At 55.2% G+C, this 57,671-nt stretch carries 41 protein-coding genes, 1 tRNA gene, 1 CRISPR repeat array and 1 riboswitch (2 of these 44 running past the window's edge); of the genes, 15 read left to right on the top strand and 27 right to left on the bottom strand.

Going from position 1 to position 57,671, the window contains the following annotated elements; translation table 11 throughout:
* The 7 genes from BMX00_RS06055 to BMX00_RS06025 all read right to left on the bottom strand — a co-directional run.
* Window positions 1–158: the beginning of an ABC transporter permease gene (locus tag BMX00_RS06055; protein ID WP_090828096.1), read on the bottom strand. The gene continues 1,042 nt to the left of window position 1, outside the view; only the first 158 of its 1,200 coding nucleotides appear in the window; the start codon lies at window positions 156–158; its stop codon lies off the left edge, out of view.
* 7 nt (window positions 159–165) lie between these two features.
* On the bottom strand, window positions 166–1,374 hold the full coding sequence (locus BMX00_RS06050; RefSeq protein WP_090828095.1) for an ABC transporter permease: 1,209 nt from the start codon (window positions 1,372–1,374) through the stop codon (window positions 166–168).
* A gap of 55 nt (window positions 1,375–1,429) precedes the next feature.
* Window positions 1,430–2,101, bottom strand: a complete 672-nt coding sequence (locus BMX00_RS06045; RefSeq protein WP_090828094.1) for an ABC transporter ATP-binding protein — start codon at window positions 2,099–2,101, stop codon at window positions 1,430–1,432.
* Window positions 2,102–2,410: 309 nt separating this feature from the next.
* Complete coding sequence (locus tag BMX00_RS06040) at window positions 2,411–3,574, bottom strand: efflux RND transporter periplasmic adaptor subunit (protein WP_090828233.1); 1,164 nt, start codon at window positions 3,572–3,574, stop codon at window positions 2,411–2,413.
* Window positions 3,575–3,616: 42 nt separating this feature from the next.
* Window positions 3,617–4,783, bottom strand: a complete 1,167-nt coding sequence (gene dinB / locus BMX00_RS06035) for a DNA polymerase IV (RefSeq protein WP_281245896.1) — start codon at window positions 4,781–4,783, stop codon at window positions 3,617–3,619.
* Window positions 4,784–4,869: 86 nt separating this feature from the next.
* Window positions 4,870–7,365: an ABC transporter permease gene (locus BMX00_RS06030; protein ID WP_090828093.1), complete on the bottom strand. Its 2,496-nt coding sequence runs from the start codon at window positions 7,363–7,365 to the stop codon at window positions 4,870–4,872.
* Window positions 7,366–7,372: 7 nt separating this feature from the next.
* A complete protein-coding gene (locus BMX00_RS06025) occupies window positions 7,373–7,753 on the bottom strand; it encodes a winged helix-turn-helix transcriptional regulator (protein WP_090828092.1) in 381 nt (126 codons plus the stop codon).
* Window positions 7,754–7,974: 221 nt separating this feature from the next.
* Between BMX00_RS06025 and BMX00_RS06020 the strand changes: the two genes are divergently transcribed.
* Complete coding sequence (locus tag BMX00_RS06020) at window positions 7,975–8,694, top strand: glutathione S-transferase family protein (RefSeq protein WP_090828091.1); 720 nt, start codon at window positions 7,975–7,977, stop codon at window positions 8,692–8,694.
* A gap of 60 nt (window positions 8,695–8,754) precedes the next feature.
* Window positions 8,755–9,384, top strand: a complete 630-nt coding sequence (locus tag BMX00_RS06015; protein WP_090828090.1) for a hypothetical protein — start codon at window positions 8,755–8,757, stop codon at window positions 9,382–9,384.
* 274 nt (window positions 9,385–9,658) lie between these two features.
* Here BMX00_RS06015 and atzF read toward each other — a convergent pair whose 3' ends face one another.
* The 6 genes from atzF to BMX00_RS05985 all read right to left on the bottom strand — a co-directional run bounded on the left by atzF (window position 9,659) and on the right by BMX00_RS05985 (window position 19,683).
* Entirely contained in the window at window positions 9,659–11,584 is a 1,926-nt protein-coding gene (gene atzF, locus BMX00_RS06010) for an allophanate hydrolase (protein ID WP_090828089.1), read from the bottom strand.
* A complete protein-coding gene (gene uca / locus BMX00_RS06005; RefSeq protein ID WP_090828088.1) occupies window positions 11,585–15,250 on the bottom strand; it encodes an urea carboxylase in 3,666 nt (1,221 codons plus the stop codon).
* Window positions 15,251–15,322: 72 nt separating this feature from the next.
* Window positions 15,323–16,018: an urea amidolyase associated protein UAAP2 gene (locus tag BMX00_RS06000; RefSeq protein ID WP_090828087.1), complete on the bottom strand. Its 696-nt coding sequence runs from the start codon at window positions 16,016–16,018 to the stop codon at window positions 15,323–15,325.
* Window positions 16,015–16,755 (bottom strand): urea amidolyase associated protein UAAP1, encoded by a 741-nt coding sequence (locus BMX00_RS05995; RefSeq protein WP_090828086.1) that lies wholly within the window; start codon window positions 16,753–16,755, stop codon window positions 16,015–16,017. The genes BMX00_RS06000 and BMX00_RS05995 overlap by 4 nt, the downstream gene beginning before the upstream one ends.
* A 163-nt stretch (window positions 16,756–16,918) precedes the next feature.
* On the bottom strand, window positions 16,919–18,397 hold the full coding sequence (locus tag BMX00_RS05990; RefSeq protein ID WP_090828085.1) for an APC family permease: 1,479 nt from the start codon (window positions 18,395–18,397) through the stop codon (window positions 16,919–16,921).
* Window positions 18,398–18,612: 215 nt separating this feature from the next.
* Window positions 18,613–18,717: riboswitch (guanidine-I (ykkC/yxkD leader) on the bottom strand.
* Window positions 18,718–18,999: 282 nt separating this feature from the next.
* Window positions 19,000–19,683, bottom strand: coding sequence for an O-methyltransferase (locus BMX00_RS05985; protein WP_090828084.1), 684 nt, complete (start codon window positions 19,681–19,683; stop codon window positions 19,000–19,002).
* A 491-nt stretch (window positions 19,684–20,174) separates the two neighbouring features.
* Between BMX00_RS05985 and rnk the strand changes: the two genes are divergently transcribed.
* Window positions 20,175–20,588 (top strand): nucleoside diphosphate kinase regulator, encoded by a 414-nt coding sequence (rnk, locus tag BMX00_RS05980; protein WP_090828083.1) that lies wholly within the window; start codon window positions 20,175–20,177, stop codon window positions 20,586–20,588.
* Window positions 20,589–20,852: 264 nt separating this feature from the next.
* Here rnk and BMX00_RS14850 read toward each other — a convergent pair whose 3' ends face one another.
* Window positions 20,853–21,122: a hypothetical protein gene (locus BMX00_RS14850; RefSeq protein ID WP_245727787.1), complete on the bottom strand. Its 270-nt coding sequence runs from the start codon at window positions 21,120–21,122 to the stop codon at window positions 20,853–20,855.
* 76 nt (window positions 21,123–21,198) lie between these two features.
* On the opposite strand from BMX00_RS14850, the gene BMX00_RS05975 reads away from it, so the two are divergent.
* Entirely contained in the window at window positions 21,199–22,572 is a 1,374-nt protein-coding gene (locus tag BMX00_RS05975; RefSeq protein WP_245727785.1) for an alginate export family protein, read from the top strand.
* Between the two features lie 194 nt (window positions 22,573–22,766).
* Here the strand turns inward: BMX00_RS05975 and BMX00_RS05970 are convergent, their stop codons facing one another.
* Window positions 22,767–23,294 (bottom strand): adenine phosphoribosyltransferase, encoded by a 528-nt coding sequence (locus tag BMX00_RS05970; protein WP_090828081.1) that lies wholly within the window; start codon window positions 23,292–23,294, stop codon window positions 22,767–22,769.
* 155 nt (window positions 23,295–23,449) lie between these two features.
* On the opposite strand from BMX00_RS05970, the gene BMX00_RS05960 reads away from it, so the two are divergent.
* A tRNA-Ser gene (locus tag BMX00_RS05960) sits at window positions 23,450–23,541 on the top strand.
* A 167-nt stretch (window positions 23,542–23,708) separates the two neighbouring features.
* Window positions 23,709–27,763: direct repeats of the CRISPR family, unit length 28 nt; unit sequence GAAACACCCCCACGCCTGTGGGGAAGAC.
* A 94-nt stretch (window positions 27,764–27,857) separates the two neighbouring features.
* Here the strand turns inward: BMX00_RS05960 and cas2e are convergent.
* The 9 genes from cas2e to BMX00_RS05915 form a co-directional block, all read right to left on the bottom strand.
* On the bottom strand, window positions 27,858–28,157 hold the full coding sequence (cas2e, locus tag BMX00_RS05955) for a type I-E CRISPR-associated endoribonuclease Cas2e (RefSeq protein WP_090828079.1): 300 nt from the start codon (window positions 28,155–28,157) through the stop codon (window positions 27,858–27,860).
* A complete protein-coding gene (gene cas1e, locus BMX00_RS05950) occupies window positions 28,135–29,034 on the bottom strand; it encodes a type I-E CRISPR-associated endonuclease Cas1e (RefSeq protein ID WP_090828078.1) in 900 nt (299 codons plus the stop codon). The genes cas2e and cas1e overlap by 23 nt, the downstream gene beginning before the upstream one ends.
* Complete coding sequence (cas5e, locus tag BMX00_RS05945) at window positions 29,024–29,755, bottom strand: type I-E CRISPR-associated protein Cas5/CasD (RefSeq protein ID WP_090828077.1); 732 nt, start codon at window positions 29,753–29,755, stop codon at window positions 29,024–29,026. The genes cas1e and cas5e overlap by 11 nt, the downstream gene beginning before the upstream one ends.
* On the bottom strand, window positions 29,748–30,812 hold the full coding sequence (gene cas7e / locus BMX00_RS05940; protein WP_218141505.1) for a type I-E CRISPR-associated protein Cas7/Cse4/CasC: 1,065 nt from the start codon (window positions 30,810–30,812) through the stop codon (window positions 29,748–29,750). The genes cas5e and cas7e overlap by 8 nt, the downstream gene beginning before the upstream one ends.
* Before the next feature lie 55 nt (window positions 30,813–30,867).
* Window positions 30,868–31,506 (bottom strand): type I-E CRISPR-associated protein Cas6/Cse3/CasE, encoded by a 639-nt coding sequence (cas6e, locus tag BMX00_RS05935; protein ID WP_090828076.1) that lies wholly within the window; start codon window positions 31,504–31,506, stop codon window positions 30,868–30,870.
* A complete protein-coding gene (gene casB / locus BMX00_RS05930) occupies window positions 31,499–32,053 on the bottom strand; it encodes a type I-E CRISPR-associated protein Cse2/CasB (protein ID WP_090828075.1) in 555 nt (184 codons plus the stop codon). Before casB ends, cas6e begins: the two co-directional genes overlap by 8 nt.
* On the bottom strand, window positions 32,050–33,552 hold the full coding sequence (gene casA, locus BMX00_RS05925) for a type I-E CRISPR-associated protein Cse1/CasA (protein ID WP_218141504.1): 1,503 nt from the start codon (window positions 33,550–33,552) through the stop codon (window positions 32,050–32,052). Before casA ends, casB begins: the two co-directional genes overlap by 4 nt.
* Entirely contained in the window at window positions 33,542–36,097 is a 2,556-nt protein-coding gene (gene cas3 / locus BMX00_RS05920; protein ID WP_218141503.1) for a CRISPR-associated helicase Cas3', read from the bottom strand. Before cas3 ends, casA begins: the two co-directional genes overlap by 11 nt.
* Before the next feature lie 521 nt (window positions 36,098–36,618).
* On the bottom strand, window positions 36,619–38,136 hold the full coding sequence (locus BMX00_RS05915; RefSeq protein WP_177171781.1) for a transglutaminase-like domain-containing protein: 1,518 nt from the start codon (window positions 38,134–38,136) through the stop codon (window positions 36,619–36,621).
* 693 nt (window positions 38,137–38,829) lie between these two features.
* Here BMX00_RS05915 and BMX00_RS05910 point away from each other — a divergent pair.
* The 7 genes from BMX00_RS05910 (at window position 38,830) to BMX00_RS05880 (ending at window position 49,448) form a co-directional block, all read left to right on the top strand.
* Window positions 38,830–39,282 (top strand): chemotaxis protein CheW, encoded by a 453-nt coding sequence (locus tag BMX00_RS05910; RefSeq protein ID WP_090828072.1) that lies wholly within the window; start codon window positions 38,830–38,832, stop codon window positions 39,280–39,282.
* A gap of 8 nt (window positions 39,283–39,290) precedes the next feature.
* On the top strand, window positions 39,291–40,790 hold the full coding sequence (locus tag BMX00_RS05905; protein ID WP_090828071.1) for a CheR family methyltransferase: 1,500 nt from the start codon (window positions 39,291–39,293) through the stop codon (window positions 40,788–40,790).
* Entirely contained in the window at window positions 40,787–41,437 is a 651-nt protein-coding gene (locus tag BMX00_RS05900) for a chemotaxis protein CheW (protein ID WP_245727783.1), read from the top strand. The genes BMX00_RS05905 and BMX00_RS05900 overlap by 4 nt, the downstream gene beginning before the upstream one ends.
* 128 nt (window positions 41,438–41,565) lie before the next feature.
* A complete protein-coding gene (locus BMX00_RS05895) occupies window positions 41,566–43,050 on the top strand; it encodes a HAMP domain-containing methyl-accepting chemotaxis protein (protein ID WP_090828070.1) in 1,485 nt (494 codons plus the stop codon).
* Window positions 43,047–45,398 carry a hybrid sensor histidine kinase/response regulator gene (locus BMX00_RS05890; protein WP_090828069.1) on the top strand — a complete coding sequence of 784 codons (2,352 nt, stop codon included), beginning with the start codon at window positions 43,047–43,049 and terminating at the stop codon, window positions 45,396–45,398. Before BMX00_RS05895 ends, BMX00_RS05890 begins: the two co-directional genes overlap by 4 nt.
* Window positions 45,395–46,504 carry a protein-glutamate methylesterase/protein-glutamine glutaminase gene (locus BMX00_RS05885; protein ID WP_090828068.1) on the top strand — a complete coding sequence of 370 codons (1,110 nt, stop codon included), beginning with the start codon at window positions 45,395–45,397 and terminating at the stop codon, window positions 46,502–46,504. The genes BMX00_RS05890 and BMX00_RS05885 overlap by 4 nt, the downstream gene beginning before the upstream one ends.
* Window positions 46,482–49,448, top strand: coding sequence for an EAL domain-containing protein (locus BMX00_RS05880; protein WP_245727781.1), 2,967 nt, complete (start codon window positions 46,482–46,484; stop codon window positions 49,446–49,448). The genes BMX00_RS05885 and BMX00_RS05880 overlap by 23 nt, the downstream gene beginning before the upstream one ends.
* A gap of 121 nt (window positions 49,449–49,569) precedes the next feature.
* Here the strand turns inward: BMX00_RS05880 and BMX00_RS05875 are convergent, their stop codons facing one another.
* Window positions 49,570–50,361, bottom strand: coding sequence for a dienelactone hydrolase family protein (locus tag BMX00_RS05875; RefSeq protein ID WP_090828067.1), 792 nt, complete (start codon window positions 50,359–50,361; stop codon window positions 49,570–49,572).
* Window positions 50,362–50,529: 168 nt separating this feature from the next.
* Here BMX00_RS05875 and BMX00_RS05870 point away from each other — a divergent pair, with 168 nt between their 5' ends.
* Window positions 50,530–51,633 carry an ADP-ribosylglycohydrolase family protein gene (locus BMX00_RS05870; RefSeq protein ID WP_090828066.1) on the top strand — a complete coding sequence of 368 codons (1,104 nt, stop codon included), beginning with the start codon at window positions 50,530–50,532 and terminating at the stop codon, window positions 51,631–51,633.
* Window positions 51,634–51,690: 57 nt separating this feature from the next.
* Here BMX00_RS05870 and BMX00_RS05865 read toward each other — a convergent pair whose 3' ends face one another.
* Together BMX00_RS05865 and BMX00_RS05860 are read right to left on the bottom strand one after the other, a co-directional pair.
* Complete coding sequence (locus tag BMX00_RS05865) at window positions 51,691–52,944, bottom strand: sialidase/neuraminidase family protein (RefSeq protein ID WP_245727779.1); 1,254 nt, start codon at window positions 52,942–52,944, stop codon at window positions 51,691–51,693.
* A gap of 95 nt (window positions 52,945–53,039) precedes the next feature.
* Window positions 53,040–54,095, bottom strand: a complete 1,056-nt coding sequence (locus BMX00_RS05860; protein WP_218141502.1) for a transporter — start codon at window positions 54,093–54,095, stop codon at window positions 53,040–53,042.
* Window positions 54,096–54,277: 182 nt separating this feature from the next.
* Here BMX00_RS05860 and BMX00_RS05855 point away from each other — a divergent pair, with 182 nt between their 5' ends.
* Complete coding sequence (locus BMX00_RS05855) at window positions 54,278–55,912, top strand: bifunctional aminoglycoside phosphotransferase/ATP-binding protein (protein ID WP_090828065.1); 1,635 nt, start codon at window positions 54,278–54,280, stop codon at window positions 55,910–55,912.
* Window positions 55,913–55,969: 57 nt separating this feature from the next.
* Window positions 55,970–57,671: the 5' portion of a cation-translocating P-type ATPase gene (locus BMX00_RS05850; RefSeq protein WP_090828064.1), read on the top strand. It continues 962 nt past the right edge of the window; only the first 1,702 of its 2,664 coding nucleotides appear in the window; its start codon is at window positions 55,970–55,972; the stop codon falls past the right edge of the window.

Genomic DNA, 57,671 nt, shown 5'->3' with positions numbered 1-57,671 from the left:
AATTCCGACAGCACAAATTGATGAATGCCCTCACCGATCGAGGTCAGAAGGATAACTGCCGCAATGCCTATACCGACTCCCGTTGCGGATAAAAACGTGCGAAGCCGATGCGCGGCCAGCGAGCGCAGGGCGAAGCGCAGCATATCGGCTGCGTTCATTCTCTGCTCATTTTCTACTGAGCGCCTGGACGGGATCGAGCCGGGCCGCGCGCGCAGCGGGCAGCAGGCTGGCCAGAACCCCCGTTAGGAACGCCACCGCGACTCCGCCAATGCTCGCCCATAGGGGGGGCCAAGCCGGAAGCTGGGGATAGGCAAGCCGGATGAGCAGGCTGCCCAGTTGACCCAATAAAAAACCGGCCACACCGCCCGCCAGCGATAACCATAGCGCTTCGGCCAGAAACAGATGATGAACATCTGCGGAAGGCGCGCCGATAGCCTTCAGCAATCCAATCTCGGATGTGCGCTGGCTGACCGCGACCAGCATGACGTTCATTACCAGAATGCCGGCTACAGCCAGGCTGATCGCCGCAATGCCGGCCACACCCAGCGTCAATGCCTGCAAAATACGATCGAAGGTAGCGAGTACCGCATCCTGGGTAATGACCGTTACATCTTCTTCGCCGTCATGGCGTTGCTTCATGATTTCGCTGATGGCATCTTTAGCTGAAGCTAGATCCCCGCGGCTTTTGGTTTCGACCAAGATGCGAAAAAGCGACGAGGTATTGAACAGCGCCTGGGCATAGTCGATCGGAATGATGACGATTTCATCCGAGTTAAAACCCATCGATTCGCCTTGGGGTTCAAGCACACCCGATACGAGGAAGCGCCGGTCGCCGAGCCTGACGCGTTGTCCGACAGCGCTGCCCTGGGGGAAAAACTCACGGGCAAGCTTCGCGCCTAGAACGATTTGTGCGCTGCGCTCCATGCCTTTTTCACGCGAAAGGAAGCTGCCTTGCGCAAGATCCATATGCCTTATCGGCAGCACATCAGCCGTACTACCCAGCACAGTGACTTCGCGCAAACGCGCCGAGGCCGCGAGCTCCGCGACCCCCACATTGAGCGGCGCATAACGCCTGACCTGCGGCAGATGGCCAAGCGCCCTCGCGTCTTCCAGTGTCAGGTCGCGCGGCGTTTCTCCTAATGCCGCGCCTGGAAACCCTCCCGAGGTTTCGGCCCGCCCCGGCAAGACCACGATCAGGTTGGTTCCGATCGATGTGAACTGACGCACGACATATTGCCGCGCACCTTCGCCCAGGGCGGTCAGCACAACAACCGCCGCGACACCGATCGCCATGGCCAAAACGATGAGCAACGAACGGGTTCGATAGCTCGCCACTGTTTGAAGGGAGAAGCGCAACATGTCGTACAGCTTCATGCGGATGGACGAGAGACTGCTGGATATATCTGCGCGGGAGAGCCTGTAACGGCATTCATGTTTTATCCTCCACGATTTCGCCGTCGCGCATGGCGATATGGCGATGTGCTCTCGCCCCCAGTTCGCGATCATGCGTAACCACGATAAGCGTGGTGCCCGCGTGATGCAATCCTTCCAGCAGCGCCATGACTTCAGCCCCGATGCGGTGATCGAGATTGCCGGTAGGTTCATCCGCCAGCAAGGCAGTCGGGCGAAGAATGGTCGCGCGCGCAATGGCTACGCGCTGCCGCTGGCCGCCCGACAGCTCGGCCGGCCGGTGGCCGGCGCGGTCCGCCAGGTTAAAACCCACCAGGGCCTCGTGGATACGCGATCTTCGCTCGGCTGGTGGGACGCCCTCAAGAATGAGGGGCAGTTCAATGTTTTCCGCCGCAGTCAAACGGGGCACAAGATGAAAGGACTGAAACACGAATCCGATTTTTTCGCGGCGCACGCGCGCCTGTTCGGTCTCCGACAAATCGGTGACATCTTTACCGTCCAGTTCATAACGTCCGCTATCGGGCCGGTCAAGCAAACCCATTATATTGAGCAGCGTGGATTTTCCGGAGCCCGAAGGGCCCATTATCGATACGTAGTCTCCGGGCAGGATTTCAAGATTGATTCGAGTCAGCGCGCTCACATCCTGATCACCCATGTGAAATACGCGTGAGATGGCGCTTAGGTGGATCATGAGCGAATCATTTTACATGCCATGATGATTGACGGGGTACGCTTACCTATCCTACGATTCTCATGATTTGTAACTGCAAAATACATATGCAATCAGGGTAGGGTGGGTGGGTGAAGTGAAACGCAACCCATCAATGCGTTCAGAATGATGCTGCTCTTCATTCATTTTTCATTCCTTTGCAAGTCGCGCACTTTTTTTGATGGGTTACGCTACGCTAACCCATCCTACGGTTTGCGCAATAATGCAAACGCACGGAAAATTCCGGAGGGAAGTGAAACAATCCATCGGTTGAGGCAGCGCGATTTCCTTTTATGCCTCCGGCTCGGACGCTTTCTGTCTGACTTGAGCACCTGCTTTTATATCCTGATCGGAAGAGAGGAGAACCCGTTCGCCTTCTTTTACCCCACCGATGACCTCGGTAAATGCCCAGTTGGCAAGACCCGCTTCCAGATTGCGTTGAACCAGTTTGTTATCCTTATCCGCTACCAGCACCTTGCCATTTTGCCGGATCGCCTGTGTGGGCACACGCAGTATGTTGTCGCGCCTCTCATTGATAACTTCAACGTCGGCGCTATACCCCACCAGCAAGGCATGCTTCGGTATCTCTTCGAAATTCACTTCTACGTCCACTGTGCGCGCCTGCTTTTCCACCTCGGTGATGTACGGCGCGATGCGCCGCACTTTTCCCGCAAAAACCTGGCCAGGGAGCGCGTCAAGAGTGATGCGGGCAAGTTGCCCGATCTTTAATTTAGGTGCATCGACTTCATCCATCGGCGCCGTAACATACAGGCATGTATCATCGATCAGATCCACAGCGGGCGGCGTGGGAATACCTTGGGGCGATGGTGTGGCATATTCACCAAGCTCGCCGGTGATAAGCGCCACAACGCCAGCAAACGGTGCACTCAATACCGTGCGCTCCAGTCCAGCCTGTGTAACCTCGATTTGCGCCCGAGCGCGTTTGACATCCCACGAAGTAGCATCGCAACCGGCCTGGCGGGCGCGTGCTTCGGCGTCCGCGTTCTCGCTGGCTTGAGCACTCAGAAAACCTTTGTCCGCAAGCTGATGCGTCCGCTCGGCCTGGCGGCGCGCGTTGTCCGCCACGATGCAGGCTTCACGGCGGCGTTCCTGGGCGGTGGCAAGCTGCCGCTGCGCCAGCTCGCGCTGTGCGGCGAGATCGGTATTCCACAGCTCCAGCAACGGCTGGCCCTTTTCGACGCGATCGCCTTCCTTTACCCAGAGCTTGGCAATCTGCCCGCCCGCGGCGGGCGCAAGCTTGGCGCGGCGGCATGCTTTGATGGTCCCGGCGCGCGTATTCACTACCGTGGCTTCCACCGTCCCGCGCGCGATCGTGGCAAGCTCAACTTCTACAGGCTTTGGACGCGTTGCGAACCAGGCTGCAAAACCCGCCACCGCCAGAATCAGGGCAGCAATCAGCAGACGAGGCAGTGTTCTTGTTTTTGCTTCAGGCATGACAAAAGATAAACTGAACAGTATGACGGGCAAAGCCGGAATTTACTCAGCCAGGGGCAATTCCCCTTGATGCGACATGCTGGAATTCCGCAAAGTGTTAGCCGCAGATAGCGTACTGGCGCGCACGCCCAGCAATCGCAACTTCTGCTTCAAAGACACGCGGCGCAGGCATTCTTCAGCCGCGCGGCGAACGGCAACGGCATCGGCGGTGGGAGAGGATAACGTAATATTCCGGCTTATAGTGCGGAAGTCATCATAACGCAGCTTGATGCTGATGGTGCGGCTGGCATAACCTTTACGCTGGAGATCATTCGCCACGTCTGTGCATAAACCCGTAAGAATTTTTGAAAGGATGTGCCGATCGTGGCGGGGATGGAGATCGCGCTCGAAGGTGGTTTCGCGGCTGAGCGACTTGGGTTCGGATTCCGTAACCACAGGCCGATCATCAATGCCATGAGCAGCCTCATGCAGCCAGTGCCCATAACTGGAGCCAAAGTGCGTCTGCAGGAAGGCCGTTTCTGCGCGAGCCAGGTCGGCAATAGTGGTGATACCGAGCGCAGCGAGCTTCTGAGTCGCTTTGGGACCGATACCGCTAATTTTCCTAACGGGCAAAGGCCAGATTCTGTTCGGGATATCCTCCGGATCCAGGATGGTAAGGCCATCCGGTTTTTCAAGGTCGGAGCAGATTTTCGACAATAGTTTATTCGGCGTCACACCGATGGAACAGGAAAGGCCGGTGCTTTCCCGTACTGCCTGCTTGATGCGCCGGGCAAGCGTCAGGGTATCATCGGTAAGTCCGCATAAATCGATATAGATCTCGTCGATTCCATGGTCCTCGATTTGAGGAGTGATCTCGGCTACCGCGGCTTTAAATAGCCGCGAATAGTGGCGATACGCACGGAAGTCGGCAGGCAGCAGGATGGCATCCGGAGTGAGCTGCGCTGCTTTCATGAGCCCCATGCCGGAGAAGACGCCGAAAACACGTGCTTCGTAAGTGGCGGTGGTAACCACACCCCTGCCGGCATAATTTCTCAGCCTTGAAAAATGCCAGCTGCCATCTTTGTGAATTTCCGGCTGCCAATCTCCACTGCCGCCGATCACGACCGGTAATCCGCATAGTTCCGGGTAGCGCAACAACTCGACCGATGCGTAAAAGGCATCCATATCAAGATGAGCAATCCGCCGGTACCCTGGTAAGCGCTCATCTATCCGGTTCTTATCCAGCCCTTGCGCATCCACCAATCAAATGGAAAAGGAAAGCAGCAGACTCACGCTGTTTTGATGAGGCTGCCTCATCAAATTTTCCGCAATGTCATGAGCGGGGGCGTGGAAAGCGCTGAGCGCGTCCCCATCAAACCCGCCGCAGTCACCCCGACAACCCCTGCAACCAGGCCGGTCAGCCATAGCCGCCCGTCGAACGCGTAGTTCAGATTCAATGCATATTCGCCGATGACGTAGCCCAGCGCACTGGCCCCCGCCGCGGCGAAAAGCCCGGCCAGTCCGCCAAGTATGGCAAATTCGGCTGCCCAGGCGCGCGCCAGTTGCCTGCGCTTTGCCCCCAGGGCCCGGAATATGGCAGCTTCATAAATGCGCTCATCTTGCGTTGAAATGATAGCGGCATATAATACGGCTACTCCCGCCAACAGCGTGAACAGGAAGACAAATTCGACAGCTTTGGTGACCTGTTCGATCATTTTCTGGACCTGGGCGATAATGGTCGCCACATCAATCACAAGCAGGTTGGGAAAAGCTTTGATCAATTGATTGGTCAACTCCATCTGCCCCGGCGGAATGTAAAAACTGGTGATGTAGCTTGCGGGGTAGTCGTCCAGCACACCGGGTGGGGTCACGACAAAAAAGTTGACGCGGAACGAATCCCAGTTCACTTTTCGCAGGCTGGTGACCTTGGCGGAAAAGGTGCTGCCCGCGATATCGTAAGTCAGCGTATCGCCGAGATTGATGCCAATGGTCTTGGCGATATCCTCTTCCACCGACATGACCGCTTTCCCTCTGTCTCCGCTTTTCCACCAGCGGCCTTTGACGATCTGATTGTCGCTTTGCATGTGATCCGCCCAGGACAGGTTGAATTCCCGCTCCACCAACCGCCTCGCCCGAATATCCGAGTAGTCGCCGGACGATATGGGTGTATCGTTTATGGCAGTCAGGCGCCCGCGGATCATCGGGAAAACCGGCGGATGCGCAAGGTGCCGCTGGGCAAAAAATGATTCGAGGGGCTCCAGTTGATCTTTCTGAATGTTTACCAGGAAATGGTTCGGTGCGTCCGGCGGCAAGCTGGTACGCCAGCTTTGCAATAGGTCATCGCGAATGAGCGTCAGCGCAAGCAGCGCCATGATTCCCAGCCCCAAAGCAACGGCCTGCACCACGCTGGAGGTAGCGCGCCGCCGAATGTTCGCCAGTCCGTAACGCCACGCGCCCCCTGTCTGGCCGCGCAAGCGCGCGAGCGCTTTAACCAGCAGAAAACCAAAAGAACCGAAAAGCACTATAGCCGCGATGAACCCTCCCATAACGGATGCGCCCAGGCGCACATTGCCCGCCTTCCATAAAAACAATACCGATAACGCCACCAGGCCCAACGCGTAGCCGGCCATGCTATAGGTATTTGGCATGCCGATATCTCGACGCAACACCCGCAGCGCCGGCACACTGCGTAAATTGAGCAAAGGCGGCAGGGAAAAGCCAAGCAACAGCACCACACCTGTCAACAGCCCGTGCACCGCGGGCCACACACTGGGCCATGGCAATTCCGCCTCGACCATCTCAGACAACCAAAAAGCAAGAGCCTGCTGCGCGATAAAACCAAACAGACAGCCAATCGCGCTGGCTATCAACCCCAGTGTAACGAAATGGTACAGGTACAGACGGAATATGGACGATTGACTGGCACCAAGGCAGCGCATGACTGCGCAGCCATCAAGATGCCGCTGGGTAAAACGGCGCACCGCCAGCGCCGCGGCCGCCGCGGCCAGCACCACGCTTGCCAGGGCAGCCATGCTAAGAAACTTTTCCGCACGCTCCAGTGCTGCTTTGATTTCGGGGCGAGCATCCCGGATACCCTCGATTCTCTCACCCAGCGTCAGACGCGATTGAGCCCATGTGCGAAAATTGTCCACTTTTCCCGAATCGCCCGCAACGAGCAGGCGATAGCTGATCCGGCTGCCTTCCTGCACCAACCCGGTCGCAGGCAGGTCAGCCGCATTGATCAGCAGGCGCGGCCGGAGATTGATGAATCCAATGGAAAAATCCGGTTCCTGCGTGATAAGGGCTGAAACGGTAAGCCGCGCCGCACCTACTTCGAGCTTGTCGCCCCGATTGAGATCAAGGCGGACCATGAGCTTCTCGTCCACCCATACCGAGCCAGGGGAAGGGATCGCATTTGCGATATAGGCGGCGTCGGTCTTGCTAAAATCCTCGCTGATGCGCAATTCGCCCCGCAAAGGATAGCCGGCGGTAATGGCCTTGATCTCGGTCAGCAGGCTGTTGTCTCCCTTTGCGGCCATGCTGGGAAATTTAAGCGCGGTGGAAGTAGCCAGCCCAAGCCGTTTCGCTTCATCAGCATAATGTTGAGGCAGTGGATGGTCGGAAAAAATGATCAGGTCTGCCCCGAGCAACTGGTTGCCCTGGCGCGAAAGCGCCAACTGTACCCTGTCGGCAAAAAATCCTACTGTAGTCATCCCGCCCACGGCGATAATGAGTGCGAGCGCCAGCACGCGCAATTCGCCCGCGCGCCAGTCGCGACGAAGCATCCGAAAAGAAAGCTTGATGAGGTTCATGGAAATATCAAGGTAAATCTGGGCTTAGATGCCTGGAGGAATTGAGCGGTGTAAATACCATTGTATCGGGATAGTGCTTCCTGCCCCATCCGATAATCGCATCCAGGACCGGCTTCAAATCCTTCCCCTTCTCGGTTAGAACATATTCGTAACGCGCAGGGTTCTGCTGGTAGGCTCGCCGATGGATCAGGCCCGTGATCTGCAATTTCTTTAGCCGATCGGCAAGTATGTTCGAGGCGATACTTTCAGGTGAGGATATCAGGTCCTGATAGCGCCGTTTGCCCAGCATCAGGTCGCGGATGATCAGCAGCGTCCATCTATCCCCGAAGATATCCAGACCATTGGTTATAGGGCAACACGATCGTTCGAATGCTGATTCGTTGTCCATTAAGTTGCCTGATGTTTTGCTATCGCTGGTCATAACCACGTGAGTGTTTCGCGGAAGGATCGGTTATTAATGTCCTCTATAATGTACATTAGTAACTTGCATTTTGCAATATATGTGGCTAAGCTGGCGTCACTTTTTAATTACAAGTCATATTAATTACAAGTCATGTACGGCATATCATCCGAGGCCGCCAGATAATCACATCCGGAGAAAAACTAAACATGTTGATACTTTATCAATTCGAGCGCACTTGGGGTAATCCAAACCTCAGCCATTTCTGCTGCAAGACGGAAACCTATCTGCGCATGGCAGGTATCGAATATGGTATCAAGACGACGCTTCCACTATTCGCGCCCAAGGGTAAACTGCCTTTCATTACGGATGGTAACCTGAAATTGGCCGATTCGCGCTTTATCATCCAACACCTCAAGACCAGGTATAAGAATCTGGACGCAGGATTAAGCTCGGCAGAGGCGGCGCTGTCACTGGGAATGCAACGCTTGATTGAAGAGCATCTGTTTTGGGCTACGATGTATTCGAGGTGGCAATACACTGACTCAAACTGGCAGGTCAACAAAAAAGCCATATTTGGTGTGTTGCCACCTGTGGTTCGCGATGTAGCAGCTGTGGTCTACCGCTATAAGATCAGACAGCAGATTCGTGGCCATGGAATGGGCCGGCACAAGCCTGAAGAAGTTTTTGAGCTCGGAATGAAGGATATCGATGCGCTGTCGGCTTGCCTCGGGGATAAGGAATATTTTCTCGGAGACCAGCCGACCACGCTGGACGCCAGCGCTTTCGGCTTTTTGATCAATACGATCGGCTGCCCGATCGAGTCCCCGCTCAAGGACTATGGTTTATCCAAAAATAATTTGAGAAACTATGTCGATCGGATCAAGGCAGAATACTACCCCGATTTGCAGGAGAAGCAGCCGGGTTAGTGATGTAATCGAAGAAAACAGCCTGGAATCATTCCAGGCATCGTACAGGAACGGACCAGTATGGATTTTTGGCGCAGATTGCCATCACGTACGCGGCTTTTGGCCGTGGCAGGGGTTGTGGCGATTATGGTTGCTGCAGGTGCGCAATTTCATGTGAGCTCTCAGGGCGATCGCTCTTCGACGTATCCAAAAGGATACCGCGGCGGGACCTGTACCATTGAAACCGAGGCCCTGCTTGTCGGCTATTCGGCCTATTTCATCCCGAACGATTATGAAATACCTGACGATCCGAGCAGTGCGAAGGCAGTTCCCGTCCTGTGCGGCAAAGTGCCAAGCCCAGGCACGCTCAACGTGACCCTGGACCTGCTTCATCCGGAATCCGCTCGCAATGCGCCATTGGCGCTTCGGCTGGTAAAACTGTCTCCGGAAAATGCGGAGCATGAGTTACTGTCAGTGCCGCCACAGACATATCGATCCGGCACCCTCACCCAGGCATTCAAATTCGATGCGGCGGGCCAGTACGCACTCTATCTCGATGGAAAGCTCCCGAACGAGGCGCAATTCAATATGCAGATACCCATCAAGGTAGGCACTGACTGGCAAGACCATCTTTCCAAATATTGGCTCCAGGCGCTGGTATTCGTTTTCATCGTTCTCGTCCTCTCCAATTGGAAAAGGATATTCGGCTGATCGTCTGCACGGCAAGCGGGAGGCAACCGATACCTTGCCTGATTCTGTGCCTGGGACAATATGCGCCTCTACCCATAAACTAGCTCAAAAAAAGCCCGCCTCTTCCGCATCCATAGTGAGTTTTGAGGCGCTGGTTTGGAACAGATGAACCGGCGCGCCCAATCCAGCTCGTCCTTCCCTTCGACTGCTGTCATGCCGCATGCAAATTTCGCATATGCGGGCGAACAGTTCGGGTGAATCCGTAGAAACGGGCTAGCAGTATGCTCGGATTCGATCAAGACTGTTCAATCTGTTGCAAATAGCCGCGCCATCCCCCGAGCCGACTGATGTCTTCGGCATCCGCTACAGCATAGCGCTCGCAAAGAAATCCCTGCACCACTTCGCCGTCCGCCAGGGTGAGGGTGCCGATGCCGAGGGGCGCGGGAATTCCGGCGACAAAACTGCCGAATTCGGAGGCCGGCAATTCCCAAACCTCGACCTCGATGGCGACTCCTTGCTCGTCCCTTTCCACGTGTACTAATCCCGGACGTTGTGGCGGCCCGCCCGGAAGGGCATACAGCTTATAGTCCGGGGAGGTCGCGGTAGTTGCGACTAACTGTCCATTGCGGCTGGTCAGTTGCCCGTTCAGGGGCAGGCCGGATAAATGCGCGCCGCAAACCGCCACCCTTATCCTTTCCGATTTCTCTGCAAACTGCTTGGTGAACCGGGTTGCCTGTGCGGGTAGCACCGCCCGAGACCCATCTTGAAACACAGCCTGTCCTGGGGGAACCTGTTCTGATAGTGAAATGCCGGTGGCCCCAAGAGGCAGTGCGTAAGCCTGTTGCAGGCGTCCGGCAACATGCAGCAGTGATTTATCATGATGGGCTGGCGCAATCAGCGTTATGCCAAATGGTAGGCCATCATTCTGAAACCCGGCTGGCACCGCCACCGCGGCATAATCGAGGAGATTGACAAAATTGGTGTAGTAGCCAAGATTGGTATTGAGGCGTATTGGGTCTTGCCGCATCGCGTCGATGGTATAAATCGTACCCGCGGTGGGCATCAGCAGGTAGTCCGCCTTGGTCCAGACCTGATCGGCCCGGCGTTTAAGCTGGCGCAACCGGTATTGGGCGATGAATGCATCCGCAGCCGAATGGCCTTTTGCGCCCGCGATGATCTCCCGTACCGGAGCTATGACCTGGTCGCTGTATGCCTCAAAAAATTGCCGGATGGCGGCATAACGCTCTGCCAGCCAGGGCCCGCCGTAGAGCAGCCGGGCAGCTTCCAGAAATGGATCGAGGTCGATTTCGACAGCTTCTCCGCCAAGCGCCTGAGTGCGCGCCACCGCCTCGTCGAATAGCCGTTCAGCCTCGCTATTGCCGAAGAATTGCAATTGTTCCCGGCGTGGAATGGCAAAACGAAAACCGGACCTGAAACCCAAGTCAAAACCATGCTTTTCTCTTCCTTCCGTCTTTAGAGAAAAAATGTCTTCGTCATCGTAACCGGCGCACACCCCTAGAATGCGTTCGGCATCCGCGGCGGTGAAGCTGAAGATGGAAACACAGTCCAGGGAACGGCAGGCCGGTACGACACCCTGGGTGGAGAGCCAGCCTCGCGTCGGCTTGTATCCGATCAGGTTATTGAACCCCGCCGGCACCCTGCCCGAGCCTGCGGTGTCCGTTCCCAAACTGAAACTCACCATGCCCTTGGCCAATGCCACCGCCGAACCCGAACTTGAACCGCCAGAAATATAATCCGGGTTGAATGCATTGCAGCAAGCGCCATAAGGAGAACGCGTGCCGTTAAGCCCGGTGGCAAACTGATCAAGATTGGTCTTGCCGATGGGAATTGCGCCAGCATCGATCAGTTTCTGCACCACTGTTGCATTGCATTGCGGTGTATAGGCGAACGCCGGACAAGCTGCCGTCGTCGGCACGCCTGCCAGGTCGATGTTGTCCTTGAGGGCGAATGGAACGCCGTACAATGGCAGCGCTGCCCTGTCGTTGGCGTTGGCTCTGGCTTCGAGTTTGAACACGTAATCCGTCAGCACGTCAAACGGCAGCCTGTATATCCAGATGTGATCGGGATCGTTTTGAATCCTGGCATGAACTGCCTGCACCACTTTGCTGGGTGTCAGTTCGCCGCTGGCATAGCGTTTCAGCAGGGACGGAATATCGCCCAAGGGCACCAGTGATGAAAGCTCGTCCGCAAACTTATCCATTTACCCCCCCTGAATCACGAGCAGCATCTGCCCGGCGGACACGTGCGCACCTTCCTTGCAAAATAACTGCCGAATCGTGCCAGAGATAGGCGCGTCCACTGCAAACTCCATTTTCATGGATTCGAGCACCAGAATCGGGTTTCCCGCTTCGATGCGATCCCCCTCCCGGGCGAGCAGCTTCCACACCGTTCCGGTTACATGTGCGCTAACCGCCTGCGCGCCCGCCGGCAAGTCCAGTTCGCTTTGCGTATCTGCTTCTTCCAGCACCGCCTCGCTCACATATTCGGCTTGACCGGAAGCATTCCAGCGTTCGCGCTCGGCTTCGAAAGCAGCTTGCTGCCTGGATTTAAAGGCGTTGATCGAAGCCGCATTCTCTTGCAGGAATGCGTTATATTGCTTCAGGCTGAACGTCGCTTCTTTCACCTTCAGCTTGAAGTGTCCGGTGATGAAATCCTGGCGCAGCTTGAGCAATTCGCTCTCACTGACCGGATAGAATCTGATCTGGTCAAAAAACCGCAGCAACCAGGGTTTGCCTTCCTTGAAATCGGCGGTCTGCCGATAGCGATTCCACATCTGCAGGGTGCGCCCGACAAATTGATAACCGCCGGGCCCTTCCATGCCATAAATGCATAGATAAGCCCCTCCTATGCCTACTGCATTCTCCGGCGTCCAGGTGCGCGCCGGGTTGTACTTGGTGGTGACCAGGCGATGACGGGGGTCGACCGGCGTCGCCACCGGGGCACCTAGATAGACATCGCCCAGCCCCATCACCAGATAGCTTGCTTCGAACAGGATGCGCTGCACCTGCTCGATGCTGTCGAGTCCATTGATTCTGCGTATGAATTCGATATTGCTCGGGCACCAGGGCGCATCCCCGCGCACCGACTGCATATATTTCTCGATCGCCAATCGCGTCGCGCCATCGTCCCATGACAACGGCAAATGCACGATACGTGTAGGCACCTCGATATGTTCGATGTCCGGCAGCTTGTTCTCCGCAGCAATGAGAGTGTTCAGCAGCTTGTCGCGCGCCAGGGCGCGCGAGTCGAAATGGATTTGCAGAGAACGAATGCCGGGAGTCAGATCGAGGATGCCTTTCAGCCGCCCGGTATCGATAGCGCTTTGCAAATGTTCCATAAGAGCATGGGCATGAAAACGCAGGTTCAGATCGAGCTCGGGCGGACCGTATTCTATGAGCATATTCTTGTCGCCCGCCTGCCGATAAACTATCTTTACCTGGCTGGCACTCTGCGGAATCGAATGAAGGATCGGTGCAGCAGGCGGCGCTGGCGAAATTGGCGACCTTGGCCCTTTCGTTGGCTCGAGTACTCGCGGGATGACTTTTGGCACGCGAAGATTACGTATGGTTGTGTCCTGCAGCTTTTCGAGCGCGAGCGCCTGCTCCATCGACATTCGACAGAAACGTACGGTATCGCCGGGTTTAAGCTGCCCCATCTTCCACAATTCAGCCTGAACAATGGTGACCGGGCAAACAAACCCGCCGAGACTGGGGCCATCCGGCCCAAGTATCACCGGCATATCCCCGGTGAAATCCACGCTGCCGACCGCATAGGCATTATCGTGGATATTGGACGGGTGCAGCCCAGCCTCGCCACCGTCGCTGCGCGCCCACTGCGGCCTGGGGCCGATCAAACGCACACCGCTGCGGCTGGAGTTGTAATGCACTTCCCAATCCACCGCGAAAAAGGTTTCAACATCCTCATCGGTGAAAAAATCCGGCGCTCCGTGTGGGCCGTACATCACCCCGATTTCCCATTTATCGCTATAGCAGGGAATCAAGTCGTCTGGCAGCACGCGTGCGTGCGGGGCGCGCGTTTCAAGCACATTGCCGGGTTGGATATGCAGCACATCGCCGGTCAGCAGGGCACGCCCGGCGTGCCCACCAAACTGTCCGAGTGTAAAGGTGGACTTGCTGCCCAGATAATCCGGAATCCGGAAGCCCCCCTGAACCGCGAGGTATGCACGGCAGCCATAATTCACGATTTTTCCGAACTGAAGTATCGCGCCGGCTTTCGCCCCGTGCGCTCGCCATTGCGCCAGAGGCTCACCGTCCAGGCGCACGTCCATGGGTGCGCCGCACACCGCGATGACGCTGTCACAGTTGAAGCGCAAGGTCGGGCCCGCCAGGGTAATCTCGAGCCCGGCCTTATCCTCAGCGTTATCCACCAGACGATTGGCGAGACGGAACGCCAATCCATCCATGGGCCCGGACGGCGGGACACCGATGCTCCAGTAGCCGGTTCGTCCGGGATAATCCTGCACCGTGGTTTGCACGCCGGCGCTGAGAACGTCGATGGTATGGGCGACGTAATGAAAACCGTTCAGGAAACTTGTCGTATGCTGTCCACTGCGGAATGCAGTGCCATGCAAGACCTGTTTGAGATAATCCAGATTGGTTTCAATGCCATGCAGGGCAGTTGCATCCAATGCGCCCAGCAGCTTCGCAATGGCATGTTCGCGATCGGCCGCATGTACGATGATCTTTGCAAGCATTGGATCATAGAATGGCGTTATTTCAACGCCGCGTTCCACCCAGGTTTCTATACGCGCCTCGGCTGGGGAAGGAAACTGCGCCGCGGTAAGCATGCCGCAGGACGGCTGAAAATCCCTGGCTGGATTCTCGGCATATACCCGCACCTGGATAGATACGCCGCGCTGCCTGATGTCAAAATATTCCAGCGGAGGCAGATCGTCTGCCGCCTTCCGCACCATCCATTCCACGAGGTCGATACCGGTCACCTCTTCGGTTACGCCATGCTCGACCTGGAGACGCGTGTTCACCTCAAGAAAATAAAATTCGCCCGTGGAAGCGTCGAAGATATATTCCACCGTACCGGCGGATTGGTAGTTGACTGATTTACCCAGGCGCACCGCCGCATCCAGCAAAGCCTGGCGGACACGGGGCGTCAGGTTGGGCGCGGGTGTTTCTTCGATCACCTTCTGGTTGCGCCGCTGCATCGAGCAGTCGCGCTCGCCCAGCGCAATGACCCCGCCCTTGCCGTCGCCGAAGATCTGCACTTCGATATGACGGGCGTTCTCGACAAATTTTTCCAGAAACAGGCCGGCATCCTTGAAGTTGTTTTGCGCGAGGTACTTTACCGAATCGTAGGCCCGGCTCAGTTCGTCCTTGTTCCAGCACAAACGCATGCCAATGCCGCCGCCACCCGCCGTACTCTTCAGCATGACGGGATACCCGATATGCGCGGCCTGCCGGAGTGCGTCCTCCATATCTTCCAGCAGGCCGGTACCCGGCAACAGCGGGACGTTATTCCGCTGCGCCAGTTCGCGCGCCGTATGCTTCAGGCCAAAAGCCCGCATCTGCTGCGGCGTTGGACCGATAAAGCAAACCCCGTGCGCAGTGCATTGTTCGGCGAAGTCCGCTTTCTCACTCAGAAAACCATAGCCTGGATGAATCGCGTTCGCGCCCGTACGCCTCGCAATTTCGAGGATCTTGTCGGCGCACAGGTAGCTTTCCGCAGCAGGTCCGCTGCCTATGCAATACGCTTCGTCGGCGTCCGTCACATGTCGCGACAAGGCATCGGCATCGGTGTAAACCGCCACACTTTTCACGCCAATGCGGCGCAGCGTGCGGATAACGCGGCAGGCAATGGCACCGCGGTTGGCTATCAGTACTTTCTCGAACATGAGTTGTTCCTATCCAGTGCAGGCGGGCGGCAGTTTTTTATTGGAAAAAGAAATCAGGGATCAAGATGGCCGTTAATCAAACACCAAGCCGTTGGGCTCATCCCAGACCAGCAGCCGAATCGGCGTCGGGTTATAGGCGTTGCAGGGATTATTCAGTTGGGGACAGTTCGAAATGAGCACCACCACATCCATTTCGGCTTTCATTTCCACATATTTCCCCGGCGCGGATACACCATCCACGAAATCCAGGCCGCCATCCTCCGACACCGGCACATTCATGAAGAAATTGATATTGCTGGGCAGATCGCGCTTGCTCATGTTGCGGCGCTCGCATAGCGGATCGTGCGCCAGCGCATGAAGAAAATTATCGCGGCAACTGTGCATCGGGAACTTCTCCAGTCCGTACCGCACGGTATTGCTTTCCGCCGCGCAGGCTCCGCCGAGCGTGTCGTGCCGGCCGCATGTATCGGCGACGATCGTGAGCAGGACATTGCCGAAATTGGAATACAGCTTGCTGCCGGTAGTCAGATAGAGTTTATTCTGGCAGCGGATGGTATCGGTTGCGCTGTAGCGTTCCATCGTATCGGTCGCGTTGTAAAACAAGGTATCGACGGCCTGGTTACCCTCCAGGTCCACGATGCGGAACACCTGCCCCTGCATGACCAGCTTGACCCACGGCTCACCCGCCGGGCAGATTTCATCCACTACCGCCGTTTCGGGATCGAGTTTGCTTTCAATGAGACTTTCAATGTGATTTTGCGCGCTCATGCTTCACCTCCATGACAACCGTATAAACGTTCAGTATTTTGCAAACCCCGCGCGTTCTCCGGGATGCGCATGCACTCCGCAAATGAAGTCGATGGCCTTGAATGACTTGCGTAGGCCTCCAGCCTGACCGCGCCAGGCTGGTAAGCCGGCGCGGGGTCGAGAGGATGCGGCGCTGCTGAAAGTGCCATCAGCGTATCCATTTCGAAGCTCAGATCCACGTAATCCCCAGCCTTGCTGTTACGCGGATGGAATGCCAGCTCGCCCGATGAGTTGGCGGTTACCTTGCTGAAGAAATTGATGTTGGCTACTACATCGCGCATGCCCAGCCCCCACTTGCCCAATTCGATGAGCATGCCATCCAGCCCGCTGCGAAACATCTGGTTGCGGTGCTCCTGGTAGCGCGCCACACCGTATTTCCTCCGTATCAATTCGGCATCGCTCAGGCCGCATACGGTGTCATGCCAGCCCACGGTATCTGCGGTGATGCAGCAGAAAATGCGGCCCATATCCGAATGGCATGCAAGCCCTTGGGTCAGGCGGAAAGTATGCTGCGATTTCAAGGTATCCGCCATGTTGTAGCGCTCCAGTTTTTCTTCCTGATTGAAGAACAGGACGGCGCCATTGGCGCCGCCCGCCACATCCACCAAGCGCAGCGTCGTACCCCGACGCACCACGCCAGACCAGTGGCAGCCCCCGGGAATATGTTGTTCCCACATGCATGCATTCGGCTGGTTCATGTTTTTCTCCTTAACAATAAATTTTCAATTTGGATTCTGCTGAAGCAAGGCGTCACACAAACCGCTTTTTTACAACCTCCGCCCTCCAATGCGAATCCAGAGGTTTGGCCTCCGGCTTTTGCTCATTGATCGCAAACTCCTATGAAATTCACTTTCAGTCCGTTCAACGCGTGGCCATGCGTTTCGAGGCACGTTTTTTGCGGACTTTGTCTATCAGGATATACAGTGTGGTGATGCTCAGTATGCCGCCCAGCACCAGGGGCACTGCCCAGAGCTGCCACCAGGGCGCATGGGGCGCTACGGCGTAGGCGCGCGGCCAGGCGATATTGACAAATTCAAACACCGACCACAGGAAAGCCACGGTATTGATCAAGAGCCCCCATGTACCCAGTTTCAGTTCGCCCAGAGCCGGGTTCCAGCGTCCCGTCAACCGGCTGTACAGCCCTACCCCCGTGGTCATGGAAAACATGGCGTAGAGCCCTCCCGTGCCAAAGGCAATCACCGTGGCCACCGCTCCGTCGTTCAGCCCGAACAGCAATCCCAAAGCTGCCAGCGATACGGTACAGATCACCGCATTGCGCGGCGTCTTGTCGGACGTAAGCCGGCTTAACACAGCGGGCATATTGCCTTCGCGAGCCATCGAATAAACGATACGCGATGTATATTTCACTACTGATGCACCACACGCCAGGAAGGCAATCATGACGATGCCCAAAAAGGGCTTTTCAGCCCAACCCCCGAAGCTGCTGGTAATTACGGGAGTAATCGGGTCCGACGTGGCGCTGGCTGTTATTAGGCTGTCGCGATCGAAGGCCAGCGTCAGCGCGGCGGAATTGAAAAGCACCACCGACCCTACCACGCACAGGGAAAAAAACACGGCGCGCGGCACCATCCGCTTGGGATCATGAGTTTCCTCAGCAATGGTGGAGCAGGCGTCGAAGCCGATAAATGCCCAGCCCGCGATAGCGAGCGCAGCAAGAAAAGCGGCGGTCTCGCCCGGCGCCGTGCCCGTGCCCATATGTTGAAACAATTCGGAAAAGGAATGCTGCCGGAAAAAAAGAAACAACAGCAGCGCCACGCCCAGCGAACCGACTACCTCGGCGTAAACGCCCAGTGTAATGACCAGCTTGAAGATGTTGACGTGAGCAACATTGATCAGTGTGCAGAGCAGTAGAAATACCGCGCCCCATGTCACCAATGCATGCCCGGTCAGGCCCGTCCATCCGAAGAAAAGAGAAAGCCAGACACCCCCGGTATATGCGGTGGTAGTCAGCATGGCGATCGTGGAGCTGACATATATGACGCCGGCAAATTGCCCCGCGGTGACGCCCCCGAGCTGGCGCGCCCACTTGTAAGCACCGCCGGCTATGGGAAACTGCGAGGACAGCTCGGCGTAAACAGTAGCAACAAGCAACTGCATGACCAGGCAGGTCGCCAGCGCGGCAAACCAGCCGCCCCCTGTCACAACAGTCTGAACGCTCACGATGGCGTAGAGCCCGACCACCGGCGAAACCACTGCAAAACCGAGGGTGAAGCTATTCCAGGCGCTCATGCTGCGATGCAGCGTATCCGCAACGGCTGGCGCCGCGGCGACCGGTGGTGGAATAGATGAAAATGCGTCCCGGCTTTCCTTTATCTGCATGACAAGCTCTTCGGAAGATATGTCATCGTGCTAGCCGGAAAACCGGGCAAGGAGATAAAAGCCTCAAGTAGAGGGATAGGGACAGGCGACCGGAGGGACACCCGGCGGGCGTTATCGACTACTGCAAAAAGGGAGGAAAGCACGGAACAGGGGTGCATTACGAGTCTCCTTGTTTCAGCGGGTTCAATTCCAAGAGCCAATGTATTGATTACATTATCTCCCGGGCTTTTATCCCTCCGTGGAGCCTCGTCATGACGAAGCCGGAAACTCTCGGACCAGACACCTCTATCGCAGAGGCCGGAACCCTAGTTTCTCCTTAGATCAGCTGGAATGGTTTAATGTTTCATTTTCTGATAAAGCGTCTGTAATTGCCGCCCAAGCACCGCCTTATCACGCGTCTTCAATGAAACGCCAACTCGAAACATCAAGCCAGACAGCTCACCGGAGTATATTTTACACTCCCAATTCAAAAAAACAATATGAGAAGCCTTTGAGCAAATCCCGCGCACGGGACTGATTCAGAGGTCTCGGGATCTTACGCTCAGCGGGCCGCAAGCCGCCTGGCCATCAGCCGATACGAATGCTGCGCGAAAATCCTGAAATCACTGAGCGGTCTTCTTACGCGCCACGATGACACCATCGCGGGTCGGATTGATAAACGCGTCAAATTCGGGATCATTAAAAATTTGCGTATTGTGCTCAAGGATGGCTTCAGTCCAGCCCGGGACAATGTCGACGTATCGCTCCACCGCAACTCGCCCGTGCCACAATACGTTATCCGCGATGTACAGGCCGCCTGGACGAATCCGGTCTTTAGCCATCCGCCAGATCTGCGGATAATCGCCCTTATCCGCATCGTTATAACAGACGTCGAATTGCCCTTCGATTTGGGGAAATATTTCCTGAGCGATTCCAACGCGGAAATCGATTCTCTCCCATACATCCACCGCCTTCAGATATTTCTCGGCCTTCTCCCTGTTGAGAGGATCCCCATCCGTACAGATCACCTGGCCGTTTTCGCCCGCCGCTTTTGAAAACCAATAAGCGGAATATCCATAGCCGCTGCCAAACTCGAATATGCGCTTGGCATCCACTGTCTTTGCCATCGTTTCAAGAAAAACACCCACCAAACGGCCAACAATGGGAAAGTTGTTTTTCTCCGCGACAGATTCCATTTCGGCCAGCACCGGATGGTCACTACGACGCGCCAGACTGCGCATATATTTTTCAATTGCAGGATTAACCGGGACCAATACGGCAGGATTGACAATAGTTGGGGATTGCATGGCCATTGCTCCTCGAAGAAATAAATGACTGCGATACTGACTCTGACTCTGATATTGACTCTGATATTGACTCTACGCTTAACCCGATAAGCGGTCAACGCGCCTCCCGACAGACACGAGATGCGAACACGCGGCTGATGCAGCGCTCCCGCGACTGATCCGGCGCGGATGCAATGATGGGTTAAGCTGCGATCCGCCCGTCCTATTCGGATGTGCTTCACCCGCTTCTACAGATAGCCAGTCAGGGTTGACCGCGGGATGTGACCGGGGTGAGGCGCAACCCGTCAGGATACCCACGGTTTAATGGTAGAATAGCGATCCTATCTCCAAATCAAGATTCGCGCATCCGGTATCCCTCCGGAGAAACGCGGCGACTGCAATCTTCATGGGGCTTCCGAAACTGCGGGCCCCCGGCTAAAAAACCCCTGACGAGACCATCTAGGCACCTTTTTGCCTGGATGCGCACTTGAACTGAAATTGACGAGGTTGATATGAACAGCAAACCACAAATTGTACTGACATCCCAGGACCTGGAACGGCTTGAAACCTTGCTTGAGTCGCTTCCATCGAATGCGTTTCCCGGCAAAGAGGAATTGCGGGCCGAGCTTGATCGCGCGGAAATTGTCGAGCCCAACCAGATACCGCCAACGGTAGTAACCATGAATTCGACCGTCCGCTTCCGCATCAACTCGTCAGGCGAGGATTTTTGCCTTACCTTGGTTTATCCGAAAGATGTGGATGGGTCCGGAGAGAGAATTTCGATTCTCGCGCCGGTGGGCAGCGCCCTCCTCGGCCTTTCGACGGGGGATGAAATTGAATGGCCGCGCCCGGGCGGAGGCACGATAAAGGTCCGAATCGTGGAAGTCGTCTATCAACCTGAACGCGAAGGCAAATTCTACCGCTAGAGTTGGCACGAGTATGCGATTGGCATGAGATCAGCTAAAGGGCAGCGGCGATAAGCGACGCGCCCAGGGCCGCTGCGGGCCACTTATGCACCGCGTCTTATGCGCCGGAATTTACCCGGCAGAGTTACGGAAATAGGGAAAAATTGACTCTGGTCAACGGTTCAGTTGTTCAAAAACCGGGATGATTCTGCTATAGTGCGCACAATTTTTGTCCATAAAACAAAGAGGGATAACCTCCATGAAGCTGCCTGATTTCCCGCCTTTTCAAGCCCCAAGCGCCGGGTCAAAGACGCTTTCCGCAACACATCGGTCACAAGGACCATCCCCGCGACCATTCCTGAAATTCTGCAATTTCTGCCTGAGCGCCGGGACGCTGGGTCTGGCATTGCAGGCTTTTGCGGCGGAGCCCGCTCCCGCGGGAAACAAGTCATCGGAGCCCCCTCTCTCAGGCAGCACCACAGTCGCCCCAACGACGGCCCCTGCATCGGCGGCGCCGGCAACTCCGGCAGCGCCAGGTAAGTTTGACTGGTCCAAGCAGCCGCCTGTGTCGCCTCCGCCGCGTCCGGGTGTGTTTTCGATTGCACCCACGGGGCCGGGATATTACTCGCTCATGGATCTCATTACCGGAAAGAAGCGTGATGCGGCGCCGGTATTCCCGTACGCACCGTATGCACTCATGACCACCCCGGCCTTCGACATGGACTTCCGCTACCGGGAAAAACCTGGGTATGAGCCGGATTTCTTCGATCCGCTCAAGCGTATCAAGCTCGGCGATGACTTTCTTTTGACTCTGGGCGGCAGCTTCTGGTACCGCTACATGAAGGAGAACGATCTGCGGTTGACCAAAGCGGACGACAGCTATCACCTGATACGCAGCCGCTTTCATGCCGACTTGTGGTATCGGGATAACGTCCGGTTGTTCGCCGAATTCATCGATGCGCGCTCCTTCGGCCAGTCGCTCGCACCGCTGCCCACGGATGTGAATCGCACCGACATGCTGAACCTGTTTGCGGACGTGAAGGTGGCAACCGTCAAAGAGGCCCCGGTTTATATCCGCGGCGGCCGCCAGGAATTGCTTTATGGATCACAGCGCCTGATTTCAACGCTGGACTGGGTGAATACACGGCGCACCTTCCAGGGCGCCAAAGCCTTCTGGCGCACTGCCGACCTCGATCTGGACGCGTTCTGGGTGCGCCCCATGATCACGGAACCGGATCGTTTTGATAACTGGGATACGAAACGCGATTTCTTCGGCTTGTGGAGCACCTACCGGCCGATGAAAGGGCAGCTTGTCGATCTTTATTTCCTGAGCCTGCTCAACGATAACCAGACACTCGCCTTCAACCGTCCTGCCAATATAATCGGAAGCTCGAATACACAGACCCTCGGCGGCCGTGTCGCCGGCGACTACAATCAGTTCCTGTATGAACTGGAGGGTATGTACCAGTTCGGAAAGCTTGCCAACCTGGATATCTCTGCCTTCGCGGTTGCCTCCGGCGCCGGTTATCACTTCAAGGGACAGCCGATGAACCCCCAGTTCTGGCTGCGCTACGACTTTGCCTCCGGCGATAGCAACCCGAACGACAACAGATACAATACTTTCAACCAGCTCTTCCCCTTCGGGAATTATTATCTTGGGTGGGCCGACCGGGTGGGACGGCAGAATATCCACGATTTCAACGCACAGCTCAACCTGCACCCCATGCCTTGGGCGACATTCACCGCCCAGTATCACCGCTTCTACCTGGCGAACAAGCGCGATTTTCTGTATAACGCCTCGGGCAACGCCACCCTGCGGGATATCACGGGGCAATCAGGCAGCCATGTCGGGGACGAAATCGACTTCCGTTTCAACGTACACGTCGATCGCCACCAGGATGTGCTGATAGGATACTCTAAGCTGTTTGCGGGCGACTTCCTGAAGGCAAGAGCACCGGGCGTGGCGCCGAGCCTCTTCTACGTTCAGTACAATATCCGCTTTTAAGCAATCGGTAAAATGTAGGGCTGCTACAGTTCAGTAGGGTGCAATAAGCGCAGGCGCATTGCACCTTATGGTTCCAACACCTCACATTCGCGAAGATTGGAGGTCGCAACAAGTAAAGCACGTTCGCCGTATGCGCTGTATCAGTAACGGAGTAAAACGTAGGATGGCAAGAAGCGAAGCGCATCTTATGATAGTCAACCGCCCTCGAATTCGCACAGGGCAAATACTTTAAGCCCCTGGTTTTCCAGTCTCGACCTGCCGCCGATATCCGGCAGGTCGATCACGAAACAGCATTCCACCACCTCCCCCCCCATCTCCTGTATCAGCGCTGCGGCGGCCTCCGCCGTTCCCCCTGTCGCGATGAGATCGTCCACCAGCAGCACCCGATCGCCTTTCTGAATCGCGTCCACATGAATCTCGATCCGGTCGCTACCGTATTCCAATTGATAGTCGCGCCCGCGCGTCTCCGCGGGCAGCTTCCCCTTCTTGCGTATCGGCACAAAGCCTACGCCAAGCTCGTAGGCAACGGGCGCACCGATAATAAAACCACGCGATTCGATCCCCGCCACCTTGTCGATCTGGACCTCTTTTTGACGCTTGGCAATTTCCTGAATCGTGGCGCGCAGCCCGATAGCATCCTTCAGCAGCGTGGTAATGTCCCGGAACATGATGCCTTCGTGGGGATAATGCGCGATGGTACGAATGCGTGATTTGATTTGCATGGGAGTCCTGTTTCTGATTTTAATCTGGATTGCTGGCCGCTTGGCCACTGATACGGATGAGCGGAAATTTAGCTATACTACTGGAAAAGTTGCCGGAAAAACCGTTCTGGTTTATTCTTTGCGCCCCTGCAAGTTACGGCAGGAATTCTTCCACAGGAGAGATGGCCGAGTGGTTTAAGGTACACGCCTGGAAAGCGTGCGTACGGCTCAAACCGTACCGAGGGTTCGAATCCCTCTCTCTCCGCCAAAAAGTCGCCTGTCAGTTTTATCAGGAGTGCCGTCCCGCTAGAACCCCAAGTCCTGGTTATAAGTGGGGAAACCCATCAACACGCCTCAGATCCCATGACTTCATCGAAAATACCCCTCGCCCGTGCGGAAGACTCATCACCGGACGATTGCCGGAATACGACAAAGGAAACACCCCCACGCCTGTGGGGAAGACGTTTTTCCGCGACAAGTGGAACGGGTATCGGTAGAAACACCCCCACGCCTGTGGGGAAGACACCGGCTTACCCTTGAGGGCGGACAGCTCCTTGGAAACACCCCCACGCCTGTGGGGAAGACCTGGCCAGGGTTGGATCAATCGAGCAGGCGGAAGAAACACCCCCACGCCTGTGGGGAAGACATCTTTAGAGAAGATCGAGGCGGCGTTTGGCTAGAAACACCCCCACGCCTGTGGGGAAGACCTGGTGAAGTAATCAGCACGAAACAAATGTTTAGAAACACCCCCACGCCTGTGGGGAAGACCCGCCGTGATTCTTGATACCAGGGAGTGGATCGGAAACACCCCCACGCCTGTGGGGAAGACACCGCCTGCTTGTCATCACGCCAGATGATCTCGGAAACACCCCCACGCCTGTGGGGAAGACGCTTATGCAGCCTCTGCCGACGCCTATCTTAAAGAAACACCCCCACGCCTGTGGGGAAGACGGCCAGCCCAGCGGAAATTTGCCATGGACTGCAGAAACACCCCCACGCCTGTGGGGAAGACTCATCCGGGGCTTTGAACATGTGCCACGGTTCGGAAACACCCCCACGCCTGTGGGGAAGACGAATCCAGGAAGACTGGCAGCAGCGGGTGATCGGAAACACCCCCACGCCTGTGGGGAAGACGAAGTAAGCGGCAAGCGCACGTGAGATACAAAGGAAACACCCCCACGCCTGTGGGGAAGACGCACTTTTTGAGTTCCCAGAGCTGCTTCATGAAGAAACACCCCCACGCCTGTGGGGAAGACGCCGCCGATCAGTTGTTTTAGCGCCTTAGCAAGGAAACACCCCCACGCCTGTGGGGAAGACCGCTTGTTGACGTCCATCTGAATATCGACGGAGGAAACACCCCCACGCCTGTGGGGAAGACGCCCCGACATGCGCCCCGCCCCATCATCCATGAGAAACACCCCCACGCCTGTGGGGAAGACGCTCGTGACCGTGCAACACCCGGCTTTCGTAGGGAAACACCCCCACGCCTGTGGGGAAGACGACATAAAAAAGCGAATCTGTCCGGCACCCCAGGAAACACCCCCACGCCTGTGGGGAAGACAAAAGTCATCAGAGGCTGGCACGTTCTTGAATAGAAACACCCCCACGCCTGTGGGGAAGACAACTCATTTAGCTTTCTGCCGAACAGATCAAGAGAAACACCCCCACGCCTGTGGGGAAGACGCGGACGCACCGGCTGGCAAAGAAGCTCTAATGGAAACACCCCCACGCCTGTGGGGAAGACCCACTGCGATAATTTTCTCTGCTTCCTCACTAGGAAACACCCCCACGCCTGTGGGGAAGACAAGAGAGTGCCGCTCATCGTGCAGTCTCAGGTGGAAACACCCCCACGCCTGTGGGGAAGACTCGCCATATCGCCTTTCCTGCATCTCAGAGTCAGAAACACCCCCCACGCCTGTGGGGAAGACAATCCTGTATCGGTTGCGACTGCCAATGGCGCAGAAACACCCCCACGCCTGTGGGGAAGACGAGCCGGTCGGGGCGGGTGTAGAGCGGGATTAAGAAACACCCCCACGCCTGTGGGGAAGACTGTGTGTCAATGCGGAAGCGGGAAATGCGGTCAGAAACACCCCCACGCCTGTGGGGAAGACGCGATGAGTCGATAGAGTTGTCGCCCATCCCTGGAAACACCCCCACGCCTGTGGGGAAGACCCTCTTTGATCTTGGCGGATAGCGCCTGGGCTAGAAACACCCCCACGCCTGTGGGGAAGACGTGTTACTCGGTTCACTTTTAACCTCAATCAAAGAAACACCCCCACGCCTGTGGGGAAGACGTTTAAATCCCACGATCCGGCGCCGTTGATGGAGAAACACCCCCACGCCTGTGGGGAAGACACAGCTTGAAGAATGCGCATCGGTTTTTTCGTGGAAACACCCCCACGCCTGTGGGGAAGACCCCCAATAGTCATGAAAAAATTACCTTTATCTGGAAACACCCCCAGGCCTGTGGGGAAGACTGGTTCATGATCGCCCTTATATATATAGTGAAGGAAACACCCCCACGCCTGTGGGGAAGACCACGACTTATCCGCCTTGATCCCGAAAAGGTTAGAAACACCCCCACGCCTGTGGGGAAGACGATCTTTGTCCAGCTGCGAGTACCGAAGAACTGGAAACACCCCCACGCCTGTGGGGAAGACGGCACAGATGTTTTTCAGGTCGTCGCTTTGTCGGAAACACCCCCACGCCTGTGGGGAAGACGAAAAGAAAAGATTGACTATCGCAGGTACATGAGAAACACCCCCACGCCTGTGGGGAAGACGGGCTTACGCAGCCCTTACCACTAATAAAACCAGAAACACCCCCACGCCTGTGGGGAAGACGCCAATACCAGCCAGTGTCCCGGATACTCCGCAGAAACACCCCCACGCCTGTGGGGAAGACCCTTAAGTAGCCCGCACCACATGCTGCGCTTGAGAAACACCCCCACGCCTGTGGGGAAGACTTTCGCTGACTTGGTGATCGCGCTCATGTCTCAGAAACACCCCCACGCCTGTGGGGAAGACCTTGAGCCTGATTTCAAACTGCTTTTGCTCTAAGAAACACCCCCACGCCTGTGGGGAAGACTCTCCATTGCAGATGGCCTATATCCAAGCTCAGGAAACACCCCCACGCCTGTGGGGAAGACTGCCTGGCAGGAACTTTTTCTCAAACTTCTCTGGAAACACCCCCACGCCTGTGGGGAAGACGCCACGCCCGGAACTCCAGCGTCTTTTTCCTTAGAAACACCCCCACGCCTGTGGGGAAGACTTCCCATCAATGGTTAATCCCCTGATAAGTACGGAAACACCCCCACGCCTGTGGGGAAGACGCCTCGTGTTGTCTCAGCAGGCCATGAAGGACGGAAACACCCCCACGCCTGTGGGGAAGACTCCGTGCGCTTAATGGCTTAGAGCCGTCCTTGAGAAACACCCCCACGCCTGTGGGGAAGACCAGGTCGAGAACGTCACATCTTTCGGTCTCGTGGAAACACCCCCACGCCTGTGGGGAAGACTCCGAGGTGGCAAGCATAACGCGCACGCTTACAGAAACACCCCCACGCCTGTGGGGAAGACATCAAAGCAAAAGCTTTGAGCCGGGCTGAAGCAGAAACACCCCCACGCCTGTGGGGAAGACGCAACGGAATCCAGGAAAGGGAAGGGCAATCTGGAAACACCCCCACGCCTGTGGGGAAGACGACGCGACGGCGCCGCTGTGGAACTCTAAAGAAGAAACACCCCCACGCCTGTGGGGAAGACAGGTGATGCGTGTCGTTATTTGGATTCAGCTTGGAAACACCCCCACGCCTGTGGGGAAGACCCCTGCCTTTTCTGCCAGATAAGGGCTTCCGTAGAAACACCCCCACGCCTGTGGGGAAGACCAATCACATACGCGGGCATTGCTTCCTTGTCCGGAAACACCCCCACGCCTGTGGGGAAGACTTCGCGCGGTTGAAAAATTTGATATTGACCTGGGAAACACCCCCACGCCTGTGGGGAAGACTACGCCGCGATCATGATGTGAACAGGCGGGTGAGAAACACCCCCACGCCTGTGGGGAAGACAATCACGGCCTGAACTGCTTTGTCGCGGCACTGGAAACACCCCCACGCCTGTGGGGAAGACTGCTTGCCGCATCCTCTTTCATCGTCAGCTCAAGAAACACCCCCACGCCTGTGGGGAAGACCCCGCCATGCAATCAGCAAGCGACTCTAAGATGGAAACACCCCCACGCCTGTGGGGAAGACTCAACGACGAGCCCGGTAGTCTTGCTCAAATCGGAAACACCCCCACGCCTGTGGGGAAGACCCTCGCATTTCTGGTGTCGGCTGAGGTATCGGGGAAACACCCCCACGCCTGTGGGGAAGACGGCCTTCTCGGTTTTATCGGAAAAACGAGCTAAGAAACACCCCCACGCCTGTGGGGAAGACCCAGGCTCCAGGGTGACAAGGTAGAAATCGAGAGAAACACCCCCACGCCTGTGGGGAAGACACCAACAAATTGTTAAGGAGCGTTACTGTAGCACTACGGGTTGTGCTTCAGTAATTGAGCCTCTAAAACAGCCCGGATTCAAAGGCTACAAGATTCAAGCCGCTGGCCCGGACAGTATTTGTTTCTCGATTACTAACTGCAAACCGGAAATCTCGATAAGATCGCGCTTGGTATCGCCTACGCCGCGAATCTCATAACCTGGTGCCGCAGGGATCCGGCGGAAAACCATTAAACCGCTTTCGCGAGGGCAATGATCGTATAAATAATCCACTACGGTCTTCGCAACAGCGTCCTTGACGCCGGAAACGAATACATTGGGGCGCGGTTCGATAAACCAGAGTTTCATTCGCCCGCGCACGGCAGGCGGTAAATCATTGGCGATCACGACGAGCATTTTTCACACCTAACATAATCTCGATGTCTTGGCCTACCTTGCCCAGTAAGTCGGTTTCAATGACGCGTTGGCGAAAAGCAGCAGATACTTTGTGTTTGTTGTAGCGCCCGGCCATCTCGAGCGTGAGCGAAAAAGCCAAATCGATACAAAGATGCTCCTTGTATAAATCGGCTAAGTCGTATACAAAAGGCAGCGGGCTGCCGGAATGAATAAAACCGATGTGCGGCGAATAGCCCATGCTATGCACGCATGAACTTAAAATTCCGTAGAGCGCCGCATTGCTGGCGGTGAGCACCTGGTTGGTGATGTCGCCCAGTTCGAATTTGCCGGGGGTGAAACTGCGCCCTTTCCAACCTACGCCGTACTTCTGCCCGTTTTGTTCATACAACGCACGCACCCGGTAGCCCTCCATGCCCATCATTTCCGGCAAGGATTTGCCGGTCAAATCCGCCTCTGAGAAACGCCGGGCGAACATGCGCCGCGCGACCTCAACTGATTTTTTCGGATCGGCGGAAAGTTTGATTTGTGCGCGCATGTTGCGTGTATCGGCGGCGGGCGCTTGCCCGCTGGCGTAAAACAGGAGACTATCCTCCCCCACCCAGCACACGCCGCAATTGGATTGCGCGATGACTTTCACTGCTTCGTGGGTAATGCTGGTGCCGGGACCCAGCAACAGGCAGTTGAGCGTGGCAATCGGCAAACGTACGACATTGGCATCGCAGTCTATCCATTTGACACTGGAGTCATCGATTTCAAGTCGTCCTCGCTCAAGGTAGATAAATGGATATTTGTCCTTGACTTGTGGCAGGCTTTCGCGGGTTACCTTGATGAGCAGGCGATTGGACGATGTCGTTGATGGCGCGGTTTCATCTGGCATTAATCAAGCTCACCTGGCGGTCGCCGTAGCGTTTGTCTTCACCAAACTGCAAGGGAACGTCATTAAGGGTAAAAACCTCATCCGCCTCGCCTTCATCGGATGCCCCGTGCAACACCCGAAAATCCTCGGTACGGTTCTTTTGCCACGCAATCGAATGCGCCTTTTCAAGGGCTGACGCTTCATTGTCGAAGATCCCGCGATAAACAAAGTCGGTTGGCACGCAGTTCTTGCGTCCGAGATAAATATCCCAGGCGGGATTCTGCAAGGCTTGCACAATGGTTGCGGCTTTATCAACTGGCACTTCCAGCACCACGGCAAAGGCGGCATCCTGCAAATAGTAGCGATAGGTCATCTTGGTGCCACCCCCTACCGCTTTCTTGCCTTCGCTGGTTTTGGGGATAAGCAGACTCGCCCATGGGTCCTGATCGTCGAAGCCACTGCCGACCATGTGAAAATCACGTAACAGGGACTCCCGGTCCTGTTTTATAACCCCATCCGCTGTTTTTTTCCCGCCTACAAAAGAGACTACGGTTTGACCCAGCGCGGCAAACTCGGCCAGAAGCGCACTTTGTTTGCCGCCCGCGCCTAGCGCGGCGCACACCAGGCCAAGCACCCCCGACTTGGTCGGAAAAGCGAGCGTATCCCGCCGGCCAAATTTGGAATCGGAACCCCAGGACTGGAGCGGTGCTTCCAGCCATAATAATAAATAAGGGTTACGCATTTGCCTCATCCCTGGCAACGTCACCTGTGGAATGCTGCTTTAGCGCGGCAATCAAATCATCGATATCAAAACTATCGTCCTGCCCAAAGGTGTATTCCGCCTGCTTGCCGAACAGGCTGCCGTGCAGTTTTTCCTGTCTGGCCAGATAACCCGTCATGGCATCAATGCTTGGTTGGATAAAACCACCGTCTTTGGCTTTGATCGCCGTTTCAAATGGCACTTGCAGGCGCTGGCCCTTGCGCACCAGCACCTTGGCGAATTCCCAAGGCGATGCGCCTGACTGGGTGGCTTGCCGCGCGGCAGGCACCGCAATAAAGAGAGCCTTGGTAAAATTTTCGACTGCCTCGGGCAGATCTTGCCCAGCCAGGGTTTGATAAAGCTGGCCCAGATCCAGGCTCACATAACGGTAATAAGTGGCGGAGTTGAATTCCAGGCTACCCATGTGCGCGGAACCCGGTTCGGTGGCGAGGTCGTCCAGCGCTGTGAAAAATTCGACTTCGTTGCTGACTTTGTGGGTGGAAATGGCGTGGGAAAACGACGCCGCGGCCTCGACATTCAGGTCAGCCGCTTGCGCAACCATACGCCCGAAAAGCGCGATATCAATCCCATCAACGGCCGGATTCAACGCCTTTTTAGCAACCTTATGCACATCCTTGTCCTTAAGTTTTTTGGCATCGAAACCTTGTTCCTGCGCGTATTCGGCGAAGGCGTTGGCTTCAGTCATGGTAAAAAACAACAAAGTGTCTTTACTCAAACAGGAGGCGATCATTTCCCCGCAACCGTTGGCCTGCTCATCCGTCGCGCCCAAGGCGAGGCAGGCGTGCGCAATGGTGCCGGCAACATGCTTGGTGCGCACGCCCAGCCTGGCGCCAAAGCCGTGCATCGCCATGCGCACCGGCCGCTTCCATGCCTGCGAGCTAACTCGGGCGCGCTGCACGCCGCCGACCACGGCGGTTTTAGGCGCGCCCACGTCGTCGCGGTTGAGGCAGGTAACAGGGAAGGATTGCAGGATATGAAATTCGATACGCAGATTCTTGAATGGATTATTGATCATCATTTTTTTATTTCCTTTTAAGTGAATGAAATTGAATCGGTGGAAATTGATCGGCGAATTAAATAGCGGCCAAGGGCACGATCTGCAGCAGTCCGAAGCCGAATGCCCGGCCTCGTCCTATGCCCTGGGTAAAACTCCGAAAAAAACGATCTTTGTCAGTGACTATGAGCTCACCCCTGAGTGTGGCGCTGCCATGGGTGACGGTTTTGCCGGATTTTTCAAAACTCTGCACGCTGATTTGCCGGGTTTGCAGGTTTTCGGCATTGACACTGAACCCCCAGGATTTCGGCGCACGTGCCCTGAACCATTGCTCGATGCCTTCACGCCCTCTAAGCGGCACGACTCTGCCCGTTTGCCTGTCGCGCTTGCCGGGGTTGAGCGTGACTTCAAAGGCATAATGCTCATGCGCCAGAAAATCTGAATGAACGATCCGGGTTTGTACTTTGCCAAACTGCGGCGTTTGATGCGGCTTGCGATTGGACAGCATGAGGATTTGGCGCGTATTGAAGTCACCGCCTTTGTCGGCATAGATAATGCCGCTATGGATGCTGGCATGCTTCTCGGCATGGGAACGCGTATCTTCAAATAATCCATACACGACCTTGTGCAGGGCATAAGCATCCTTGATGCCCAGGATGTTCATGTCGGCACGGCTCAAGCGCAACACGCTGGCATAAGCCACGGCGTCTTCAGTCATCCTTGCCTCCCTCCGCCGGCTTGCCGTAAAAATCCTGCGCCCAGCGTGCCTTGATATGAGCCCGGCTGTCCTCATGACCAAACCTCAGTAAATCGTTCAGCAGGCTTGCATAGTCAAGAACCACGCTGCCCTTCGATTCAATCAGGCTAAACAAGGGGCGTAAAATGCGGCAGGCCTCCGGCACGGAATCGCAGGCCAATAAACGGCGCAGCCTGGCTTTGGCCTGGTCGCTGGCATTGCCGTCCTCGTAACAGCGCGCAATGGCCTGGCCGATTTTGGCGGTACCGTTTTCGTCGATTTTCGAGCGGGCGATAGCGGCGGCAATGGCCGCATGGGGCAAACGCTGGTTTTCATATTCCAGATTGATATGGAAACCTGCCAGCACCTCCCAGCTCTGGTATTCGGTCGCTGGGTTATCGGCGCGTTTGAGTGCGGCGCGCAAACCATTGTCGGCCCGGCAGCGGTTGATGATGTAATCCGCAAACATCAGACTTTTGCTGCGAGGTGGGACAGTCTTTTGCAACGGGTCCTTGGTATCAATACTCATGCTGCTTCCTTGGTCGGGTTTTTAAGGTATTTGCTTAAATTGGGCCGATTTTTCGCCCAGGCGTCGAGCTGTCGGGCGGTATCGTTAGGGCAATGGCTATCGTAGGCCTTGTGGACGAACCGGGCGAAAACGGGGCGCATGGCACGGGCTTGATCTGCGTCGCCGCAAGCATTCACCAGGTCTCGAAACCGGCGCTCGCACAGTTGCCAAAAGAGGTTGCTGGCTCGTGCAGCCTGCCCCTTGGCTTCCATATTCTGGTTTTGAAAATAATTGAAGGTTGCGCCATAAACGGTTTTGGAGAGGATATCCAGCGCGTCCATTTCCAGTTGCAGATTGATAAACCACAGTTCACCCAGGATGCCGCTTTCAAGCTCGATTAACGATTCCACAAAATCATCGGAGCCCGAAACATATTGCTCACCCGCATTACTGCTGACACTCAAACCGCCCGACCAGATTCCAAGCATTTGCATATGGGGAATGGCGCGCTTCATACTCAAACGCAGCTGATAGCAGTCAAAGTTTTTATTATTGGTTTGCGAAAAGAAACTCAGCAATGCCGTTAATAACCGCCAGGGGCGTTTTTCGGGGTCTACCCAAATCGCTTTCGGGTCTTTAGTCGAAAAATCTGCCGATACGCTGGGGTCGATAACCCCATCCTTATAGCCCGGATGCGAAATGCCCTCGGAATAATGCAAGCCGCTTTCCGTCAATAAACAAAAACGGGAAAGGGGAACCAGTCTTCCTGTAAGGCTGGATTTCAGTGCTTCGGCAACCGGACAAATTTCACCTTCCGGCATCTGCTCCCAAGGCGCGGTACCCGTTCCTTGGGGATAAATAGCCAGATCGAAAATTTGTTGCCGGGTAAATAAATTGATCCATAAGGTTTCCTGTAAGGATTTACCTTGTAAAAAGCTATGCAAAAATCCCAGAAAGCCGATGGATGCGCTGGGTTTTCCCGTAGAAGGCTTACCATTGTTATTAAACTTGCCTCGATAGCCAGGCGAAAGAACGATTGAATTATCTGTTTTTTTGCCACCCAAGCCGAAACCCATCAGCTGCACAATCAGCAATGACTTATCTGCATCAGTCAAGCTCTTTTCTATCTGCGATTGAATAAGCACGGTCGCATTACCGGTGGAAACATCGGCCAGCACTGCCCCAAAATTTTGCGTGGCAGCGGCTTTAATCGCAGACATCTGCAAGAACGGCTTTTCACCGTAGAGGTAAAACCGGTCATGCCATTTATCCAGATACTCCAGACACCTCTCTGCCAGACCTGCCGGTTGGATGCTAACCCACTCGTCATCATCTTCCGGTGTGCAGGCAGCCTGTGCAATGGCCAATAAAAGTTTAGTCAAGGCGATCTTCTGTACCGGGTTGCCGCCCAATGCGCGGTACCCCGGATGGCTGAACAACTGTGCCAGGCTGACTCGCCCCGCATCCACAACAGGAATCCAGGGCTCATCGACAAGGTTGAAGCGATTTTCAATCGTCATATTTTTGTTCCTTCTTTTTTGTGGTTTGGTAGCCTACCGAGGGGTCATAGCTGATACGGTAGCTGTCGTTGACCGCGCCGTTATCGAGGGATGTGACCGCTCCACTTTCGTCAACTAATGCCACGCGTAGCAAGACGCTTTCCTCGTATTCGGGCTTACCCAGATAGAAATAATCACCAAGCCAGTTGATGCGGGTTTTACTGACAGTATCCGGTGCGAGATAATCGGCGACCTTCAATGTGTTTTGCATCAGTGCTGCGCTGATCTCGCGCCATTGCTTGCGCTTGAGGGAACGGCCATTATGGGGAACCCATAGTCTTTCATTATCGAGCAAGGTAACCCACGTCCCTTGCTTTCCGAGGTCGTGCCGATAGGCGCGAATCAAGAGCACTTCGGCGGATTCCACCTCGCTATGACGGGTTTGGGCTTTTTCTTCGGGCTGTGTGGTGCCCCCTTCCGATAGCCCATGCAACGCCAGACGCTCAAGCCGGGTACGCATGGCCTCCACTTGGTGCAGGTGCTTGGCCATATGCTCGCTCTCATCTTGTGCGTCGTAGGTCGCTTCGATCAGCTCACGAATCTGGCCGGGCAAACGAACGTGCGTCATACCCTGCCAGACCGCCAGGCTGCGGCAAAGCACATAAGGCGCGTAAATCTTCGCCGTTGCGCCAAAGGCCAGCTCGGGCGATACGATGGCCGTTGCCAGACCAGGCGAAAGTATCCACGCCTCGCGCCGGGCCGCCAGCGGGCGCGAAGTTTCCGCGTGCCGCCATAAACGCCCGAGCCTTTGCAGCAGCATGTCGGTAGGGGCAATGCGGGTAACTAGAAAATCGGCATCTATATCGAGGGATTGTTCGAGCACCTGCGTGCCGACGAGAATGCGCCCTTGCAATGCGCGAGACTCAGAGCCACCCTTGCCGAAACAGGTGACCCACGCATCTTCACTGGCGGTACGATCGGCTTTCGTATAATGCGAATGCAACAGCCCGCACGCCATCCCCATTCCGCTGGCGCGGGCGGCGAGCTTCCGGTAGAGGTCTTGTGCCTCCTTCACGGTATTTTCTATCCACAACACCTGTTGCCCTTCTTCGGCCCGGCACAAAACTTCTTCAATAGCATCGGTTTCGAGATGGTGGGCAATGGCTACCAAAACATCGGGGATCCGTTCCACGGGTATTTCCATGGCATCGCTCCCTGCCGGATCGCGGTCATAAGGCTGCGCGGTAATCAGAGGGTAAGCGCTCAAGGGGCCAGCGGCTTTTTGCGGCGCCCTGCCCAGCAGTTTGGCCCTGCGCTCCTGTGTCAGGGTGGCGCTCAGGATGATGACAGTGCAGCGCAGCTGGCGCAGCGCTTTAACCAGCGCATCCAGGATCGTGCCGGTGAAGCTGTCGTATGAATGGACTTCATCCAGGATCACCACTTTGCCAGCTAGGCCAAAGGTGCGGACAAAGCCGTGTTTGACATTCATGACTGCCATCAGGGCCTGATCAATTGTACCCACCGCAAAGGGTGCCAAAATGCCGCGCTTTGCCTGGGCAAACCATGCCCCGCCGGGGTTGCCTTCCTCGCCCATTTCAAACTGCTTCAGCCAGGCATTGCCGTGGATCAGCAAGGCTTGCTTGTGAGGCGAGCCATCCTCCAGAATCCGGTCCAGGAATGCATTGACCCGCTCATGGATTTTGTCGGAAGTCAGCTGTGTGGGAAGCGCGAAGTAAATGCCCGTGGCCCGCTTTTTTTGCAGCAATTGATAAGCTGCATACAAGGCGGCTTCGGTCTTGCCCAGCCCCATCGGGGCTTCGAGCACATACACACCGGGCTGGCTCGCTGCCTCGATCAGCCTCGTTTGGGCAGCTTTAGGCTCAAAGCCGAACACTTCGAAGAAACTTGAACCGTATTTCAGCTGTGGCTGTATGAACCCGGCGGCATCCAATGCCTGCCCGATTTTGGTCCGCCAATCGCCCTCTGGATCTTCAAACAACGACCCCGACCCGATCCAGTCGGAAACGGTGGTAAGCCCGGCCAGCACTCGCGCCTGCAACGCATCTTTCACAATAGGGAAGTCGGCATTCAGGACTTGCTTGAGCTGCGCCAGCAATTCGATACGTTGCGCTTGCCAGGGCTCACCGCCAAATACTTCGCTAGCCGATTGATAAGCAACTAAATTTGGCGAAAACCCATGATGCTGGCCCAGGACTTCAGGAATGTATTTCCCGATATTCTGAGCTTCCGCCGCTGCCTGGCTGACGCCGCCGTGTCCTCCCCACAATTTCTCAGCCTCGGCGTTATGTGCCTTAAGCAGTGCAAGCACGAGCACATCCTGTCGGGACAGCGCGCTATAAATTTTCTTCTGAAAAGTCGGACTGACCTTTCCGATATCGTGGGCGGCGGCGATCAATTCGGCGCCGTCAGGAAACAATTCCGCACGCAGCCAGTCCGGCATGCGGCCCATCATCGCGCGTGCTACTTCACCGACAATCTGACAGTGGCTAAGTACTAACCGCCCAGGCAGTACGGTGCCCTCATCCGTTTTGCGGGACTTGGCCAAGCATTTATCCAATGGCAGAGGCGGTGGAGTAAACGAATCAGATAGTTTTAGACGTTGGCGTCCAAGCATTACGCACCCCAATCTTCTCCTTCGAGCATTTTTCATTCTGAAGGGGCTGTACAGCCAAAGCCATTGGACTTTGGTACACCAATTGCTGAGTAGGGGTATTCCGGAGTCCAGTCTGTTCCAGTTAGCTATCCGCCACCTCTTGAAATACCCCGTCAACCAGGGGCAGAGGTTAAAGCCACTGCCAAGCTGGTCCTGTACGTATTTTGATTACTCGAGCCAATATGGCGTGTTGCTGAAAAGAGGTATTCCTACGGAAGAGAAATGAGGATGCCAAACTGCAACTGGTGAGTGTAATACGATTGACTAACTATGACTTTGGTCAAGTCCGAAATCAAAATGGGAAAAACAAAATTATTGCATAAATTAATTCTGCCTAATCTCATCACAATTCTATCTAAAACGTCATGGCTCGCATTTGGCTTAGGCTAATGTCATTCATTATCAAAATACCCTCAAGGCTTCCAGTTATCGACAAACGCCTGACGAATGTGCCGCACGGCGGCGTCCTTTCTGAGATTGTACTGTGCCGCAAACTTCCCGCTGTCATAGAGAACGTTGCTGCCTTGATCCTCGTCCACGGCAATTTCGTTATGATGGGGAAGCGATCCACGCGCTTTAAAACTTTTGTCCTTCGTCAAAACTGCGGGGACGAAGGTTATCCTCTCGACGATGCTATGAGAGTCGCTCTTCTGGGCGTAGCGCCCGGATATCAGCTTGCCTTTCCACAAAGCCGCGGCCTCCTGAGGACTGCCTTTCCATAAGGCAGTATTGGTAGAGAATTTTGCTGAAGCAATATCGAAATCCGAACCCGTTCCATAGTCAGGCGCTTGCGGAAGAGATGCTGCCGGATTGTTGGGGTCATACAGAGCCAGCTTGCCGTTCTGGACTGCGGCGAACTCGCCGTAACTGCTGTGAGCATAAAAGTCGCCGATGCCATGGGCGGCGCGATGAAACAGATCCAGATTCCGGACGCCTGCTGTCCTGAATTGCTCCAACCGAACGGCCACCTGCTTCCAGCTTTCTTCGATATAGCCATTGTCGAAGTGGTCTCTCGGATCGTAGCCCCCCGGCAGGTCCACATCATCCACGGTGAGGCTTCTTCTCCACAGGACGCTGGTGAAATGCCGGTTGAGGGATTTAAGCACCCAATCCGGACAAACATCCGGAGTAAGCGCTTCGTTAAGGATGGTTTTATGAACCCATCCCGCGAAACTGGGATCGAGCTTCGACCAGTCCTGCTTCAGGCGGATTGCATTTTTTCCTTCGTAGCAGATGTGGCTCTGCATTGTCCATAGGTGCACATCGTTGAAGATGAAGAATGGAATATATTCGGCGCTGTCTGGCAGATGCGGCGCCTTCCCCCGCTTATCCGCCTTTTTGCCCGTTTTTTCCGAACGGGCGACATGAGCCGCCGGTTCGATGACCTGCCATTTGCCGGCCTCATCCTTGTACATGACCCAGACGTGGTCGATATCCTCGTGCTTCTTGCCGAACCATGCGCGGAATTTGCCCAGCGCCATGCGCACGTTGAATGAACTGATGCCGCTCGCCAGCAACATGGAGGCGATGAGCAACGCCCGGTCTTCGCAATCGCCGGAGCGCAATTTCAGCGTCTCATCCGGAAACTGCCAAGGGTCGAGCCCCTCGGTAAGTCTATATTCGATCTTTTTCGAAACAAACTCAGTGATGACATAGGCGCGCAGATCAAATGAGCCAGGATCGCGCGATACGAACAGCTCCCACGAAGCGCCTTCCAGCTTCTCGATGAAGTTGCGTATGTCACGTTCGAGGGTGCGCCGCATGATGGCATTGTCCTTGCTCACCAGAAACTCGCGCACGTCGATGTCATACCATCCCGTTTGCCTCATGACAACGGGGCGGGAAGAAGGAACGATGGAATCGTGAACAATTCGTTCTCCATCCCAGTTCCAGCGGCGTAATCCATTCACACGAGAATTTGCGAAACACATAACAATCCGTTTAAAATATAAAGGCATGCAGAGACTCTGTTGCAAGACCCTGAGTTTCCTTAGTTTTCTCCGTTTATTCCTGTCTATTCATCCGCGAGCGGAGGCGCTATTCTCAGCTTATCCGTACTTGCCCAGACAGTGGACCGGTCACAGCTTCAGTTCAGTTACAGTTATACCCGAAAGTTTATGGACCAGATGGCGAATTTGACGATCAGACACAATACGGCCAGCTCCTGCCCTAGGGATATTCTTTTCGGAAGACCTCTGGCCCGACATCATCGATGATTTCAGAAGCGCGTTCTTTTTCGATCAAGCCCATGTGCGCGGCCTGACCAGGAAAAACCGGGACCCAATAAAAAAACAACGAAAGCTGTTTCCCTCCTGACCTGATGGATGCGCTTGCGCCAGGCGGTTTTATCCTGTTTTAGGGTCAGCTCTCGCATTAAGGAGTATTCCCAGCGTTTGAGGGAAGCACCGGATCATAAAACCCGGCCAGGGCATCTCATAATGACCTGTAAGATTCTACAGCTATTCAAGGTTATGCTTTTCTTGTCTCATAGTTACGCTACTCTGTTCAAACAAAATAATCGAATAGCACAGTTGGCATAAGGGGCATTCCCATTGCCATATCACATCATCAGCGCGCCAGTTAGCTGACGTAAAAAAGTTGAAGACGTTTTCTTCCGGCTAAGAATGGTTAATCAATATCTCGTTTTTATTCTGGATAACCAACGTTATGCCCTGCATCTGTCTACGGTAGACCGGGTGGTGCGCATGGTCCACATCACTCCGGTATCAAGTGCGCCAGACATTGTGCTCGGCATAGTCAATATAGAGGGCCGGGTCATACCAGCCATTAATGTCCGTCAGCGTTTCAATATGCCGAAACGGGCAATCTCCCTGTCCGACCGGCTTATTTTCGCACGCACGAAACGGCGTTCCGTAGCGCTGGTGGCAGACGCAGTAGATGACGTTATCGAATGTTCGGAGTGGAACATGATCTCCGCAGAGCATGTCCTTCCGGGCCTCGGGCACGTCGAAGGCATTATCAAGTTTGAAGATGGATTGATACTCATCCACAATCTCGACAAATTTCTTTCTCTTGAAGAAGAGGCTTCCCTGGATTTGGCCCTTTCGGCCATCTGAGACCACGTATGAAAAGCGCTCTCCCCCATCCACTGCTTCCCCAGCTCAGCCAATTACTTGAGATGGAGATGGGCTTGTACTATCCGACAACGAGCTGGGGTGATCTCGAGCGCCGTATTGCCGCCGCTGCGCCTGCGCTTGGGATGATGGACGTGGGATCCTGTATCCGTCAACTCCTTTCCGCTTCCCTGACGCGACGGCAGATCGAGATACTCGCTCGTCATCTAACGGTGGGCGAGACCTACTTTTTTCGTGAGAAAGGATATTTTGATGTGCTTGAGGAGCATATTTTCCCGCAATTGTTGCGCGCATGCGCACATTCGCATCGGCAGTTGCGCATCTGGAGCGCTGGCTGCTGCACCGGAGAAGAGCCCTACTCGATCGCTATACTCCTTGATCGCCTGGGCCAATATGCCCCGGATACCGCAACAATAATGGCCACCGATATCAACCCCGTATTCCTCGAAAAAGCGGCCACGGGTCTATACGGCGAATGGTCATTTCGCGGCACGCCTGCCTGGGTCAAAGAGCTATATTTTAAACGCAGAAAAAACGGGCAATTCGAGCTTTTGCCTCATATTCGAAAGCGGGTAACTTTTTCCTACCTCAATCTCGCCGAGGAAAGTTATCCCGGCATCACCAACGGTGCCGATGCGATGGACATTATTTTCTGTCGCAATGTGCTGATGTATTTCAGCCCTGACAGGGTAATGAGGATTGGACGAAACCTCCATCGGTCACTCACCCATGGGGGCTGGCTCATTCTGAGCCCCGTAGAGATGTCACACAACTTATTTCCGCAGTTCAAACAGACTACCTTTCCCACAGCGATTCTCTATCACAAGCCAACAATCACCGAGCCATGGGAAAACACGGGCAAACACAACGCCCCAATGCCGGATATGCAACCGGACTGCGGAAGCATGTCTGTGCAAGCTCTGACGCCACCTCTGCATGTTAAGGATGAAAAGACGCTACTTTCATTTAAAGACTCAGGGATGGAATGGCTGATAGAAGCAGCAGCGGCTATGCCCGCTCAAACAGCAGAGATGGGCAATGCTGAAAGCCCTAAGGACGATGAGAAATTCGAGACGCTCTGCCATACAGCGCGTTCTTATGCCAATCTCGGGAAGCTCACCGAAGCCGTCAGCTGGTGTGAAAAAGCAATCGCGGTCAACAAACTGAACCCGGCAGCTCATTATCTTCTTGCGACAATATGTCAAGAGCTGGGACAAAGCACAACGGCAATACAGTCCCTGAGGCATACGCTTTATCTCGATCCCGACTTTGTGCTCGCCCACTTCGCGCTAGGCAACCTGTGTATGTCTCTCAATCGGTACCGCGAGGCGAACCGCCATTTCGGCAATGCATTGGCGCTGCTTTCCCCGCACCCATACGATGAGCTTGTACCGGAATCGAACGGGCTGACTGCCGGACGGCTTAGCGACATTATCACATCCGTGCGCTCGAGCATCCTGCTCGTACCCCAAGAAAGCGAAGCACAGTGACCGACACTCCAGACACTTCTCCTCAAAAAGACGCGAAACCGGGAGTCGCCAAATACAGCGGCAGCGAACTCGATCCGCGTCTCGATACTATGCGCACAGCCCTTGAAAGTGTCTGGGCGCCGTCGGCCGAAGAGACGCAGAGAATTCTTCAGGAAAGGGCGCTAACACTCGCGCACGAACCATCAGGACACGAGAGCACGGACGACGTCATCGAGGTCCTCGAATTCACGCTTGCCTATGAGAGATACGCGGTTGAAACGCATTATGTGCGCCAGGTTGCCATGCTGGAGCATCTTGTACCGCTGCCGTGCACGCCGGCTTTTGTGCTCGGTATCGTTAATTTGCGCGGCGCGATATTGCCTGTCCTCGATCTCAAGCGTTTTTTCGAATTACCGGTAAAGGGTTTAACCGATCTCAACAAGATTATCGTGCTGAAATGGGAAAAAATGCTCTTCTGTATTTTAGCGGATGAGATAGTCGGCGTACGCAATATCGCGCTGGGGCACATCCAACCCTCGCTACCCACGCTTACAGGCGTGCGAAAGGATTATCTGAAGGGTGTCACGCCTGAGAGAGTGGCGCTCCTTGATGCAGAAAAATTTTTGGCATCAGAAAACATTATCGTGCGGGAACACGTAACCGAGTAGAAATCTGAATGAATTGAGCGGACGAATTAAGCGGACCAATTGAGCGAACGAATTGAGCAGACCACGAGGCTCAACCATAACTACCATGACAATCCTTGCGACAAGATCCAAGCTTCGAAGGAAAAATAATGACCATTAGCAAGAAGATAATCGGGGGCTACGTAGCCATACTGTCACTGCTCGTGCTCGTAACCAGCGTTGCTTTTTTTGCGCTTAAACAGACACAGGCAACGTACGACCATTTTCTCAATGTAGATGAGCGGCTCCTGGAGGCCGCCAATGAACTGCGGGCCACTACCTTTGCCCAGCAGACGTATGTCCGCGGTATTTTGCTCTATCCGGAACTACAGCAGCCGAATCAAATTTTTCTGGCCGAGAATGACCGCAAGTTCAAGCAGACCTTTGAGAAAATGCGCAGCCTGATGAATACCGGGGAAGGAAGCACCCTGGTGGATAATCTCGAAACGCTTCAGCAGCAACTGCAGCAGGCTCAGCAAAATTCCGTACGGCTGGCACTGGAAAAAAAGGATGAAGAGGCACTCGCCTATACTATCAAGGAGTTTCGTCCTCGAAGCATGGCACTCATCGAGAAGGCGACGCGTTTCTATGAACGACAGGCGAAGCTGCTGGAAAAAGCAAGGGCCGAACTTGACGAGAAAGTGAGTTTTTATACGCTGACACTGATAATGGCCGCCCTGTTTGCCGTTATTGTCGGGTTAACGATTGGATTTCATCTAAGCCGTGTCATTACCCGCGAACTTCGGGAAAGTATCGCTCAACTGTCGGCGTCCTCGGCCGAGATTCTTGCCACTACCACGCAGGTAGCCTCAGGCGCAGCTGAAACCGCAGCCGCGGTGAGCGAGACGACCGCCACGGTGGAAGAGGTCAAGCAAACCGCACAGCATGCAAGCCAGAAGGCCAAGTATGTTTCCGACAGCGCGCAGAAAGCTTCGAATGTCTCCCAGGCGGGACGCAAATCGGTAGAAGAAGCTATTCATGGGATGCACCGTATCCGGGAACAGATGGGGTCTATCGCCGAAAGCATCGTCCAACTATCCGAGCAGAGCCATGCCATCGGCCAGATCATTGCCACCGTCAATGACTTGGCTGAGCAGTCGAATCTCCTCGCGGTTAATGCGGCCATTGAGGCTGCCCGGGCCGGAGAACAAGGCAAGAGTTTCGGCGTGGTGGCGCACGAGATCAGAAGCCTTGCCGAGCAATCGAAGCAGGCCACCGGACAGGTGCGGACGATCCTTGGCGACATCCAGAAGGCGACCAATATCGCGGTTCTCGCTACCGAACAGGGCAACAAAGCAGTAGAAGCGGGCGTGAAACAATCCGCAGCGACCGATGAAGCAATCAGGCTGCTATCGACAAGTATCAATGAGGCGTCACAGGCGGCCACCCAGATTGCGGCGTCCAGCCACCAGCAAATGGTTGGCATGGATCAGGTAGTAGTGGCAATGAACAACATCAAGGAGGCGAGCGAACAGAACGTAGCGGGTACGAGGCAGGCGGAACTGGCAGCGCAGGGGCTCTACGAGATGGGGATCAGGCTGAAGACTTTGGTAGGCGGCAAGGATTTCGATACCGAGCCTGTGCGACGTCCATGAAAAACAAGAATGATGAGCTTCTGAAAAAGCTGCTCGTAACGTTTCGTGTTGAAGCGGATGCGCATCTTCAGACTATGGCTTCGGGGCTGCTTGCGCTGGAAAAAACACCTGTGGCTGAGCAATCTGCTCTTATTGAAGCCATTTTTCGGGCCGCCCACAGTCTGAAAGGCGCTGCCCGAGCCGTGAATCTCACGCATGTCGAAGCAGTCTGCCGGTCTCTGGAAAACATATTTTCAGCAACGAAAGACAAGCGCCTGGTCATCTCATCGGAGTTGATCGACCTGCTGCTCCAGGCAACCAACGCGCTAGAGGGGCTTCTTGCCAGTGACGACGGCGAGGCCAGCGCACGCAAACCTGCGGTAGCCCCACTCATTCGGCAGCTCGACGACGCGTTGAGAAGGCCGTCGCCCGAACCTTCCCTGCCCGTATCTTCGACGCCCGTATCGCCACCTCAGGTTGGGCTACCGACCGACAATACGCCAACCCAGCCCGGCGCGCGTGCGGCATCAAGCTCTCCTCCCAGCCGGGCATCAACCACTGTACGGGTTTCCGCCGAAAAACTCGACATGGTGATGCGCCAGGTTGAGGAGCTTTTGCTGCCGTGCATGGCGGTCGGTCACCGAGCGCAGGAGCTCGGCCACGCAACTACAACACTTGCAACATGGAAGAAACAGCGGCTTCAAATTCAACCGGTATTGCGTGTTGTTGATCGCGAGCTGACGAGCAGTGGCACGGATGCCAATCGCTCCCTTCCAATACATGAGCTCCCCAAGCTCCTTAAGTATCTTGATGCCGAGCAAGTCCAGATGAAGATGCTTGAGGATCAGCTGGCGCGGCTTCAGCATGCAGCCGAGCAGGATCAGCGCATGCTTGTCGGCATGACCGACACCCTGCGACAGGATGTCAAGGAGATGCAGTTATTGCCATTCGCGTCATTGCTGGGGATTCTCCCCCGATTCTCGCGCGAACTGGCACGCGAGCAGGGTAAAAGCCTGGAAACGGTGATTCAAGGAAGCGAGCTTGAGATAGATCGGCACATCCTCGAAGAGATGAAAGATCCGCTTATCCACCTCGTGCGTAATTGCATTGATCATGGTATTGAGCAACCGCCCGTGCGCGTAGCCGGGGGCAAACCGCCCCATGGAACCATTACATTAGCATGCTCGCAAAAAGACAGCAGTACGGTTGAGGTGCTCGTTGCCGATGATGGAGCCGGCTTGGACCTCACCATGGTGAAAGCCGCAGCCTGCAAGCTCGGCGTTGTTTCCACCGACGAGGCGGAACAACTGGGCGACCTGGAGGCAGCGGCACTCGCCTTTCAATCGGGCGTCACAACCAGCCCCATCGTCACCGATATATCCGGACGTGGACTCGGGCTAGCGATTGTCCGTGAAAAAGTCGAGCACCTGGGCGGCAGTATCGCGGTGAAATCAAAACCTGCTGAGGGAACCGCTTTCCATATTTCCCTCCCGCGAACGCTGGCAAACTTTCGAGGAGTCCTTGTTCATGCGGGCGAGCAGCTATTTGTTATTCCTTCCACGAGTGTCGAGCGAGTGGTCCGGATTCCCTATAAAGAAATCCGAACCGTCGAAAACCGGGCCACCATCCTTGTGGATGAGCAGCCGGTTTCTCTCGTCTGGTTGAGCGATGTACTTGAATTACCTCGTCGTGCGGTATCCGTCGAACCCACGGACAGCGCAACGGTTGTAGTGCTCGGGTCACGTCTCCTTCGCGTGGCGTTTTTAGTGGAAGAGATTATTGGTGAGCAAGAGGTGCTGGTCAAAGCTCTGGTTCGGCCTTTGATCAGGGTACGCAATATCGCGGGCGCCAGCGTGCTGGGGTCCGGCAGGGTAGCGCCCGTGCTCAACACAGCCGATCTACTCAAATCGGCTGTGAAGCGTCCCGCTTCGGCACCGGAATTTGCTAGCCCTTTGTCGACCCCAAAGGAAGAAAAAGCAAAAAAACAATCGATTCTTGTAGTAGAGGATTCGATCACTTCGCGCGTATTGCTCAAAAACATCCTGGAGTCGGCAGGCTACCGTGTCAGCACGGCCGTGGATGGAGTGGACGGTTATACGACGCTCAAGACAGGCGCCTTCGATTTAGTTGTCTCGGATGTGGAAATGCCGCGTATGGATGGTTTTGGCCTCACAGCCCAGATACGCGCCGAGAAGCAATTCTCGGGGCTGCCCGTCGTGCTGGTCACGGCACTGGAGTCACGCGAACACCGCGAGCGCGGTATCGATGCTGGCGCCAACGCCTACATCGTAAAAGGCAGCTTCGATCAGAGCAATCTGCTGGAGGTCATACAGCGGCTCATTGGCACATCGTCAACGCAACAGTCATGATCAAGGTCCTGGTAGTGGATGACTCGCCGGTAGTGCGTGAATTCCTTGTTCACATTTTCAACTCCGACCCCGACATCAGGGTTGTCGGCATAGCATGTGACGGTGAGGAAGCCCTCCGTGCCGTGCGTCGCCAACGACCGGACGTCATCACGATGGACATCCACATGCCCAAACTGAACGGGCTTGACGCTACACGCGCCATCATGGAAACGGAACCGACACCCATTGTTATCGTAAGCGGTACCGAAGATCCCTCTGAAGTCGCGACGACATTTAATGCAATGGATGCCGGCGCGCTGGCGGTGCTGCGTCGCCCGGCTGGCATCGGCCATCCCGACCATGAAGCCATGGCTCAAGATATGGTACAGACCGTAAAACTGATGTCGGAGGTGAGGGTGATACGACGGTGGCCGGGCATGCGGACCGCGGCACCCGCTCCGCGCCCTGAAATTCCCCGCGCCGAAACTTCCCTCTCCGAAAACGCGAGGTTGGCACGCGAATCGGCAAAACCAAGAATTGTCGCCATCGGCGCCTCGACCGGCGGTCCGCCGGCACTCGAGACTATCCTGGCGTCACTTCCAAAAGACTTCCCGGTCCCGATTTTAATCGTCCAGCACATGTCTCCGGGGTTTATAAGGGGTTTCGCCCGCTGGCTGGCGAATTCATCTCGTCTGCCTGTCCGTGTCGCCGCGCACGGCGAGTCACTCCTGCCCGGGCATGTCTACGTCGCACCCGACGAATACCAGATGAAGGTAGAACGCGAAGGAAAGATCGCCCTGACAAAAAATGATCCCGAGCATGGGCTAAGGCCTTCAATTTCATACCTCTTCCGTGCTGTTGCCGAGGTCTATGGCGCCGACGCCGTGGCCGGTTTATTGACCGGCATGGGACGCGATGGAGCGAAGGACCTGAAACTGCTCAAGGAGCGTGGCGCAATTACGTTTGCCCAGGATAAGGATAGTTCCGTGGTGCACGGCATGCCAGGCGAGGCTATCAAGCTGGATGCTGCGATGCTGATCTTACCGCTGGAGAAGATTGCCGCAGCGCTAACGAATCTTGTGAACCATAGGGAGAAATTAGAGCGTGACTTACGACATTCAAAATAAGCCCAGCAACGCTGAGATTTTGATTGCGGAGGACAGCCCAACCCAAGCGGAAAAACTGCGATACCTGCTTGAGGAGCACGGCTATTCCGTCGTAGCCGTGCCAAACGGTAAGCAAGCCCTCGCAGCGGCTCGGCGGCGAAAACCCGCATTGATTGTCAGTGATGTGATGATGCCCGAGATGGATGGGTACACGCTATGCGGGCAAATCAAACATGATGAGCAGCTCAAGGATATACCCGTAATCCTGCTCACCTCGCTTTCGGATATCAGGGATATCATGAAAGGGCTGGAATGCGGTGCGGATAATTTCATCCGCAAGCCTTATGATGGCGAATATCTCCTTTCCCGCATCAGCTATCTGCTTATGAATCTGGCATTACGCAAGAATCAGAAGATGCAGATGGGAATGGAGATTTATCTGGGGGGGCAAAAGCATTTTATAACCGCCGAACGCCAGCAGATATTGGATTTGCTGATCTCAATCTATGAGGATGCGATCCGTCTCAACAACGAACTGCATGCACGGCAGGTGGAGCTGGCACACTCGAATCACTTGCTTAACGGCCTTTACCGTATCGCCGAGGGTTTGAACCAGGCGGTAACCGAACGTGAGGTATGTGAAAAAGCACTTGAGTACGCCATGGAGCTCCCCGGGTTACAAGCAGGGTGGCTCTACCTGGAAAACAACAACACTTTTCGACTGGCTGCGGCGCGCGTCGCACCCTCCACATTGTCGGCTATGAATACGACTGATGGGGTATGCGAATGTCAGCGACGTTTTCTCGCAGGGGAGTTAGCCCAGGTTACCACTATTGTCGGTTGCAAGCAGCTTATGGAACCGGGAGCAGATGCCAGCAAGTCAACCAGCCACGCCAGTGTCCCCTTGCGGATACGTAATCGGAACCGAGGCATTCTCAACCTGATGGGGACCCAACAAGACCCTTTCAAGGAAAATGAACTGGAAATGTTCTACGGGATCGGGCATCAGGTAAGCATTGCGCTGGAGCGTGCCTGGCTGCATGAAAAGATGGAACACCTGGTCGCACAGCGTACTGCCGCGCTCACCACGGAAATCTCGCTGCGTAAAGAGTATGAGACCAGAATTGTCCGGCTCAACCGGATTTACAGCGTGTTAAGCGGTATAAACACCACTATCGTGCGCGTTCGGGAAATCCAGGAGCTTTTCGACGACGCATGCCGTATCGCGGTGGATCACGGCCGATTTGTGTTTGGCTGGATCGGGAGGTTCGATGCACATACAGGGAATGTCACACCGATGGCACAGGCGGGTCGGGACGATGGCTATCTGTCACAGCTCAGCTTGGATAATGTGATTGAATCCCCCGGAAACTCATCGTTAATAGCGCAGGCGCTAACGCAGGCCCAGCCAGCGATTTGCAACGATCTTACTGACAAGCGCATGCATGCGTCCCATGCCGCAGCGCTAGAGCAAGGCTATCACTCCATGGTGGTGTTGCCGTTAACCCTGGATGCGCAGGTGATCGGCATGTTCGCGCTCTATGCGCCTGAAACAGGATTCTTCGATGAAGAGGAAATGAGGCTGTTGATTGAGATGGCCGGCGACATTTCTTTCGCTATGGATCACTTGAAAAAAGAGGAACGCATTAATTACCTGGCTTTCTTTGATGCGGTAACGGATCTTCCTAATCGAGCACTCTTCCTCGACCGCGTCGATCAGCGAATCAGAACCGGTGAACACAACCATGAGGTACTTTCTGTAATTATTCTTGACCTCGAGCGATTCAGCAGCATAAACGAGTCGCTTGGCCACCAGGCGGGAGACAGCCTGTTACGCCAGCTCGCGCAACGATTGAGACAGTTGCTCGCTGAAACAGATATTCTGGCCCATCTTTCGGGAGATCATTTTGCTATCGCCACCTCGCACGAAGGAGAAAGTACAACCATTGCCCATGTTTTGGATACAGTTTTGCTTGAAATCCAGAACCAGCCTTTCCTGATAGGAGGTCAGGAGCTGCACGTTTCCGCCAGAGCAGGCACGTCGTCTTATCCTGGCGACGGCCGAGATACCGATACACTTTTGCGGCATGCTGAAACAGCGCTGAAAAGGGCCAAGCTTTCCGGCGACAGACACCTGTTTTATGCACCTGAGTTCAATGCCCGCATCACGGAAAAGCTGAAGCTTGAAACCAAGCTGCGGCAAGCCCTGGAGCAGGAACAGCTGGTACTGCACTACCAGCCGAAAGTTAACCTGAAAACCGGACAAATCAGCGGCCTGGAGGCACTGATGCGCTGGCGCGATCCGGAAATCGGCCTTATTCCTCCGCTGAGTTTCATTCCTTTGCTCGAAGAAACCAGGATGATTCTTGAGGCGGGTCGTTGGGCGCTGGGCAAGGCGATATCGGATTACAGGAAATGGCAAGCCATGGGGTTAAATCCGCCCAAGATTGCCGTAAACGTCTCGCCCATTCAATTACGACAGAACGATTTCGTCGAGATGGTAGCAAGCGTCGTGGAAGCCGCCAAAGACGTGGAGATCGGCCTGGAATTTGAGATTACCGAAAGTGTAATCATGCAGGATATAGAAGCGAATATCCAAAAGCTCAGGCGCATCCGTGAAATGAATATCGAAGTCGCGATAGACGACTTCGGTACTGGCTATTCCTCACTCAGCTATATAGCCAAGTTGCCCGTCAACGTATTGAAAATAGATCGTGCTTTCATTATCAATATGGGTACGAATCACGATGATTTTACGATTGTTTCCACCATCATATCGTTGGCGCATTCCCTGAACCTGAAAGTGATTGCGGAGGGGGTTGAAACCCATGAGCAGGCCTCGCTTTTGCGGGCGCTCAATTGCGATGACATGCAGGGATACCTGTTCAGTCCCGGCGTTACGAGCGACAAGGTCGAGGAATTTCTGCGGCAAAAAAAAACTCTTTCAACGCCGCCTCGTCAGTGAAGGCTGGTTCAACCAATGAGATGTAATGAAAATACAGGAGCTCTCTCCATGGCCGAGTACCCAGACCTGGCTTTCCGGGCGAAGAAGGGACTGTAAGGACCGTCGCCTTTAAATGGCGGTTTCACTCTGACTTGAATACGTCAGCCAGGAAACGCTTGGTCTCTTCCCAGGACGCGGCATCCGCCGCCGCATCATAGGCAAGCGGAAGATTAAACTTGCGGCCATTTTCGTCCGCAGCCGGGTTGGTGAAGCTGTGCTTGACGCCGGGATATGTCACGACCTTATACTCCACCCCGGCTTGTTCCATTTCCTGCTTGAAAGCCGCTACCTGCTCGGGCGGTATCATCGGATCGTCCGTTCCGGTAAAAGAAATAATGCGGGCCTTTACCTTGCCTGGCTGGGCGAGGGTCTGTGTTGCCAGGCCGCCATGGAAGCTGGCCACGCCTTTCAAATCCTCGCCCAAGCGGGCCATTTGCAGCACGACGCTGCCACCGAAACAATAACCCAGCGCGGCGATATTGTTGGCGTCCACGTTCCTCTGTTGTTTGAGAAATTTCATCGCCGCTTCAAAACGCGCTTTAGCCAGCGGCAAATTCTTCGCTACCTCGCCTGAGAATTTGCCGGCCTCGTCCGGATGGTGAGCCTGCTTTCCGTCTCCGTACATATCCAGCGCCAAAGCGGTATAGCCCAACTCAGCCAGCATCCTCGCCCGCTTGCGGGCATATTCGTTGTGCCCCCACCACTCGTGCACGACCAGCACGCCAGGATGCTTGCCTTTTATTTCATCGTCATATGCGATGTATCCTTTCAATGTTTGCCCATTACTGCTATAGGTCACTTCTTTTCCCTGCACCATTGCCTGTGCTCCCGAGCTCAAGAATAACAACATGACGATGAATACAAATTTGTTCATGATAGAGCCACCTGTGAGTGATCAGTTCGATTTTATACTGTTGTGAATTTACTTGAGTGTACTATTGTTAAATCAGTATATGACCAGATTTGCAGGGAATATGGACTCGCCCATTTTTTTGCCAGTCAGGCGTGCACGTCTGCGCCATTTTATTTAGGAGATCGGATTGTGTCGGATTCCGCCGTCCAGAATCGCGCCGCCGGTGCCATCATGGGCGCCTTTATCGGGGATGCCTTAGGCCTTGGCCCCCACTGGTACTACGACCTTGCGGCGCTCCGCCGCGACTACGGCGACTGGATCACGACCTATGCCGACCCCAAGCTCGGCCGCTACCATAGTGGACTCAAGGCGGGCCAGCTCTCCCAGGGAGGCATCATTCTCCGGCTCATGCTGCGCTCGCTCGTCGAGCGCGATGGCTATGATGAAGCGGATTTCTGCCGGCGCCTGGATAAGGAAATATTCCCCTTGCTCAACGGCATGCCTGTGAACGGACCGGGCGGATACACCCAGCAGTCGATCCGCGACGCCTGGCGCAAGCGTGTCCAGCAGAACCTGCCTTGGGGGCAAACGGGAGGCCAGGCCGACACCACCGAAGCGGTAGGGCGCACGCTCGCCCTGGCGGTTCGGTACGCCTTCCAGCCGCAGGAACTGGCAGCCGCCATCTCCAGCAATACACGGCTTACCCAGATCGACGATACCGTGGTTGCCCTGACTGTGGCGTACGGGGCGGTATTGGGTCTCCTGGTGCAGGGACACAAGCTCAACAGTAGCCTTTCCGGCAAGCTCATGCGATTGGCAAGTGCGGGGAAACTACCTTTCCATACGATGGCGCATACCGACCTGCAGCCGCCTCAGGAGGACCATCCGCGCGAAAGCGGATATTTCGTCTCTCCGGACGCCCTGCTAACACCCTCGTATGTGGCCGCGGCCGCGGTGGACCCGGATATCCGCATAGAGCCCGCATGGAAAGTCTCCATCGTTTACGGCATGACCTGCGCCATTTATCATCAGCTTCCCGCAGCCTACCATCTCGCTGCGCGCTTTCCGAACGATTTTGCATCGGCTGTGCTCCACGCCGTAAATGGCGGCGGCGAAAACCAGGCGCGCGCCACTTTGACTGGCGCGCTCGTCGGCGCTCAAACCGGGCTATCGGGCATTCCACAACGATTCCTCGATGGCCTGGACGAAGGCGAAACACTCAAACGCCTCGCCCTGGATCTCGCCTCCAACGTCGGCAATTCAGCATCAGATCCCAAGCCCAAAATATCATAAAGCTCGGTGTCAGGCGGATCATCCTACAGCGCTTGCTGCGAAGATTGATCCCGAAATTCAGTTCGCTTGCGACAAAACAATCGGATCTATTCTGATCAGGCGATAGCCCTCTTTCTTGCTGTTCCAGGACACGAAAACGCCTTTGCTACTACCCAGCAGAAATGGAAAGTCTGTGCTGGCTTTGCTTTCAGCAATTGTTTGAGGTTGAAGCCATGTCTGGCCGCCATCGCTCGACTGCATGACAATGAGATAGGTCTTATCGCCGTCAAACTCGGTCCAGGTCAGAACGACATGTCTTCCCTGGGCCAGGATATCCGGATGACTGGGTAATCTTCCAGGCATACCAAACGGCACGGGACTTGAGAAGTGTTGCCCCCGGTCGGAGGAGTAGGCATAAAACAATCCCTGGCGGGCACTGCCTTGCGTAAACCAACTGATGTGATATCGATCGTCAGTGCTAATGGAAATCGCGGGTCCGTGTTCCGGGCAACCCTTGAGCTCCCATTGATCAAATGTCACCCGCCATGCAAGGGGTGCTTCTCCATTATTCCTCACCCTGATCAGGCCATGATCCCTGATGTCGCCCGGATAAATTAAACGTGCAAGTAAAACAGGCAAGTCTTCGTTATCAAACGAAACCGCCATACGGCAGCATTCGCAAACAGTGCCGGAAAGCTTTCGATTGACGAGATTAACCCCGCCTTGGCCGTCAATGGTGGCGAAATATATTGCATTGCCCGGCTGTCTCCAATCGGTGCGGTCGCGTTCGTCCAGCCAGAAACTATAAAGCTTTCCCGACGGACTCAACGCCAACCGGCCTTCGAAGGAATTTGCACCAGATGCTTGATCGCTCAAGGGTACTGGCGCTGAAAAGCTTTGCCCATCGTCGCTGGATACACTGAAGTATTGGGCGATCGGCTGAGTGGCCTCCGCGGCAAAAGTTACGTAGATTTTGCCCGAACGATCCACGGTAATGCCGGGCCGATTCTCTCCGCTTACCTTGATGCGCTGTGGCTCATTATTAACGCGTACAGGCACGCTGAAGGTCTTCCCCAGATCGGTTGAATAATCCACATAAACATGCCGTTTCTCGGGCACGATGCGCCACAACCGGCCATCAGGACCAAAAGCGGCAGTGACGGCGAGACCACCGCCTCGTGGATAATGCGAGTAATCCGCCTTTCCGGCTGTTAATCGATCGTGATCGCTGTAGCTGGCAGTGCTGAACGCCATTGCGACGATCAGCAACAGGCAGCCGAGCAGTTGACGGTAACTCAGCGATAAACACCTTCTAAGTCTGTTTGCGGTCACTTTGTGATGTATGAGGGCACTCCTTTCCATAAGTGTCAATCAGCCAGACGCTCTTATTATATTTGGTTGAAATCCACAACAGTGTCTGCTTCGCATTAGAATGAAAATACCAGGCGATAAGTGATCCGGTAATCCGGCGGTGTCTGATAGCCATTCGTATCTTTGACTATCGGTGTGCCTATCGACAATGCGGTATTCCAGTTCTTGCCGCCAGCGTATCTGATGCCTGGCGAAATGAAAATGGTATTTCCGCCCGAGTTCGGATCGATCAGACCGGCAGTTTTTTGACGATCCTGCCACATGCCGTTGAGTTCCAGAACGGCTGTCCACGGCGCGTTGTTGCTGTCGACAAATAAATTGTTTCTCGCCACACCTATAAAAGCATAGGAAAGCGCAACGTTATAATCGAAGGTATCGCCGAGATCGGTTTTTTGCGACCCGGTAGTCGCCACCGTATACAGGACGCTGCTATCAAATGAGAATTTCCCCATGGCCCTCGTGAAGGAAAATCCAACGGAGGGACTCCACGCGCCACTATTAGGTTGATGGTGCGTTTCAAAACGGTCACCTTGGTTGGTTTTGACATGGCTCATGCCTGAGGGAGTCTTGAGCGCTACAACCAGAGAGAGATGGTTCAGATTATCGAGAGTATGAAAAAACCGATATTGGCTGAACACCGACACGCCCCCAAAACCGCCCGGGTTGCCCTGGTTGTTGACCGCATCGCCATTATCGTTCGGTGAGCGAACACCGAAACGCTGCACATAGGGAAGCCTGATACCGAGAGTCAGGTTGTCGGTCACGCCATAGGCCGCAAATACCGATGGCTGTATCATGGAGTTGACGCTATGAACATCGCCGTGTGCGTCGTCAATCGCGTTATTCTTCAAATCGAGAAGTGTCGCGTCCGAGGCACGATTAAAACTGGTGAACTGAGTAATCAAACCACCTGCCCACATACCGACAGGAAGCGTTATGCCGGTTTGAGTGATGATCGGAGATGCTGTGCCTATTCCGAAACCCAGAGAGCCGTGATCGGCAAGAGCCGTGGCGGCATGAACAGTGAAGACCGAGGCGACAATTGTTGCCGAAATAAGTCTTAGCTGTCCCATGTTGTCTCGATAACCTATGATCTTGACAAGTAAGGTCATTCGTCTCTGCTGGTTGCTGCCATACCCATTATGGTGGCAGAAGAATAAACCTTTTCGGGACATAAGGTGATGCGACAAATTGTCGCACCTCAGGAATGCCAGTGAGTTATCGCTGGCGGTACTATGATTAAGATAATCTGATCACCCTCGGTTGTGCCGGAATTAATCAGGACTCAAGCAGGATGCCCCAAAACCCCAGTCGACCGGAACCGCGCCTTGATCCTCCGCACACCGATGGATATTCCCAGAGCAGGCTGATCGCCGCCTTAATGGATGGGCGTTGCTATCCTCACGCGGCGGAAAAAATTGGGCTGATGGAAACGCATATTTCATGGGTCCTTCTGGCGGGGCGCTATGCTTACAAAATAAAAAAAGCGGTCAATCTGGGCTTCCTGGATTTTGTCAGCCTGGAATCGCGCCATTTTTATTGTGAGGAAGAGGTTCGGCTTAACCGGCGTCTGGCTCCGAAGATATATCTCGACGTTGTTCCTATCGGCGGCACGCTGCAAACGCCCGAGTTCGGCGTGCAGCCCGCTATCGAGTACGCTGTCAGGATGCGGCGTTTTCCAGTCTCGAATGAGTTGGATAAGCTTGCTGCGCGCGACAAGCTCCTGCCCCGGCATATCGACAGCTTGGCCGCGACCATTGCCCGCTTTCATGTCAACCTGCCTCCAGCGGAAATAAATTCGACGTTTGGTTCGGCTGCTACCATCCACTCGGCGGTATTGCGGGTTTTCGAACAGTTGCGGATTTCGTTAGGCGGCAGGCAATACAAAGAACTCGTGGCTACGCTGGACCAGGCCAGCGAGCGCGAATACGTCCAGCGCAAAGCGCATTTCGAGCGGCGGCATGAGCAGGGCTTCGTGCGTGAATGCCATGGCGATCTGCATTTGGGAAACATAGTGCTCATTGGGGACCAGCCAACTCCTTTCGATGCCATTGAATTCGATCCCAGGCTGCGCTGGATCGATGTAATGAGCGAAGTCGCCTTCACAGTCATGGACCTCCTGCACGTGAAGCTCCCTGAGCTCGCCTATCGTTTTTTGAATGCGTATCTGGAAGCTACTGGCGATTATCGGGGAATACCTCTGCTGCGTTTCTATATCGCCTATCGGGCCACGGTGCGCGCCATGGTCAGCGCCATCCGCGCCGGACAAACGAACCTTTCAACTCCAGCCAGGACAGAGGCGGTGGAAAGGTGCCGCAATTTTCTTGCGCTGGCAGAGAAATGTTTAGCTCAGCACCGCCCTGCGCTGATTATCACACACGGCTTGCCGGGGTCGGGCAAGACCTTCTTTGCACAAAAGGCGCTCGAACGGCTGCAGGCAATACGCATTCGCGCGGATGTGGAGCGCAAGCGGTTGTTCGGATTATCGCCTCTGGCGGACAGCCGTTCTCACCCGATAAGCATTTACAGCGCAGAAGCAACACGGCTCACCTACGCACGGCTTCATGAACTGGCGCGAGAACTGCTCGCCGCAGGTGTGCCGGTGATTGTGGATGCCGCCTTTCTTAAAGAGGACGAGCGTGAACATTTCCACCAACTCGCATACGAGCTGAAAGTGCCGTTTGTGATTGCATCGCTCCACGCCAGCCCAGCCACCTTACGTGCACGCATCATGGAGCGGCAGGGAGCGTCGAATGACGCATCCGAGGCCGACCTTGCCGTGCTGGAAAAATTGCAGATGCATCAGCAGACGTTGACACCGCGGGAACGCACCTGCGCAGTGGAGTTCATCAATGACGCAAATCCGATTGCGGATGATCTTCTTGCCTGGAAGAGACTGGATCAATTGCTATCCCTATCAAGGCAATAAATCTACTGCAATTCTCATCCGAATGCGAAGCGATGAAATGGACTGGCGCCCCAGATAATGAAAATCCATCAGCTTACTGTGGAACAAACTTTTGCCAGTCTGCACAGCAGTCTGAAGGGATTGCCCGAGCATGAGGCCCGCAGACGACTGCAGGAATATGGTCCGAATCATGTGGAGGAGGTTCGCGAAGAGGGGCTGCTGGTAACTTTTGCCAAAGAGTTTACCCATTTTTTTGCGCTGATCCTGTGGCTTGCGGCCATGCTGGCGTTTGTCGCGGAATGGAGCGACCCAGGGCAGGGCATGGCCACGCTGGGCTATGCCATCGTCGGCGTGATCGTCATCAACGGATTGTTTTCATTCTGGCAGCAATACCATGCACACGAGGCAGTGGCCGCGCTGCGTAATCTGCTACCCCAGCAAGTGAAAGCAATGCGCGACGGGGGAATCAACCAAATACCGGCGTTGGAATTGGTGCCGGGAGATGTCATCCTGCTTGCGGATGGAGATGCGGTTCCGGCGGATTGCCGCCTGGTCGAAGCCTTCGGCGTACGTGTCAACAACGCCACGATTACGGGAGAACCGTTGCCTCAAGCACGCGGTTCGGAACCCTCCAGCGAGGATGACGTGCAGAACAGCCGCAATGTATTACTCGCCGGCACCACCATGGTGTCAGGCGAAGCCAAGGCGCTGGTGTACGCTACTGGCATGCATAGCGAATTCGGCAAGCTGGCACATTTAACCCAGACGACACGCGCAGCACCCTCACCGCTGAAACTCGAGATCATCCGCCTGAGCCGGTTCATCGCCATGCTATCCGCGCTCATCGGTGCGGTATTTTTCCTGGTTGGCATGTGGCTGCATATGCCTTTCTGGCAGAGCCTGATTTTCGCTATCGGGATCATCATCGCCAATGTCCCGGAAGGCTTGCTGCCCACCGTGACTCTGGCTCTAGCCATGGCAACCCAGCGCATGGCGAAACGAAACACCCTCGTGTCCCACCTTCCCGCAGTGGAAACATTGGGCTCAACCACAGTAATCTGCACCGATAAAACAGGAACCCTGACACGGAACCGCATGACAGTGGAAAAGGTTTTCTTGTCCGGAGAATTTTACCTGCCGGCCGATACCGCGCAATTGCATGGCAGTCCATTGTTTGACGTCGCGATATATTGCCACAACCTGAAACAAGGCGAGCAGCAGAATAAGCAGGTCTTGCTCGGCGACCCGATGGAAATCGCATTGCTTGAGCTGGCGCGTACGGCAATCACGGCCAACCCCGACTATAAGCGTATTGATGAAATCCCGTTCGATACCGACCGCAAGCGCCTCTCTGTTTTATACCAGACACCCGGCGGCACTGTGCTGTATTGTAAAGGCGCGTTGGAGACTGTGCTGCCGCTATGCACCGGCATTCATGTTAACAGCGAAATACAGGCTCTGGATGACACGCACCGGCAACGCTTGATCCAGGCCCAGGAAAATATGGCGGAGCAGGGACTCCGTGTATTGGCGCTGGCTTATCGCGAAATTGGTCCAGACACTGCGCGAGAGTATCTGGAGGAAGAGCTGATTCTATGTGGGCTGGTTGGGATAGAAGACCCGCCCCGAGCGGAGGTCCCCGCAGCAATTGCCCGTTGCCGCGGGGCAGGCATCAAGGTGATCATGGTAACGGGAGATCATCCCCGCACCGCCCAGGCCATTGCCCTCCAAATTGGGCTCGCACGAAACCCGCGCGTCATCGGTGGCGATGAATTAAGGC

Origin of the sequence: Nitrosovibrio tenuis, from assembly GCF_900109785.1 — a bacterium.
Taxonomy (GTDB): domain Bacteria; phylum Pseudomonadota; class Gammaproteobacteria; order Burkholderiales; family Nitrosomonadaceae; genus Nitrosospira; species Nitrosospira tenuis_A.
Note: the sequence above shows the minus strand (reverse complement) of the source record. Positions and strands in the feature narration are given on the sequence as shown.

Bases quoted from the DNA above. Each gene is read 5' to 3' on its own strand.
- BMX00_RS06030 (WP_090828093.1), bottom strand. From the start codon at position 7,365: ATGAACCTCATCAAGCTTTCTTTTCGGATGCTTCGTCGCGACTGGCGC.
- BMX00_RS05990 (WP_090828085.1), bottom strand. From the start codon at position 18,397: ATGCAGATAAAGGAAAGCCGGGACGCATTTTCATCTATTCCACCACCG.
- casA (WP_218141504.1), bottom strand. From the start codon at position 33,552: ATGACGATTGAAAATCGCTTCAACCTTGTCGATGAGCCCTGGATTCCT.
- BMX00_RS05985 (WP_090828084.1), bottom strand. From the start codon at position 19,683: ATGCAATCCCCAACTATTGTCAATCCTGCCGTATTGGTCCCGGTTAAT.
- BMX00_RS05855 (WP_090828065.1), top strand. From the start codon at position 54,278: ATGCCCCAAAACCCCAGTCGACCGGAACCGCGCCTTGATCCTCCGCAC.
- cas6e (WP_090828076.1), bottom strand. From the start codon at position 31,506: ATGACTGAAGACGCCGTGGCTTATGCCAGCGTGTTGCGCTTGAGCCGT.
- BMX00_RS06045 (WP_090828094.1), bottom strand. From the start codon at position 2,101: ATGATCCACCTAAGCGCCATCTCACGCGTATTTCACATGGGTGATCAG.
- BMX00_RS05995 (WP_090828086.1), bottom strand. From the start codon at position 16,755: ATGAACCAGCCGAATGCATGCATGTGGGAACAACATATTCCCGGGGGC.
- BMX00_RS05975 (WP_245727785.1), top strand. From the start codon at position 21,199: ATGGATCTCATTACCGGAAAGAAGCGTGATGCGGCGCCGGTATTCCCG.
- BMX00_RS06020 (WP_090828091.1), top strand. From the start codon at position 7,975: ATGTTGATACTTTATCAATTCGAGCGCACTTGGGGTAATCCAAACCTC.
- rnk (WP_090828083.1), top strand. From the start codon at position 20,175: ATGAACAGCAAACCACAAATTGTACTGACATCCCAGGACCTGGAACGG.
- cas7e (WP_218141505.1), bottom strand. From the start codon at position 30,812: ATGATGATCAATAATCCATTCAAGAATCTGCGTATCGAATTTCATATC.
- BMX00_RS05875 (WP_090828067.1), bottom strand. From the start codon at position 50,361: ATGAACAAATTTGTATTCATCGTCATGTTGTTATTCTTGAGCTCGGGA.
- BMX00_RS05970 (WP_090828081.1), bottom strand. From the start codon at position 23,294: ATGCAAATCAAATCACGCATTCGTACCATCGCGCATTATCCCCACGAA.
- casB (WP_090828075.1), bottom strand. From the start codon at position 32,053: ATGAGTATTGATACCAAGGACCCGTTGCAAAAGACTGTCCCACCTCGC.
- BMX00_RS05905 (WP_090828071.1), top strand. From the start codon at position 39,291: ATGAAAAGCGCTCTCCCCCATCCACTGCTTCCCCAGCTCAGCCAATTA.
- atzF (WP_090828089.1), bottom strand. From the start codon at position 11,584: ATGGATAAGTTTGCGGACGAGCTTTCATCACTGGTGCCCTTGGGCGAT.
- BMX00_RS06040 (WP_090828233.1), bottom strand. From the start codon at position 3,574: ATGCCTGAAGCAAAAACAAGAACACTGCCTCGTCTGCTGATTGCTGCC.
- BMX00_RS06025 (WP_090828092.1), bottom strand. From the start codon at position 7,753: ATGGACAACGAATCAGCATTCGAACGATCGTGTTGCCCTATAACCAAT.
- cas1e (WP_090828078.1), bottom strand. From the start codon at position 29,034: ATGCCAGATGAAACCGCGCCATCAACGACATCGTCCAATCGCCTGCTC.
- uca (WP_090828088.1), bottom strand. From the start codon at position 15,250: ATGTTCGAGAAAGTACTGATAGCCAACCGCGGTGCCATTGCCTGCCGC.
- BMX00_RS05915 (WP_177171781.1), bottom strand. From the start codon at position 38,136: ATGTGTTTCGCAAATTCTCGTGTGAATGGATTACGCCGCTGGAACTGG.
- BMX00_RS05895 (WP_090828070.1), top strand. From the start codon at position 41,566: ATGACCATTAGCAAGAAGATAATCGGGGGCTACGTAGCCATACTGTCA.
- cas2e (WP_090828079.1), bottom strand. From the start codon at position 28,157: ATGCTCGTCGTGATCGCCAATGATTTACCGCCTGCCGTGCGCGGGCGA.
- BMX00_RS05885 (WP_090828068.1), top strand. From the start codon at position 45,395: ATGATCAAGGTCCTGGTAGTGGATGACTCGCCGGTAGTGCGTGAATTC.
- cas5e (WP_090828077.1), bottom strand. From the start codon at position 29,755: ATGCGTAACCCTTATTTATTATTATGGCTGGAAGCACCGCTCCAGTCC.
- BMX00_RS05910 (WP_090828072.1), top strand. From the start codon at position 38,830: ATGGTTAATCAATATCTCGTTTTTATTCTGGATAACCAACGTTATGCC.
- BMX00_RS06050 (WP_090828095.1), bottom strand. From the start codon at position 1,374: ATGAAGCTGTACGACATGTTGCGCTTCTCCCTTCAAACAGTGGCGAGC.
- BMX00_RS06015 (WP_090828090.1), top strand. From the start codon at position 8,755: ATGGATTTTTGGCGCAGATTGCCATCACGTACGCGGCTTTTGGCCGTG.
- BMX00_RS05890 (WP_090828069.1), top strand. From the start codon at position 43,047: ATGAAAAACAAGAATGATGAGCTTCTGAAAAAGCTGCTCGTAACGTTT.
- BMX00_RS05860 (WP_218141502.1), bottom strand. From the start codon at position 54,095: ATGACCTTACTTGTCAAGATCATAGGTTATCGAGACAACATGGGACAG.
- BMX00_RS06000 (WP_090828087.1), bottom strand. From the start codon at position 16,018: ATGAGCGCGCAAAATCACATTGAAAGTCTCATTGAAAGCAAACTCGAT.